This is a genomic window from Prevotella micans F0438, from assembly GCF_000243035.1.
GTDB lineage: Bacteria > Bacteroidota > Bacteroidia > Bacteroidales > Bacteroidaceae > Prevotella > Prevotella micans.
On the sequence record NZ_JH594522.1, the window covers coordinates 1 to 57,671 of the forward strand.

Genomic DNA, 57,671 nt, shown 5'->3' on the forward strand with positions numbered 1-57,671 from the left:
AAATATCTAAATGAATAAAGTACATAATATATATATAATCATGTACCCTAAAATCTGCCTGTCTTAGAACGAATATCCAAAAATATTAGAAGTATAAAAAACTCATATCTATAAAAATATAGATAAATCAACGGTTTGACTCTTTTTATACACCTGGCAATAATGCCAAATGTAACTTGTACTACTTCTCTGTCTATATCTTAAAAACTAATCAAAGAACACTGCTCTGTCTCAAAAAAAAACACCGCCGTTAAGCGGAAAAGCGAGTGCAAAGATAAAAACGCAAAAAGAAATAAACAAAAAAATAAAACAAAAAAATGAACCTGATAAAGATTACAAAATAGAATATTGATATAAATCAAGAAAAAGAAAAACTGAAAAAAGGTTGAAGTATTACCATCTGATAGAACTTTAAAGTACCCTCTCATATTTCTTCTAGTTTTTACCCTTATCTCGTGAAAAGTTTTTCTCTTAATCCAGAATCCGTCTGAAGTCGTTTGCTGCTGATAACGATTTCAGGCGGATTGAAAAACTTGCACAAGATATGCATAGCAGTCAGACAGCAAGATTGGGCAAGTCTGAAGGATATAATGTATTAATAAGAGTTGAACATTTTATAGATTATAGAGCCCACTTTAATAATGTAGAATCCCTTAGTCGGTAGAGGGATGTTGTCCATACCTTTGGCTATTAATATTCCAGAGGCATTGTAGACCATAACGGGCTCTGAAGATTTATTGACATGCAAAACACCTTGCTGGATGAATATTCCAGAATTAGTGACTGAACGATTCACTGATGTAGGAGTTTCATCCAAATGAACTCTTCTAGATTCGTTACTGATTTTCCCGTCGGCATAGCTCGATACGGTGAAAGCGTATCTCTCCTTCGGAGCAAGGTCAGTTGTAGAGATATAGCAAGTGGTTGCCGTTGGATCTTTCACGAAATTATTGTCGGAATAGTTCACAGCAACTTCCTGTCCGACCTTGGGTTGCTGCCACACGCGCAAATCATCGAAGAAGTAATAGAGTGCTTGTTGATTACCTGCGTCCAATCCCATGAATAATATGTCGCTGTGTCGCATTCCACCTTCAAGCGTAAACTCGTGTTCCGTCCACTGGGTTGTCACATCTATAGTGTCAGCGTCTAGAACTTCGTTTGGTATCACGTCAATATTTCTGAGCTGCACGGTTAGTTTTTTGGCTCGTGCATCGCCTTTAATTTTAAATTTGATATGCACCTTTCCATCACCGTTTCGCAAATCAAGTACCGGCGAGATGATGCTCCCATTAGCCATTATCTTATACCATGCATTATTTATTCCCAAAACACCCTTTGCAAACACACCATTCATTGTTTTCCATCCGCATCGATTGGGTATTTTGAGCTCATTGAATACAAATCCGCCTTGGGTTGTTCCGTTATCATCGGGGTCGTCTACAGTGTTTTCCGATTCGATGAAGCTAAAGTCTGTGTTGAGTAAATCGAAAGTTTCCTCCTCTGTTTCTGCCGTTAAAGTTACGTAGGCTTTCACGAGATATCCTTCAACGTCAGAAACAGTTTGCCAATTGGCGTTGAATCCGTATTCGCTCACGCTACTTGCGGCTTGTGGTACTGGCACCGGGAGGGTAGGATCGATTATGTATTGGGCTGCAATATTTGTTGAAAACAGTCCGACGGCTATTGCCATGAATAGTTTAAGCTTTCTCATACTTCGTAAGTTTTAAAGAGTTAAGAGATGCGCGCAGCAGCAACGAGCATCCAGATTTATTTTATAATTATTTTCCCTGAGGATGATGTATTGTCTTCATAGACAGCTTTGACTACATATAACCCTTTTTTCAGATGACCGATATTAATAATTCTAGCACCATATTTAATATCTAGCATCGCGCCACTCATGGAGAATAGAGCAATGTAGCTAACAGCTTTATCGGTAAGTGTTTCCAATCGTTCTGAAGATGTTATTCTGAATATTGGTTCAGAAATACCTTCAAGCAGAGAAATTCCTGTCGGGTCGATAGAATTGAGAAATACAGGAATTTTGAGGAGTGAAACCAGTGGATCGTTGGAGGTTACTTTAAGACGAGCCTCGTAGAAGTTATTTTGCAGTCCGTTCGTGGCAAGGTGCAATTTGATGTTTTTTGATTGTCTAGGGGCGATAACAAATTCGTCATCATCTATGCTTAGCCAGCTTAAGGCAGATGTTCGTCGACCGGTAATATTACCTCGAATAAGCAGATTTCCATTTGTCCCAAGATCGGCCAACGACCACCAATAAGGACTTTTCTCAACGCTTATTTTGTCACCGAAGCCTATCGTTGCTGGACCTCTATCTATCCCTATCAGATAATTTATTCCTTTACAGCCTTCGAAAGCTACGCCAATCCACATATCTTCACCTGAAATATGCACGGGATTATCGAGCACAATATGATTCCACGAATTAGCTTTTGGCGTGAATTGCTGTCTTAGCAACTCCTCACCGCTGATATTTTGCGTTTGTCCTTTCCATACCACAACGAACGATTTCCGTGCAGGCGACGCAATATAAACATCGATGCTAGAAAGCATCATTCCGTCAATTCCGGCCAACATTCTACCAGGGAACGATTGTGCAAAGGAAACATAGACATTGTCGGAACCCACATTACTATTATAAGTACCGGCATAAGTTAGAGTAAAATCATTAGATTGCGGTGACCCCGGAGTTTTGAACAAGTTTTCAGATACTTGAATCCTAGGTTTTGCTGACGATAAATTCACAATAGCAGGAGCTTTATAGACAGGCTTGATGTCAGGCGAGAGAGGCAGATGAAAATCTAGAGTTATTTTACCGCAAAGTTCTTCTTCTCCATCGTTTCTGATGGTGAGAGTTTGATCGGTGCTTTCATTCACGTTCATAGAGAGACTAAATTCTTTGCTTCCAACCACCATTACAGGTGACTTTGATAGTCGTGCAACGGTTAGAGTGTAATCTTCTGTCTCACCATAGGTATAGGCGCCGAACGATGGTACATCCTGATTACTCAGAATAATTCTCATGCATTTATCGCCAGGTTCAGTGCAGATGTTTTCGGGAATCTTTATATCGATAGTATTCTTAGAAACATATCCAATAAATTCTCCTTCATCGTCGAAGAGCCCGTTGTTGTTCCAATCCACCCACAGTTTCATGAAGTCGCCCTTACGTGTAACACGTTCTACGGTCATAGTGAGAGTTTCACCTGGCTTGATTTCGGTTTTCATTCCAGTGAAGTCGGAATATTTGGACCAACCCGATTCATTGTCTATCGTTCCGACCTTTACCTTCTTTATATATTTAGACGAGCCTTCGAAATTGCTGTGCGAATCGCATACACCGGTGAAATTGTTGGTAAAGAACGAAATAGTTTGTTGAGCCAGCTGCTCATCGCCTGGCGTGATGTTTTTGAGCATGAAGTTATGCACGCCGTTAGTTGAACAATTCACTCTGTTTTTGAAAGTGTATTTGTATGTATCTCCGCTAAATATTGTTGCATCAACATGCTCGGTGTAAAGCAAGCGGTCGTTTTCATAGAGTTCGAGCATTGCATCTGAGATATTGCTTGTACCATAGTTCCGCAATTCCACCTGAACCTTTGCGAACTTACCACGTTCAGTTGGCGAAGGGCCCAGCATTCTGGAAAACTTCAATCCTTTCTGAGCTAGCGGTTCATTTTGATCGCCTAGGAAACAATAGTTGAATCCACCATTATACCATCTCGTTTGCTGTCCTTCTTTATCAAACGAGATAAGTCCGGGATTCTGAACTTCAGAATCGTGAATCAAGGCGAAAGAACTTTTAGGATTATTGCCCATGTCGACAGCACAAACGCTTACGAAGCCACTTTCCATTCTCACTTTTTCCTTCAAATCTATTTTGAAGGCATAGATAAAGCCTTCGTCAGCGGCTCCTTTGGTTCCCCAGGTGGCTGCGGTTTTCTGACCGATGATGTCTACTTCCTCACTGTAGACCTTCTCATCGGGATAGCCCGTTGGACCAATCTTCCAGAAGGCAACTTCTAGACGTACAGGCACCGTCATATTTCCATCCTCGTCGGCATGAAGTCTTTCTGTTTCGGCTCTGAATTGTTCGTTTGCAAAGAGACCGAACACCTGAATACCACGAACGACATAGGAGTTATCCGAGAACATCTGATAGCATCTGGTTTTTCCTCCTACATATCCGAGGTCGGAGCGATTGATACCTTTCATTCGGGCTTTTGGATTGTAGGTTTCGGAGTGAACCGTATTTGGTGGGCAAGGGAGGTCGCCCGTCACCGACGATTGTGAGACGCCCGACATTTCTATATTGATTCTATGCGATACAGGATTATCGCCGGCAATTGCGCTGTCGGGGCATAGGAACGCAATTGCTGTGATGAATATAACTAGTTTCTTCATACTGATAATTTCTATAGGAATTATAGTTTCAAGAAAACATACAACGCTGTGTAGCCGAAATTAATCGGCCACACAACGTATTGAATGGGCGAAGGCTCTGTTGCCCATCGCCTTTAGGGTTAGGAATTTTGTTCGGGTTTGATAAGCGAGCCTGTAAGCCATCGGAGAATTATCCAGTCCGAACATTATATCAGTGACATATTCTGCAGTAGAAGACCATACGAAAATACCTCCACCAAAACCGATGATATTACAGCCCGAATCAAATTCTCGTCCACTGCCCGAAGCTGGCCACCATGCCGTGTTTCCTTCAAACGTATAAGTGGCACCACTCCAATCGTCTCTAGGAACGAAATTGGCAAGTGGTTCCTCCCAGTCGGAGGTTTGCGGAATATGGAACCCAGCTGGACTGGGGTCGTAGTCGGTCTTAACGCCGCCCCACAGTTTAAGGTTAATGGTGTTGTTCCAGTCGCACGATTTCTTATCACAGAAGAATACTGTTGGGCGTGCGATAGCTTCGTCTATCTCTACAGCATGATATTCGAATTTCCATTCCAATCCATATGTCGGATTCATTATTGTCCATTTGCGCGACTCAGTGAAGGCATCTTCTTTTTGCCATTCCGTTTCCTCGTATCCGCTGAAGAACGGAACAATTCGGCCCCATTGCCATAACAGGCCCCACGTCTTTTTTCCGTCGGCTTCGTTAGCGCTAAGTGCTCCTAGATTACGATCCATAAATACTTTGCCATTCGAATATTTCATTGTCTTAGGTACTTCCGTGCACCAGATGTGCCACACCCAGACAATTTTTCCAGCGTTATCAAAAGCAGCCAGAACAATACTGCCTCGCTCACCGGTAGCATCGATTTGTACGCGCTTGCCATCATACTTCACATACGTAATCAATTTCTGTTCGTTACTTTCGCCCACTTTCGTTGCCCATATCCAGTCGACCTTGGCAATATTTTCAATTGGCTTTCCACTCACGTGCAGCGGAACGAAGCTATATTTCCCTGCTTCGGGTATGATATAACAGTTAGCTCCCTCGCCCAGGTCTTTATAAGCTGATTTGAGAGTCTTGAAATCTGTCCGATATACTTTATCTGCTATGAGATTTTTGTAGTAGACAACAACAGCCGTATACTCAGTGTTATCCACAAGCGTATCGGGCGAGAATGTTTTCGACCCCGTAATGAGCTTCTCGCTTATTTTCGTATTGTCGGGCACAATCAGCTTTGTAATCTGATCGTCGTTCAGCCCCTGCAACGAAGCCGAGCGGAACAGCCCATAGCTATAGGTTGCCTTTTCGTTTGACGGAACGACAGTAACATCGGCGCTGTTTTGTGTGATATTAGATACGTTGATTTTTAAACTAACCGGAACTTCCGGCTCAACTTCGGGCGAATTATTTTCGCCACAACTCACAACAACCAGTCCTAGAGCTAAACCTAGGACATGGAAGAAAAAGTTTTTGTAATTCTTCATAAAGCTAAATCTATTTGATCAGTTAGTAGACCTTATCACTTGCAAGTAGATTGTTATGGTCTGATGTTTCGTTTCACAATGAAAACGCCGCAAAAATAGGCGATACTTCCTTTAGTTCCAAATCGACAACACTCGAAAAACAGTTTTTTCTTACATTATTTCGCCCTCGAACTTCGCGTATAAGTGCAGAAACAGTGCAAAGAAGAACAAAAATATTTTTTTGATTTTTTTATATTCTTGTCTACTCCCGGATTATCCCTCGGTCATATGTCCCTACATTAGGGCTAACACCCTTACATAAGAGTATAGTACACCTTTGACGAAGAGTATTTAATACCCTTGGTGAAAAATATTCATTTGTAATACTTTGCTTGTAAAATCTCTAATGACCGATTTGGGTTAAACCTAACTCATGTAAGACACTTGATAAAAACAGGCCTCCCCACATAATGATTTCGTAAACAAAAAAAGGCTGACCCTTTTAACAAGAGCCAGCCCTAAAATCTTTTCTGAATTTAATCTCTAATTGAGCTTTTCTTTAGAAGAACAGATAGCGATGGTCAACAACGTTAGCCTTCAGCACTAAATCCTGCATAAAATTGCCCACATATTGCATGTTCTGTTGAGCACATTGTTGCATCTGCTGCACCTCGTTATACTTCGAGCCGGCGCGCATATTCTTCTTCGTTACCTGGAACATATAAACTCCAGCATTGCCTTTCACCGGATGCTTCGAGAAAGCTCCAACAGATGTTGCAGCAACGGCTCCCGAAAGAGCGGGCTCCACGGCTCCTGTAGCCTGAATAAAGGCGGGCGACGAGAAAGTTATCTGGCCAACGGTGCTCACCCGAGCGCCTTTCGCCGTTGCAGCCGAAATACTGCTAACTCCTTTGAATTTAGCCATGAGGCGGTCGGCCTTTTTATCTTTCATAACTTCGCGTTTCAAGATATCCTTAACCTCGGGGTCGTTCCAGTCGCGGAAACCTTGCGGATGAATGCCCGTAAGTGCAATAACCATCAAATGGTCGTTATCGCCACACTCCCAAAGTTGTGACACATCGCCTTGCTTAGCATCGAATATCCATTTCAAAGCATCGCGAGTTGCATGAACATCGGCAACATAATGTGCGGAGGTTACAACGTTTTTGAGTTCCTGAACCTTGTAGCCATATTTTGTACTGTTGCGTTCGATGTCGGCAAGCGATGGACTCTTTGCAACAAACTCGGCGAACTTGTTGTATGCTGCACTTCGGGTGTCTTTCGAGAAATCGATGGTTTTCTTTATGATTGCTGCCGTTGTCTTGGTTGTCATTGCCTTGCGGTCAAGAACCTGCAGAATCACATTCCCTTGGGTTAGAGCAATATTTTGGGTTGCGTTAACTGCTCCGTTGAGAACTGCTTCGATGTACTGACGATTGTCCTGACTCATGCTTGGGGCCTGTTCGTACTGCTGACCAGTGAACCATATTTTTTCGCCCGTCTGGCCATATCGTTTAGCTATATCCTCGAATGCAGCTCCGCCATCGAGTGCCTTCTGAATCGAATCGGCCTTGGCACGAGCCGCATCGGTAGTGTTGGCAACAACCTGTATTTGTCTGAACTGAACTGAATCTGGGAGCTCGGCTTTTGCCATGATACGTATAATATTCAGCGTGTTGTCTTGTGTATTTTCAACAACTCCGGTGGTACCAACGGGCAGAGAATCTATCTTCGATGAAATGTCTGAATAAGCCTGATAGGCCTTGCTACTAACCGGCAAGCCTAGATAAGGAATAATACTTCCGCTCTTGCTTACAACCTGTGCAGGGTCGGTAGCCGTAGCCAATTGCTGCTGAAGGGTGTTCATTTCCTTAGAAATAGCGTTGCGGTCGGTTTTGCTGGCTTTGATTTGGAAGTCTACATATTTGATGTCGCGTGTTTCGGCCGACTGGCGGAAAGCTAATTTCATTTCATCGTATTTAGCTTTGAGCTCTTCGTCGGTAATCTTCACCTCATCGTCTTTTATGGAGTTATATGCCAAAGAAGCAAGCTGAATCTGTGCTTCTTCGTTCTCATCCTTAAAGGCCATCTTAGCTTCGGCTTTATTCGAGAGAACGCAGCTAGCCAACAATGCCTGATATTTCTGTCCGAGCAACTGCGAACGCAAGTTCTTTTCCACAAAAAGCCAATAGTTGTAAAGCGGTTGCATCTGCTCGGCCTGTTGTGGATTAGCGGTTTGGGCTTTTTTATAAGCATCGAGGAACTGCTTCAATGAGTTCACGTCAAAGCGTCGTGTTTGCTGATTCACAAAAGGTGTCTGGGCCAACAACTGACTAGTTCCTTCGTTCAGCACCGTTTGCAACTCTTGTTCTGTAACTGTAAGTCCCACTTTCTTGGCGTCATTTTCGAGAACTTTGCTACTTATGAGTTGCTGCCAAACCTGGTCTTTCACCTGGTTGAGTTCTTCCTCCGAAAGATTATCGCGTTGCATGGTAAACTTGATTGCATCTTGATATTCAGTTACCAGTTTCTGAAAATCCTGCACATTGATTTTTTCGCCCAGAACCTCGCCCACCTGCTGTCTGGCCTCACCTTTGATGCCATTACATGAGCGGAAAGCTTCTTCGGCAATAAAAGCAAACAGGGCCAAACCGATAATAATAATCAGTATGAGCCCTCTGCTTCTGATTTTTCCTAATACTGCCATTTTGTTGTTTTTTATTTATGTTTTATGTGTTTCTTATGCGTCTAAAAAATTGCGCACAAAAATAATAAGAAAAAGATAACCGCCGTAACATTCCTTTGATAAATCGCCCAGCACAAGCCTGTTTCAGGCACACTTACAGCTCTTCCATGTAATAGACTAGACCTCCGTTTTTAATGAAATATTAAAACCAAACAGTTTCAACGCTGCGGAACTTCCGCGAGAGTAAAACCAAACAGTTTCAACGTTGCGGAACTTCCGCGAGGGCAAAACCAAACAGTTTCAACGTTGCGGGACTTCCGCGAGGGTAAAACCAAACAGTTTCAGCGCTGCGGAACTTCCGCAAGAGCAAAACCAAATAGTTTCGACGTTGCGGGACTTCCGCGAGAGCAAAACCAAATAGTTTCAACGCTGCGGAACTTCCGCGAGAGCAAAACCAAATAGTTTCAGCGTTACATCGAATTACTCTAGATTTAATACGACACAACATCTCCTCACCATTATATTATATCTTATTTTATTGCAGACAACCTATAGTAAACTTCACATTGTCTTGCCTCGTATACAAATAAGGTATTGGGTATAGTTATCTCGGGGGGCAGAAGGATAATTTTTGTATACTCTATTTTTTATATACTTTTGCGCAATTAATTTTAATTCAAAAGAAATTATGTATAGACTAAAAACGCCCCCTACTTCTAAGAGGCAACATGTAAAAGGAAAGAGATTTAGATTAGTTGATTTCATCTTGGCGATAGTATTATTAGCAGCAGCTACTCTATACTCGTGTGGTGGAAATCAAAACAATGGGCTACCTACCCCTGGCAATTCCGGTGATGCTACATTCTCAGTTTCTATAAAGGAGAACTTCTCAAAGAACCCTTTAAAGAATCTAAATAACATTCAGGTCAGAGATACCTTGCGATATGATATAGATTTAAAAGACTTAAATAATGAATCCAATATCCATTACTCTATTGATTTACATAGTAAAGATGGAGAATTTCATAGACGTATAGGAAAAGATTATCGTGTGTTCATTTTCAGACGAGACTCTTTGGATAAACATCTCTCTGCTAATCCTAATTTCCTTAAGGAGAATGAGGAATGGATGAAAGATGGAGAAATTCGACAATCTCTAGTAGATCTTCCTGGAAATAAAGAATATGTATTACTTATTATACCAATTCAACCTGGGACTTTCCAGCTCTCTTATACTTTTCTGAAGCTGAGAGGTAAAGAAAAGCCTACGGAAACCGTTAACAAACAAATAAACTTCAATTGTGTTCATTTATCTGCATGGTATAAATCTATAAAAACAAGAGATGGAAGTGGAGGCTTTATAGGGATTGGAAGCCACGCTTCTGAACATCATAATGAATTCTATTTTAAAATAGATGATGGAAGCAATGAGAAAGATAAATTTCTAGCGTCTATACCTAATAGAAGTCAAAAATATACGTTGATGTATAATGGAAAACGGTATGACGGCAACGACTTTTTCGAAGGACAGGAGATACGCTTCTTAAAAGGGGAAACGACGGAAAAGCATGCCCCAGAAGTAACAGTAAGAGTAATAGAGGAAATAACTATACGACAAAAAGATGAAGGGCGAGACGAGGTAGTACTTGAATTCTACAACATTCCTTTAGAACAAAAATAAATCATTTGAGATATGAATAAGATATTTAAATTTATACCGGTATTAACGGTCATAGTAGTGTTAATAAGTAGTTGTAAAAGTGATGAAGATGCAACATCAAAGCAACTAAATAACTTGAAACCAGTAATATTTAAAGTTGCCCAACCAGAAGTAATATCTTCAGAACCTACAGGTAATGTTATTGATGGTAATAAAAGAGAATTATTGCAAGTTGTGAGAAGGCAGATGACCCTAGCTCCAGTAGAACTTGTTGATGAAACTCTCTCTGAGATTATTTTCCCAGGAAGTATACTTCGCGGAGATGCCTTTATGGAAGGAGAATATGCTCCGGTAGTTGTTAAGAATCCACAAGAAATAAAGTTATCGGCATCTTTGAGAGGAAAAGACTTGGTAGTCTCTGAATCATCATTCCCCATCTTGAGTAATGTTCGACAATCCATTAATAACTTATTAAATCCACATGTTGGAGAAATAGATTATAATAACGCTCCAGCGTATATTACATACCGAAGTAATGAAGTTACAACAGAAGAAAGTTTCTTAAAGACATTTGGAATACATGTTAAAGCCAGCGTCCTAGGAGGAATGGTCAAGGCGAAATTTAATTATGAGCATAAAAAATATTCTTCGAATAAAACACATTATGTATTGGTAAAAGTCAGACAGCAATTCTTTAATATCTCAGTAGATCCGAAGTCAGCTGATGACTGGGGAGAACTGACAAATCTTGGAGAATATGAACCAGTTTATGTTAGCAGTGTTGACTATGGTCGAGTTCTTCATATTCTTGTTGAGACTACAGAAAGTGCAGACTCTATCAGTAAGATGATTAAAGGAGGTATTGAGGCTAATTTCGGAAAATATAGTGGAGAAGTTAAAACAGAACTATCCCAGAAATGGAATAAATATTTCAAAAATCAGAAAATCAAAATTATGATAGCGGGTGGCCCACTAACAACTGCTAGTAAGGTAAGAGATTATGAGACTTTTATGGAGTTCATTAAAGTACCAGAATCAACATCGATTATAGGAGCCTCAGTGCCCATCTCTTATAGAGTGCGTTCTTTGCGTAATAATAGAGAGGTTGAAATCCGCATATCATATACAGACGAAGAATTAGTACCAGAACAGTAGCAAGTCAGACATCGCTCTCCGTCTTTTTAGATTTTAAATAAGTAAAAGCTCAATCAATTTTGATTGAGCTTTTACTGTTTTTTGAAAACTCTACCTAGAATCTTATATATGGAATATAGTAACTTTGCGCGGGTTAAATCATACTAGGTAACAGTGACTAAAGAAGATGTTAAACTGAAAGTTCGGGATATTCTGACGGGCTATTTGGAAATTTATAATCATAGAAAGACAAGCGAGCGATTTGCCATCCTTGATGCCGTTTACGACATGAAAGGGCATTTCTCCATTGACGAGTTGAAAGACAAACTTGAGGGAGAAAACTTCCATGTTTCGCGCGCAACTCTCTACAACACGATGCGCCTCTTTATTGAAATGCGACTGGTGGTGAGACACAGATTCATCGGGCAAACAAAATATGAAGGGAGCTACAACAACGACATGCACGTGCACCAAATTTGCACCATGTGCGGAAAGGTGGTAGACATCGATTCGCCCGAGATAGCCGGTGTCATCAACGAGGCTAAATTGTCTAAGTTCAGAAAGGATGGATTCTCATTATATATATATGGAATCTGCGCACGCTGCCAAGCCAACTTATCGAGGCAACGTAACAAGATTAAACAACAGAAACAAAAAAAAGCAAATGGAAAAAGGAAAAGTTGATGTATTGCTAGGTCTCCAATGGGGCGACGAAGGAAAAGGAAAAGTGGTCGACGTGCTCACACCAGCCTACGACGCTGTAGCACGGTTTCAGGGCGGTCCGAACGCCGGTCACACACTTGAATTCGAGGGACAGAAATATGTTCTGCGCTCCATTCCTTCAGGCATATTTCAGGGAGGAAAAACAAACATCATCGGCAATGGCGTTGTGCTGGCGCCCGATTTGTTCATGAATGAAGCCCGCGAGCTCGAGAAAAGCGGTCATCCACTCAAGCAGCGGCTCAAAATATCGAAGAAAGCTCATCTCATCATGCCCACCCATAGGCTTCTCGACCACGCCAACGAAGCGGCAAAAGGAAAAAATAAGGTGGGAACGACGGGAAAAGGAATCGGTCCAACTTACACAGACAAAATCAGTAGGAATGGCCTACGAGTGGGCGATATTCTGGAGAATTTCGACTGCAAATACGCAGCTTGTAAAGCTCGCCATATGAATATGCTCAAAGCCTTAGGTTGGAACGATTTCAGCTCGCTCGAAGAATCCGAACGCATTTGGATGGAAGGCGTGGAATACATGAAAGAGTTTGAGTTCGTTGACTCCGAGCACGAAATAAACCACCTCATCGTCCAGCAAAAAAGTATCCTTTGCGAAGGCGCACAAGGCACTATGCTCGACGTCGATTTCGGCTCATATCCATTCGTAACCTCATCGAACACCGTGAGTGCCGGAGCCTGCACCGGTCTGGGTATCGCCCCGAACAGAATAAGCAACGTGCTCGGAATAATGAAAGCCTATTGTACACGCGTAGGTGCCGGTCCGTTTCCCACCGAACTGTTCGACGAAACAGGCAACAAGCTGCGCAATCTCGGGCACGAATATGGCGCCGTAACCGGACGCGAACGCCGATGCGGATGGCTCGACCTTGTTCAGCTGAAATATTCGGTAATGATTAACGGCGTGACTAGCCTCATCATGATGAAAAGTGACGTGCTCGACGGCTTCGACATCGTAAAAGCATGCATAGCTTATCGCCTACCGAATGGCGATACCACCGACCATCTGCCATATTCAATAGACAACGTGGAGCCCATCTACAAAGAGTTCCCCGGCTGGCTCACCGATATGACCGACTTCACCAACGAAGAACAATTCCCACAAGCATTTGCGAATTATGTTGAGTTCATCGAGCAATTCCTCGGTGTGCGAATAAAGATAATATCCTTCGGCCCAGACCGCCAGCAAACCATCATCAGAAAATAAAACACAATGGCAAACAAACCATCCATACCCAAAGGCACGCGCGATTTCGGACCAACCGAAATGGCCAAACGCAACTACATCTTCGAAACAATCAGAAGCGTCTATGCCCTCTACGGCTATCAGCAAATAGAAACCCCAGCAATGGAAACCCTCCAAACACTTATGGGAAAATATGGCGAGGAGGGCGACCGACTGCTATTCAAAATCCTTAACTCGGGCGACTACTTCAAATCCATAACCGACCAGGAACTCACCGAGCGCAATACGCTGAAACTCCAAACAAAACTCTGCGAAAAAGGTTTGCGATACGACCTCACCGTGCCATTCGCACGCTACGTAGTAATGCACCGCGACGAACTGCAACTACCCTTTAAACGCTATCAAATTCAGCCCGTATGGCGGGCCGACCGTCCGCAAAAAGGCCGCTACCGTGAGTTCTATCAGTGCGACGCCGATGTGATAGGCTCAGAATCCTTACTCAACGAAGTGGAATTGATGCAAATAATCGATACCGTATTCACACGATTCGGAATCAGAGTCGTAATCAAGATTAACAACCGGAAAATCCTCACCGGAATAGCCGAAACCATTGGCGAAGCCGATAAAATAATAACCATCACAACCGCAATCGACAAGCTCGAAAAAATCGGGAAAGAAAAGGTAAACGAAGAACTTGCGCAAAACGGACTCTCCAACGAAGCTATCAACCGCCTTCAACCAATCATCGAACTCCAAGGCTCGAACAACCAAAAGCTCGATACCATCGCCAGCGTACTAGCCGAAAGCGAAACCGGCAAAAAAGGCGTAGACGAAACACAATTCATACTCCACACGCTAGAAAACACCGGTTTGAAGAACGAAATCCAACTCGACCTCACCCTAGCCCGCGGACTGAACTACTACACCGGCGCCATCTTTGAAGTAAAAGCCATCGACACCGAAATAGGCTCCATAACCGGCGGCGGACGATATGACAACCTCACCGGAATCTTTGGAATGCCCGGGATATCAGGCGTCGGAATAAGTTTCGGAGCCGACAGAATCTACGACGTTCTGAACACCCTCAACCTCTATCCCAACGACAGCGTGAGCGGCACCCAGATACTCTTCACCAACTTCGGAACCGACGAAACACGCTACATCATGCCCATCATCGCCACCCTCCGTCAAGCCGGTATACGCACAGAACTCTATCCCGACGCATCGAAAATGAAAAAGCAAATGACCTATGCCAACGCCAAACAAATTCCATTCGTAGCCATAGCCGGAGCCGACGAGATAAAAAACGGCGAAATAACCTTGAAAAACATGCTCACCGGAGAGCAAACAACACTCTCCCCCACCCTATTGCTCTCAACTTTGCAAAAAACACCTATCTAGTTCGGCGTATCTTACAGGTAGTCGGCACATCGTAGCAAACATAAAACCATCCCCCACTCCAAATCAATAAAACGTAAGGGCCTGCACGCATCCATCTATGGGCGTGCAGGCCTTTTTTAGATTAATTACCATCGTCGCAGGCGTTTTGCAAATTGCAAAAGGACTTTTATCGTTGTCGCGAACGATTTGTAATCTTACAAAATCAACATTACCATCGTCGCGGACGTTTTGCAAATTGCAAAAGGGCTTTTACCGTTGTCGCGAACGTTTTGTAATCTTACAAAAGCGATATTACCATCGTCGCGGACGTTTTGCAAATTGCAAAAGGGCTTTTACCGTCGTCGGGAACGTTTTGTAATCTTACAAAAGCGATATTACAATTGTCGCGGACGTTTTGCAAATTGCAAAAGGGCTTTTACCGGCGTCGCGGACGTTTTGCAAATTGCAAAACGGCTTTTACCGCCGTCGCGAACGATTTGTAATCTTACAAAAGCGATATTTGTCAGATAGTAGAGCATTCCGGCATGAGAGTACTCTTGAACCAGGAGGCGATTAGGTCAATTACCGGGCGTTGAAACCAGTAATCATCGCCATGGCCGGCGTCGGCAATCTCAATGAATTCAACAGGAGTATTGAGTTTCATAAGAGCTTCGTATAGATGAACACTTTGGAAACGTGACACCATCATATCGTGAGTACCGTGCATGATGAGGAATGGGGGTAAACCAGATTTTAGATGCCCCATAGGACTGGCCCAACGGGCACGCTCAAGGTCGTCGTGGATATCGTAACTGGGACTTCGGCCGTAGGTGACACCATTAAGCAACAGAGCCTCGGCAGCACTGGGTGAGCGATGAAAAGCTTGTATTTCGGGTGGAAAGCCCTCATCGACCGATGCTAGGTCAGATGGGCCAAATATATCGCAACAGGCTTGCGTTGCTGATGATTCTTCGAGAAAATCGCCTTCATCAAATTCTTTTTCGTCTGCAGTCATTGTGACTAATTGTGCAAGATAACCTCCGGCCGAGTTACCCATCACCCCGATGCGTTCTTTATCTATTCCGAATTGCTTAGCATGTGCGCGAAGGTAGCGCACGGCTGTCTTTCCATCAATTAGGATGGCGGGGAATGGGTGAGGAATAGTACGATATTCAACAGCGGCAACAACAAACCCTTCTAGGGCTAATCGCATTCTAAGTCGACCCCATTTTCCGTAGTCGGATGTTGTGAATCCTCCTCCAGGAAAATATATAACACATGGTTTCGGTTCCGACGTGTTGGGTACAAATAATGTCATGTGCAGGGAGTGTGTACCATTGTGGAAGTGTTGCGAATAGACTACTTCAGTAATGGTATCGATTCGTGGATCGGTTATTTCGATCTTTACAAGTCGACGTCCGGCTTGTGGTGTAACAAGGTCGGCTACGGGTTTTATCCTTGGATTTGATTTGTTCATTTTATTGAGAAGATTTAATCACGGAAAAAAATATCACGTGTGTATACTTTTTCCTTCACGTCGTCGAGCAAAGAGTCGTATCTGTTCGCAATAATAGCTTGGCATTTCTGCTTGAAAATGTCGAGGTTATTTGTTACTCGGCTACCAAAGAATGTAGAGTTGTCGGGAAGCGTCGGTTCGTAGATGACAACTTGCGCACCTTTAGCCTTAATGCGTTTCATTACCCCTTGAATGGAACTTTGTCTGAAATTATCACTATTCGATTTCATAGTGAGACGATAGACTCCGATGACACATTCTTTTTCCTCATCAGGATTATAGTCGCCCCGATCGAAGTAATCATAGTAGCCTGCTTTGTGTAGAACCTGATCGGCTATGAAATCCTTACGTGTTCTGTTGCTCTCAACTATGGCCTGAATTAGGTTTTCTGGCACATCAGCATAGTTTGCTAGGAGTTGCTTAGTATCTTTCGGTAAACAATAACCACCATAACCGAACGATGGATTATTATAGAACGCCCCCACTCTCGGGTCGAGACATACACCACGGATTATGTTTGCTGTGTCTAGGCCTTTCACTTCTGCATAGGTGTCAAGTTCGTTGAAATAGCTCACACGCAGGGCAAGATAGGTATTGGCAAACAACTTCACAGCTTCGGCTTCGGTTAGTCCCATAAAAAGTGTTGGTATATCGCGATCGATAGCGCCTTGCTTGAGTAGACTGGCAAAATGACTGGCGGCTTGCTGAAGTCTGGTGTCGTTGTCTGGCCTACCTATTATTATCCTACTCGGGTGTAAATTATCATAGAGCGCCTTGCTTTCACGCAGGAATTCAGGGGCAAATATTATATTGGGATTATTATATTTCCGGCGAACACTCTCGGTATAGCCCACCGGAACTGTAGATTTGATGACCATTATTGCATCGGGATTCACTCGCTGTACCATTTCTATTACTTCCTCGACGTGCGAAGTATCAAAATAGTTTCTAGCCGTATCGTAATTAGTAGGTGTTGCGATAACCACAAAGTCAGCGTAGCGATAGGCACATTCTGCATCAATAGTTGCAGTGAGTTGAAGCGGTTTATTTGCGATATATTCCTCAATATAATCATCCTGGATTGGCGAGCATCGATTGTTTATGAGTTCCACCTTTTCAGGAATCACATCGACAGCTGTCACAGGGTTATGCTGGCTAAGCAAGGTTGCTATGCTGAGGCCCACATAGCCTGTTCCGGCAACTGCAATCTTTGTTTCGTTTTCCATAATTATTTCTTTTTTAGAGTATCTTTCGCAGCTACTTTAGCTTCAGCTTCTTGTGCTTTTCTGTTGGCTTCGATGGCATTGGCCTTGCGATGATATTGCATTACTTTCTTTCCGAATTTAGCTGCCATAGAATCAGCAGATAGAAACACCATCGTTCCGTCGTCGTGCCCAACCTGGTCGTCGGGGATTCTGTTTCCTTGTTCATCAATAGTGTCTTTGTAAATATAGAGCCAACCATTATATATATGCCAACCCGTGTAAACAGTTACTTTGGGATATTCCACTGGACTTTCGTCTTCCAGCGTGTTCGACTTAACAATGTAACCAACTGGAGAGGCTTGATGATAGCTCTTAAGGGTAAATCCATATTCACGCGGCACGAAGAGCGCTTCTTTCATCGAATCAGTCATACTGGCCATTATCTCTTCTTCCGTTTTTGTTGCACTGGGTTTAAGCTTCGGAATCACCTGAAAAGTCCACGTGCCTTTCATCTGCTCGAGGTCTATCACCATCGTTGCCTCATTTTTATTGTGAGGGTTTATGAGCAGTGCCAGTTCATCGCCAATCTCAATATCGCCAAAAACCTGATGATTTTTCTGTGCATTGACAATATTATATCTCACCGGATCACCCCCTTCGTTGGGTAAGAAAACAATTACAGAATCCGAACACCCATCGCATGCCAAACCATAGATAGTTCGGTCGCCTTTAAGCTTTGTTTCCTTATCGATAGCTCCTCGGTCGCCGCTCGAAACGCGGTCATAACAAGCCATAAAAATAAAGGTTGAAAGCAAAAGCGTAATTATGAAAAACTTCTTCATTTTCTTTGATTTATTATGCGTGCAAAGGTAGCCCAATAATCGAGAACAAAGGGCGTCACAAGAGTTTTGAAAAATTTCTCTACTTTTGCACGCCAGGTTATATACAACATAATCCGGTTATTTTTAGAACAAGAATTATTTAATAATATGGGAAAAAAAATTCAGTTCAGTCTCATCTATCGAGACATGTGGCAGAGCTCTGGAAAGTTTCAGCCACGCAAGGACCAATTGGTGCGCATAGCTCCTATTTTCATTGAAATGGGTTGTTTCGCACGTGTTGAGACCAATGGTGGAGCTTTCGAACAGGTTAACCTGCTCGCAGGAGAGAATCCAAACGATTCAGTTCGCGCTTATTGTGAAATTCTGCACAAAGCCGGAATAAAAACTCACATGCTCGACCGCGGGTTGAACGCTTTGCGAATGTATCCCGTGCCTGACGATGTTCGCGCAATGATGTATCGCGTGAAGCATGCACAAGGAGTCGACATTCCACGCATTTTCGACGGACTGAATGACATCCGTAACATTGCCCCCTCTATCAAATGGGCAAAAGAAGCAGGAATGACTCCACAAGGAACACTTTGCATAACAACCTCACCCGTTCATACACTGGAATATTACAGTAAATTAGCTGATGAAGAAATCGCAGCCGGAGCAGAAGAAATTTGCTTAAAGGATATGGCTGGAATCGGCCAGCCGGCATTTCTTGGCCAGTTAACTAAAATGATAAAAGATAAACATCCCGATATCATCCTCGAATATCACGGCCATTCCGGTCCAGGTCTGTCAATGGCATCAATGCTCGAGGTTGCCAAAAACGGAATCGACATCCTCGACGTGGCCATCGAACCGCTGTCATGGGGAAAGGTTCATCCCGACGTAATCTCCGTGCAAAGCATGCTCAAAAACGCCGGCTTCGACGTGCCTGAAATAAATATGGACGCCTATATGAAGGCCCGCGCACTTACACAAGAATTCATAGACGAATGGTTGGGGTATTTCATCAATCCGCAAAACAAAATCATGAGTTCGCTATTACTTGACTGTGGACTTCCAGGTGGAATGATGGGCTCAATGATGGCCGACCTAGGTGGTATTCGAGCCTCTATTAACAACCTTCGTAAAAAGAAAGGCGAAGAAGAACTCAGCGTAGACGACATGCTCGTAAAACTATTCGACGAGGTAGCATATGTTTGGCCGCGCATAGGTTATCCACCACTCGTGACCCCATTCTCGCAATACACCAAGAATATCGCCCTGATGAACCTTCTCACTATAGAACAGGGCAAAGGACGATTCGTTATGATGGACGACTCTATGTGGGGAATGATTCTCGGACGAAGTGGAAAAGTACCCGGAGAAATATGCCAAGAGCTCAAAGAGCTGGCTGCACAGAAAGGACTACAATTCACCGACGCTGACCCGCATACACTCCTTCCCAATGCCCTCGACGACTTCCGTAAGGAGATGGACGAAAATAGATGGGAATACGGGCAGGATGAAGAAGAACTCTTCGAACTCGCAATGCATCCCGAGCAATATCGCAACTACAAGAGTGGCCAAGCTAAGAAAAACTTCCTGGCCGACCTCCAGGCAGCCAAAGACGCCAAGCTCGGCGCCAAGATAAGTCCCGAAGAAGCAACCGCTTTCAAACACGCCAAGGCCGATGCTATCGTAGCCCCTGTAAAAGGACAAATATTTTGGGAATTCCAAGGCGACGGAGAAATCTCCCCAGCCATCGAGCCATACATTGGCAAGGAATATAAAGAATCTGACACCTTCTGCTACATTCTCTCACCCTGGGGTGAATTTGTCGACATTCCTGCCAACCTAGGTGGTAAACTTGTTGAAATAAACGCCAAACAAGGTTCGAAAATCAATAAGGGCGACGTGATAGCTTACATTGAGCGTCCACACGAAGCATAAACAAGTCTGTTCAGTTAATCTTCTCTATATGCACGATTCATTCCTTTTCGGAATGAATCGTGTTTTTTTATGCTTAAATGAGAATCCAACAATATAAATCAAAAATGTAAAGTCCCTTGTAAATCGTTGTATTTACAAGGGACTTATAGTACCCAGAGCTGGTACAAAGCAGGTAAAACAAGAGAAACGAAAATAATATATTATACTGACAATCAACTATTTATATTTGGCAATTTTACCCGTTCTTGCCTGTTTTTAGTTAGATACTACACTTTGACATTCGGAACTTTTTAGTATCTCATGCAAAATAAGAAAATATCTGAAAATAAATGAGTTAATGATTTTACTCGGTTCTATACTCATTCAGGTACATAACTATCAATTATGGCAAAATTAGAAAATAAAGCAAAGGAAAATCCGAAATTGGAGCAAAATGTGCTTTCTGATGGTCGAATAAGTCTTTATCTGGAGTATTATCTCGGTAGAGAAGAAACGCCAGTGTTGGACGAAAACGGTAATCCTGTTTTGTACGAAACAGGAAAGATGGCTGGTAAGCCCAAAGTACATATTAAGCATAACAGGCGAAAAGAGAATTTGCAGTTGTACTTGATAGCTAAGCCCCGTACTCCTGCGGAAAGGCAACAGAACAAGGAAACTCTTGAATTGGCTGCCAAAATTCGTGCGGAGCGTGAACAGGAATTTAAGGAGAGTATGCTCGGTTACCGTTTGAAGAAAGATAGAAATATCAACTTCCTAGACTACTATCAGGCTTACATAGATACTTACTCGAAGAAAGACCTGCGAATGATTAAGATTGCCTTGAACCGTTTTAATGACTTTTTGAAAGAGCAATATCCTGTTTATGAATTTAGTATTAAGCCCGAACTAATAACCAAAGATATGATGGAACACTTTGTTGAATATTTGCAATCACGAAGTGTTGTTGAAGGAGCAAAAAGTATCTATCAGCGTTTCAAGAAAGTTATACATTATGCCATTGACCATGAAGTAATGCAGAAAGATCCCTGCAAAGGTGTTGTGTGCAAGGTAGATGACCAAGTGTTGCGCAAAGATGTACTCTCAATGGACGAAATACAGGCATTGATTCAATGTCATTATGAGAATGAGAATCCTAATGTTAGACGTGCTTTTATTCTCTGTCTCTATTGTGGCCTACGCTTCTGTGATGTAAAAGACCTTACCTATAAGAATGTAGATTATACCAATCGCCTGCTGAAGTTTGAACAGAATAAGACCAAAGGACATTCTGCACATAGTGGTGTAGTTATTCCTCTGAACAACGGATTGCTTTCATTGATAGGTGAAGCACCTGAGGATTTAAGTTCCTCTATCTTCAACCTCCCTTCATATGAGAGCTGCAGCAAATCTGTTAAACGATGGGTGAAACGTGCTAGCATTAACAAACACATCAGTTGGCATTGTGCTCGCCATAGCTTTGCAGTGAATATCCTCAACAATGGGGCTAACATCAAAACCGTCGCCAGTTTATTAGGACATAGCGGATTGAAACACACCGAGAAATATACTCGTGCTGTGGATAAATTGAAGCCGGAGGCAATCAATAGTTTGCCTGAATTGAAGATTTAAGATGAAAAACGAATTGAAAAACATTTTTTTGATTCAACAGAACTGTATTTTTGCATGAAAAGCATGTGCTTTAAGAAATAATGAGTAATTTTATGGCGTAATCAAGTTACATAAGTATGGAACGTAAGAAAATCAATCGCCTAAAGGTGGTACTCGCCGAGAAAGGAATGACAAATAAACAACTGGCAGAAATCTTGGATAAAGACCCTGCGGTTATATCAAAGTGGGTTACGAATGTAGCCCAACCCAATGTTGAAATGTTCATTCAGTTGGCAAAGATATTGGGAGTGAGAGTTGATGATTTGTTGTGGACAGATGATTTGTAGTTGGCTATTGAAGGAATTGTATTATGGCACGAATTTATGATAATATAGAAAGCAAGTTTGCCGAAGGGCTGCAAGGAATTATTACCAATACGGGTGTAAAGCGCGTGGACTTCTGCGTTGGTTATTTTAATCTGCGTGGATGGAATATTGTTGTTGACCAAATTGATTCGCTTACTGGCGATTATATCTATGAAAACGATGAACGCGTATTTCGCAAATGTAGATTGCTCATTGGTATGCATCGCCCAGCCGAAGAGATAATACGGCAGCTTTACACAGAACAGCCATTGCCTGATACCAATTATGTAAGCCAGTGCAAACTGGCGATAAGTCGTGAGTTCAGACGCCAGCTGCAATTAGGTTTCCCTACAAAACAGGATGAGTTCACGCTTCGTCGCCTTTCCAAACAGATGAAAGACGAAAAGGTATGCGTGAAGTTATATCTTCGTGAACCACTTCATGCAAAACTCTATCTTGCCTATCGTCCTGATGATAATTTCAATAAGATTCAAGCCATCATGGGTAGTAGCAATCTTACCTATTCGGGACTTACAAGGCAAGGAGAGTTGAACGCTGAATTTGGAGATAGTGATAGTGCTGAAAAATTAGCTTGTTGGTTTGATGAACGTTGGGAAGATAAGTTTTGTCTTGATATAACTAAAGAGTTAATAGAAATTATCGATAATAGCTGGGCTGGCGATAAAGACATTCCTCCTTACTACATCTATCTCAAAACTGCATATCACTTAAGTGAAGAAGCACGCTCTGGAATTAAAGAGTTTACGATTCCTGCAGAATTTAAGAATAGTCTTTTTGACTTTCAACAGACAGCTGTAAAGATTGCTGCCCGTCATCTTAACAATGAGAAACGTGGTGGAGCAATGATTGGAGACGTTGTTGGATTGGGAAAAACCATAACAGCTTGTGCTATTGCGAAAATGTATGAAAACACCTTTGGCAGCAACACGCTGATAATCTGTCCTGCCAACTTGCAGGATATGTGGGCAAAGTATCGTAAACAGTATGACCTGAAGGCAGATATTATATCGATGGCAAAACCTATCGATGTAGACAATGCACGCTACTACAAGCTCATCATCGTAGACGAGAGCCACAACTTGCGCAACAGTCAAGGTATGCGCTATCGCAATATCAGAGATTTGATACAGAAACAGGATTGCAAAGTATTGTTGCTTACAGCTACACCCTATAACAAACAATACAAAGATTTGAGCAGTCAGTTGCGTTTGTTTATAGATGATGACACCGACTTGGGTATTCGTCCGGAGGCCTATATCCGTGAGATTGGTGGTGAAAGGAAGTTTGCCGAGAAGCACGAGGACTTTATACGCAGCATCAAGGCGTTTGAACGAAGTGATTGTCAGGAAGACTGGCAAGAACTGATGAAACTCTTCCTGATTCGACGTACACGCACCTTCATTAAAGATAATTATGCTAAGACCGACCCCACGAATGGGCGAAAGTATTTGGAGTTCAAGGATGGGCATAAGTCGTATTTCCCTGATCGGGTGCCCAAAGCCGTCAAATTCAAAACAGCTGATGGTGACCAATATAGCAGGCTTTATTCAGAACAAATGATTGGACTGATGGAGAGCTTGAATCTTCCTCGTTACGGTCTGATACATTACTTAGACAAGAAGAAAGCAGAAGATGCATCGAAGTATGAGAAGAACCTGATAGAAAACCTATCACGTGCAGGAGCACGTATGATGGGATTTTGTAAGAGCACCTTCTTCAAACGTATCGACAGTAGCGGTTTCTCGTTCCTGATTACCCTGTTCCGCCACATACTGCGTAATGCCGTATATCTCTATGCTATCGACAATAAATTGAAGTTGCCCGTCAGTGATGAAAATACGTTCCCTGAGGATTTCATAGATGATGCAGATATCAACGATGTATTTACAAACGACGACGAGCATGAAGAGTATTCCTCCGGCGACAACCTAATAACCGTTCCCAACGACATGCAGGTCTACATGGATAAAGCTAAGGAGTATTACAATGGCTTGATTGGCAAGAACAATGTGCAATGGATAGATTCCAAGTACTTTAAGCGCACGCTCAAGCAGCAATTGAAAAAAGATTGCGAGCAACTGATTGCCATGATTAACCTATGTGACGCATGGAATCCACAGACCGATCAAAAGCTCAATGAGTTGGAAGGCTTATTGAACGATAAGCATCAGAAGGATAAGATTGTGGTCTTTACGCAATATTCAGATACGGCAAACTACGTATATTATCAACTCAAGAAGCGTGGTTTCAAGCACATAGAGAAAGTGACGGGAGGCACAAAGAATCCAACGGATGTTGTTGACAGATTTTCGCCCATTAGTAACAAGGCTGATGTTTCCACAGAGAATGAATTGCGTGTGCTGATAGCAACTGATGTGCTGAGTGAAGGGCAAAACCTGCAAGATTCACATGTCATCGTGAACTACGATCTGCCGTGGGCTATTATCCGACTTATTCAGCGTGCAGGACGTGTGGATCGTATCGATCAGAGTTCTGAGCAAATCTATTGTTATTCTTTCTTCCCTGCTGACAAAGTAGAGGAGATTATTCGCTTACGCACACGCCTTAACGAACGAATTAATGAAAATGCTGGTATTGTGGGGAGTGATGAGGTGTTCTTTGAGGGCAACGAACAGAACCTACGTGATATGTATAATGAGAATAGTAGTAGCTTAGACGAGGATGAAGATGATATAGAAGTCGACCTTGGGTCACAAGCTTACCAGATATGGAAGAATGCAACAGATGCCAATCCAGACTTAAAACGTATTATCCCAGCAATACCAAACATCGCTTATTCTACAAAGGCAGCAAATGACATTAGTGAGGATGGCGTTATTACCTACGCACGCACTTATAATGACTTCGACGTACTTTCGTGGTATAATTCTAAAGGAGATATTGTTAGTCAGTCGCAAAAGCGTATCCTGCAAACAATGGCATGCACCATTAAAGAACCTTGTCTACCTGCACAGGATAATCATCTGTCATTGGTTGAGAAAGCGGTAAAAAGTATTAAGAACGAGAACACTAATGTTGGAGGTATCCTTGGTAGTCGATTCAGTACTAAACGTAAAATCTATGAGTTGCTGAATCACTATTATGAGCAACCTTTAAATCTTTTTAATACGCAAGCAAAGAAAGATATATTAAAGTTTGCTATCGACCAAGTATACAACTATCCGTTATTGGAAAACTCTAAATTTATCCTTGGTAGAATGATGCGTACAGGCAATACACATGACGATATTGTCGACACTGTCATTGAAATGTATGAGAATGCAAATCTTTGTCGTATAGACGAAGACAAAATTAAACATAAAGACCCTGTGATTATCTGTTCTATGGGATTAAAAAAATAAAATAATGAAAAGGAATATATTCAACCAGTATATATCAGCATCCGATTTTAAGGGACTGTTCGTAAGTGAAATGCTATGGAACAACCCTTTAGGAGCTACACAACTACCCGAAATAACAATAGAAGACAAAACGTTTCACATAAAGGAGATTGCCGAACGAAATGGATTTCAAATTCTGCAATGCCATGTCGAAGATATTCCTTCGTCGGCCATGTGCAAGAAGATTGACCATAAGATTCGGAAGAATGCCGAAAACTATATTTGCATCTTTATGGTTTCGAGTACGGTGCACCATCTTTGGGTGGCTCCTGTGAAAAAGGTAGAGAAGCGGGATATCGTGTTGGTTGAATATGATTCGCTTGACAAAGCAGGGTTCTTGTTTGAGAAAATGGAGGCTCTGTCGTTCACCCTGGAAGATAATCCCACCATTCTCGACATCATAGCGAAGGTGCAGGCGGCATTTCTCATCAATTCAGAGAAAATCACCAAAGACTTCTATGCCGGGTTCAAGAAAGAGCATAGCAACTTCGCTAAATTCATCTCTGGCATTGACGACCATATCGATGACAAGCAGAATAAGAACAAGCAGTGGTACACCTCGGTGATGCTCAATAGGCTGATGTTCTGTTATTTCATTCAGAAGAAAGAGTTTCTCGATGGAGACGTGGATTACCTGCGACACAAATTAGAGTGGACACGTCAGCAGGATGGCGAAAACCGCTTTTTCAACAAGTTCTATAAAGGCTTTCTTGTCAACCTGTTCCATGATGGACTCAATGCGCCCAAACACAGCCATGAGTTTGAAAAGATTTATGGGCGCATTCCTTATCTGAATGGTGGCATGTTCGATGTGCACCAAATAGAAAGGGAATATGCTAATTTGGATATTGCTGATGAGGCTTTTATTAGTCTCTTCGACTTCTTCGATAAATGGCATTGGCATTTAGACGACCGTATGACTGCTTCTGGACGTGATATCAATCCTGATGTCTTAGGATATATATTTGAGCAATATATCAACGACCGAGCCCAAATGGGAGCTTATTACACAAAGGAGGATATTACTGAATATATCGGGCGTAACACGATTGTCCCTTATTTAATGTCTACTGTTAAGCGTAAAGATGAAAAGCATTTCCACGCAAACAGCGAACTATGGCAGTATCTGAAAGAGAGTGGTGATAAGTACATCTTCGATGCTATGAAGAAAGGAGTTGACCAAACTATTCCTGAGGAAATAGCAATAGGACTTGACACCACAAAGCCCAACCTTTTGGAACGTCGTTGCCATTGGAACGAGCGCACACCTGAAGCATTAGCTCTACCTACAGAGATTTGGCGTGAGACCATTGAACGACTACAACGTTACAACAACATTAAAGAGAAAATTGTAAAAGGAGAAATCACTGACGTCAATGATTTCATCACTTACAACCTCAACATACGCCAGTTTGTAACTGATTATCTTGCACACACACAAGACCATCTGTTTGTAAAGCATTTCTACCATGCATTGCAGCATGTCACAATACTCGACCCTACCTGTGGTTCGGGGGCTTTCCTCTTTGCTGCACTCAATATCCTTGAGCCGCTCTACGAGGTATGCATCAACCGTATGCAGGAATTCAATGCAAAGAATTCTCAACTCTTCAAACAAGAGCTACAGGAGATTGAACATAAATATCGTTCTAACATACAATACTTCATCTATAAGAGCATCATTCTCCGCAATCTCTATGGTGTCGACATTATGGTCGAAGCTACAGAAATAGCCAAACTACGTTTGTTCCTAAAGATGGTGGCAGTAGTTGAAGTAGACAAACGTGACCCGAACTTAGGACTTGACCCTTTGCCCGACATCGATTTCAACATCCGTTGTGGCAACACGCTTGTGGGCTATGCTACACAGAAAGAACTGGAACGGGACTTGGTGCAAGGCGATATGTTTGCCATTGAAGAATTTAAGGCAAAAGTGAATGATGAGATGGATAAGGTAGCCCGCACTTACGACATATTCAAGAACATACAACTGAAGCAAACAGAGGATATGGCAGCTTTCAAGCATGCCAAACATGAGCTGAAAGAACGGCTCACACAGCTTAACGACCTGTTGAATCATAAAATGTTTGGTGCTGTGGGCACTGCCGCTGATTACGAGGCCTGGTATCAGTTGCACCAACCCTTTCATTGGCTTGCTGAATTCTACGATATTATCAATGATCACGGAGGATTCGATGTGATTATTGGGAATCCACCGTATGTGGAGAATAGACCATCTAATATACGATACAGGATTTTACATTATGAGACAATAGCGTGTGGAAACCTATATGCTTTTACGTTAGAAAGGGAATACTCTCTAATTAATGAAAAAGGACTGATGGGAAACATCGTTCCTGTCTCAATTATGTCTACTCCTGGTTATGTAAATTTGCGGAAGTTTATCCATAAAAAAGGGACAAGCTATTTTTCATCATACAACATCCATCCGTGTTGTCTTTTTGAGGGTGTGCATCCACGACTTGCTATTGTTATAAATACTCTTGACAGCATAAACAATGATGTTTATGTATCTCAATACTACAAATGGACAGTATCAGAAAGATCTATTCTTTTTAGGAAATGTTGCTATATAAAACTTGCATTAGAATTAGTAGACAGTTCTATAAATCGCTCCTTCCCGAAAATATCAAATAACATCCAAAACCAGATTCTTTTAAAAATTAAGCGAGAAAAGAAACCAATTGGTTATTATCAGATGAAACAGGGTGTTTCCTTTTGGTACAGACGGGCATTCGGTGCATTCATCTTGTTCTACGATAAAAAACCATTAATGTTTGATGAATATGGGCATCAAATAGTTCCAACCGAATTAAAGGAACTTGTTTTCGACGAAAAATACCAAGATATAATTTTAGCTGTTTATCACTCATCCTTATTCTATTGGTTTACGTATTCATTTAGTGATTGTAGAAATATCAATAAACCTGAGGTCGAGGATTTTCAGATTAACTTGGATACATGTAAACAAAACTATAGTCGTTTATTGGGCAGCCTTTCTTTAAAACTATCTAAAGATTTGCAAGCTAATTCTCAGTTCTTAGAATATAATTATTCTTCAGGTTGGAGACGGTTTCAAGCATTCTATCCACGGAAGTCTAAGCCCATTATTGACGAGATAGACAAGCTCCTTGCTCGTCACTATGGCTTTACCGAAGAAGAGTTAGATTTCATTATCAACTACGACATTAAATATCGTATGGGTGATGAATTAAACGAGGAATAATCAATAAAGTTAAGTTTTATGTCACGTTTTATATTATACACTTTTCAATGTGCTCCTTTGCAGAACAGAGAAAAACATCTGTTTGAGAATTTACCTTCTATCCAAGAACGGATGGATAATAAATTAGAGTATATCCGTAATATCATTACAAGTCCTGGGTTTAAATTTAAGAGTAAGAAAGATGGAGAGTTTAACTTCAAACTTTTCTACGATCACGAAGGCCTTCTAGTTTTTAGGATTGCTAATAATAAAGCATTAAACCTTGAAGAAAACTTTAAAAATACCCAACATCATTATTCTCCTAGTTGCTTTGTTATCTTAGACAATAGAGAAAATATACAGCAAGTTGCAATTGAAGAAGATAAAAAGTCTTTTTCAAGTACAGATGTTGTTAGAAACATATTAGAATATACTCTAAAAAAGAGGCTCCTTAATAATGGTCTTACCATTGAAATAAAAAAAGAATACGAACAAAAAGAGTTTTGGGAGCTTGTTGGCAAGCAAACTAAAGGTGTATCAATGGTACGATTCACATTATCTTATCCAAATCTTGGAAGAGTACATGATAGTATAGAAAAATTTCTTAATTCTGAAAGTAAAGCTGTAAATAGTAAAAAGACAGAGTTGGAGTTTTGTTCAGATAACTCTGAACAATTAGAATTACATGAAAGCAATACTCAATTGGCAGGATTAGTTGAAGCATCAGCAAAGAGCGGTAATCCAATAACTATAAAGGCTCGTGGAATAAAAAAATTTATTCGGACTGGAGAAACTATAAAAAGTTTTGAAATAGATGATTTAGAAGCAAAGATGGCATCATCAGATTTGTTTCAAAATCTATCAGGGTGGTTAAAGCATCAGTACGATAATGAAAATGCTTAATACATTATTTAGATATATTGGATATGCTACAGTTTCTGTGTCTATTGGATACGTGTCATATCTTGGTGGGCAAGAGTATGATTATCTTTTTAAAATAAGTGGAAATTTAGTACCTATATTGATATCTCTTCTCGTATTTTACGTGACAATATTTGGAAGTATTTTAAAGGAACTAATTTGCTATAAAAATAGAACGAATGCAGATACAAGTGACGTTTTGAAAAATATAAAATTAGAAATTATAATAGAGATGATACTGATTATATTTTCTCTACTCTGTTTTATTGCACGAGGAGCTTGTGAAACTTTAGCCCCTAACACTATAAAGCCGTTTATAGCTACAGTTTCTAATTCAATAACAGTTTTTTCAATCATCTATTTTTTATTAGCTATATATGATTCAATATTGGGTTTATGGGACTTAATAGAAGCGAATAATAAAAAATGAATGAAGCTTAATTATATCTTTTGTAAAAATAATGAAAATAAATAACAACGACAATATGCTTATCTACCAGTCGGCAGATGGGAAGATAAAGATAGATGTTCGATTTGAGAGGGAAACCGTGTGGCTGTCGTTAGACCAGATGGCAACACTCTTCGGGCGTGATAAATCTACTATCTCACGACATGTTAAGAATGTGTTTGAAGAGGGAGAATTACCTCCAGTATCAACTGTTGCAAATTTTGCAACAGTTCAGTTGGAAGGGAATAGAGAGGTTTCTAGAAATATAGATTATTACAACCTTGATGTAATAATATCTGTAGGTTATCGGGTGAAATCACAGCAGGGCACACAGTTCCGCATTTGGGCTACACAGCGGCTCAGAGATTATATCATCAAGGGCTTTACATTGAATGATGAGCGGTTTAAGACAGGTTCTTCCTACAACTACTTCAAAGAACTCTTAGATCGTATTCGCGAGATACGCCTTTCTGAGAAAGTGTTTTATCAGCAAATAAAGGACATCTATGCAACAAGCATCGACTATAATCCATCGGCTGAAATGACATTGGCTTTCTTCAAAGAGGTACAGAACAAGTTACTTTGGGCTGTCAGCGGAAAGACAGCTGCTGAACTTATGTTTTATCGTGCCAATGCTTCACTGCCAATGATGGGACTTACTTCTACGGAAAAAGAAGAAAAAGTTACCAAGAATGATGTCTTGATTGGTAAGAACTACCTGAATGAGAAGGAGATTGGTCAACTAAAACTTATCGTAGAACAGTTCCTTGCCTATGCTGAGGCGCAGGCTTTGGCTGAGAAACCGATGTATATGCGTGATTGGGTGCAGAAACTACGCCTTGTACTTACCATGAACGAAAAGAATATCCTTGAACATGCTGGCACAATTTCTCACAAGCTGGCAGTAGCCAAAGCAACGAAGGAATATGTTGCTTACAAAGAACAGCAACGGCAAATAGAACACTTTGATAGTATCCGACAACTCGATCAAGATCTAAAGCGTATTGCACCACGAAAGAGCAATAAAACGAAAAAAGACAACGGAGAGAATAATCAATGATAGTCACCACAGAATATCTTGGCAATCAGGAACTGCTGAAATTACAAAAGACAGCCTTCCTCGCATCAAGCAATATTGCTTCCGAAACGGTGTTGCGGGTATATGATTGGGCTACTGATATGCGTAGTCGGAGAGACTGTATCATCAGCGGATTTAATAGTAAATTGGAACAAGATGTACTTCACTTTCTGTTGAAAGGTAAGCAGCCTGTTATTCTTGTTCTTGCCCGGCGAATGTATAAAGTTATCCCTAAGGAATTACAAGAAGCGTTAACTCAAAATAGACTATTGATAGTTTCTGTAAGTAATGCTGCACGTCAGTCAAAGAACACAGCAATGATGAGGAATAAGTGGCTTTGCGAAATGGCTGACAGGATATTATTCGTAGGTGTGACCGAGCAAAGCAGCCTCTACGCGCTTAAGGCCGCCTTTAATAATAAACAAAAAATGATAACATTATAATTCCCACTATGACTATACAAGACACAATAGCCCGCAAGGAAGGTCAGACATTTGATTGCAAGAGCATTTAAATTGTTCCCAAGACTTTGGCTGTACCCATCGTTGCGTTTGCCAACGCTGATGGTGGAGTGATTGCTATTGACGTATATGACAAGACTCGGAGGATAGAGGGTGTGGATCAATATACAGAGATGCTAAATGAGTTGCTGCGTGTTCCTTAGGATTTCTGTAATCTTTCCGTGCCTATTACCACCGATTTGGTCCCTTGTACTGATAAGGATGGGAACGACAACCATATTTTGTTAATGTATATCCCTGCAAGTTCGGAACTACACGCTAATCAGGTAGACGAAGCCTATATGCGTGTTGGCGATAAGAGTAGAAAGTTGACTTTTGAAGAACGCATACAGCTGATGTATGATAAGGGTGAACGCTACTACGAGGATACGGCTGTGTATGGTGCTATGGTTGATGACATTGATATGACCGCTGTCGAAAGATATACAGAATTAATTGGTTATACCAAATCAGCAAAGCAATATTACAATAAAATAATGGCTTCTTGACTACCAATGCAAAGGGAGAGGAGCAAGTTAGTGTGGCTTGTATTCTGTTGTTTGGTAAATATCCTCAAAAGTTCTTTCCTCGTGGGCGCACTCGCTTTATCCGTTATAAAGGTACAGAAGAGAGAGTGGGCGCAGAGATGAACGTGATTAAGGACGTAACTTTTGAAGGAACGATACTTGATCAGGTGAAAGCCACGATAGCTTATCTTGAAACCCAAGTAGAGGAGCATACGTTCCTTGGGCAACATGGACAGTTCGTAACCCATAGAGATTACCCAAAGTTTGTGATACAAGAAATGGTAGTTAATGCTTGTTGCCACCGTGCCTATAATATAAAGGGTACGGAAATCCAAATTAAGATGCTTGACAATCGACTTGTATTCGAGTCGCCCGGTAGGTTACCTGCAATGGTCAAGCCCTCTAATATCCGTCATACGCATTTCTCTCGCAATCCGAAAATTGCTCAATTCCTTAAGGCATACAGCTTTGTAAAGGAATTTGGTGAAGGTGTAGACCGTGTATGTAGAGAGTTGGAAGCTAATGGTACACCATGTTTATCTTTCCATCTTGATGATTTTATTCTGAAGATTACAGTGCCGAAGGTGACAGAAAGGATAATAGAAAAGGATGTCAACGTGACAGAAAAGGTGATAAAAACTCATCAAGAGGTGATAGAAAAGGTGATAGAAAAAGCGGTGGCTCTCAATGAAAAATTAACAGAAAATCGTATTTCTATCATCAAGCTAATAATAGAGAATCCATATATTTCTAAATCGGAACTTTCCAAACATGTGGGAATCAGTGAAAATTCTATATCTCGTAACATAGAAGCTATGCGTGATAAATACCTTCGCCGTGTCGGTCCCAATAAAGGCGGCTTTTGGGAAATCATAGAATAATATGCAGCGCACAAGCCCAACCAAACGAGAACTTAGGTTGGGCTTGCTTCATATAGGATTATTTCAATTTCTTTGCAACCCATACAACCCATGTGTCAATATGATCTTTGAGAGAGGCGGGAAGTGGTAGTGGAATCTTTATATCTGGCTTGATTCCTATTTCTTTTGTTTTTATTTGTAAAGCGAAGTCTTCGTCGACGCAAACTGGATAATAGCAAGTAATCCCACTATGTGGCAGTTGAAATGGAGCGATGTTACCCGATAGGTTTGCTCCGCTGGTAGGGTCTTGTCCATATATTTTTCCACGATGGCAATAGTCTTTTACAAAACGAGCTAAGGTTTCTCCAGAACTTGCTGTTCTGCTATCAACGAGAATTGCCGCCTTTTTTAAATGGCTTGCAATGAAAGGCATTTCCTCGTTATTGTTCTCTTCTGACAATGGCACAAACTGTGCTTTCGATTGACGGGCTTTCTCTACGATATTTGTATCACCTTGTTTCATGAGTACTTCCCTATTCATGGGGGTGTTTCTGAATAGGACTCTCCAAGGTTTCTTTGGTTGATGGTCTGCGAGTATCTCAAGAAAAGGTTCCCAAATGGCATCATTTCCCCCAGAATTACCTCGAATATCTAAAATGAGATAGGGACAATTCGTTCTTTTATAGGCTTGGGCAACACTATCGACCCATGCGTAAGTGGGATTCTGTCCGCTGCAAGAGGGTATTCTTACCAGATAGGTATCCGTATCGAGCATACACGCAAGGGGTTGAGGGTCATACTCCATCTTCTCGTTATACTTGGGATGAACTCTTCGGTCATACTCTTGCCAGAATCGATGTCGGTCAACTATAAAATGGGTGTCGAATTGAGAGAAAAACCAAAAGACATAGTCACAAGTTGCGGTTTCTATATCTTGACCTTTCAGTAAATGTCGCTTGATCGACTTTTTAAGCTTGGCGTATTCCTTACCATACATTTTGTGAATATATGGGTAAGTAGCAAGATTGGCTTCAGTAAATCTTGTTAGATATTGATAATCTTTTAGATGATGATTGATGCTGTCGGGATGTATTGCAAATGAGGTGGAAGTCCAACATAAAGCAACAGAAATACAGAGCTGTCTTAAGTTCATCATATATTGTCTTTCAGGTGAATTATATTTTAATCATATCTTTGTCAGTGGTCACTTCTTGTTTAGTATTCGATCTTGGTTTGCAAATTTATATATTTTATTCCGTACTTCTTCTTTTTCATGTTTTTGCATCTTTCCATGGTCCTGCCCTACCCGTAATGTTTCTTTATTTCATATAATTCTTTATGTGCCATAAGTTACTTCTTGTATTAAAAGTTTGCTTTCCATTATGTATCTTTAATCTTCTTAATTTATCTGTGCAGAAATTTTAATCGGTTTTATATTGACCAAAGCTTCAATCTCTGCTTTCTCAAAGTAAAGTATTCTACCCCGTGGCTTGTAATGAGATATAAGAGTACCCCAATGTGAGTTTGTAGAGATAACTCTTCGATAAATTTAAGAACCTGCATGACTAACTATCGTGCTTTATTGCCCTTAATCTAGCCATTTCAGAAAGGCCATATGGTGTCAATACCCAATAAGTATATGCAGAACCGTCATAATCTTTACCCACATCTGTACTAATCAATTTTAGTGCCATTAGTTGTACAAGTATTGTTTGGAAATCTGACTCTTTTATACTAGAATATCTTGGTATAAAAGCCTCTTCAAGTCTATCTTTTATTTGTCTCTCAGAGACTGGCTTAAGTAATAAAGTACAGACTGATAGGAATATGTCATTCCATGAGGCAGCTTTCTCTTCATCATGAAAGTTATCCTCAGAAAACAAAGTAGTTCTATAATGTATCGTAAAAAGTTCTTCTCCTTGCTTATACTGTTCAGTACCTTGCAGGCGACTTTGAACTTAGAAAATCGACTTGTTGAGTAAGCTTCTTATTTTCCTCTTGAAGTTCTAATATCTTAGTATTCGCCTCATCTGAGGTTATTTTATCAGCTCTAACCCATCCTGGGCGTGGATGATGCTTTATTTGATAGTCTAAGCTCGTTGAAACATAGCCAGCTAAGTTGTCTTTATTAGTCCATGATTTACACATCCTATTAATCTTTACAATACTCTCAAATTGTTTTAATTTCTCTTTTAGCAGACCGAGACGAAATCTCCTTCTTTGCCAAGTTCGTACTGTGTTCCAATAACGAGTTATTCCCAGTCATCATAGATGTGGTAGAAACCCGATATTGGGTCAGGAAGATAGAGCGTCTTAAAAGTGATGATACCTACTTTCTGCAAAAGCTGAAAGCCGAAATACCCGCCTTTCTCTATTTTCTGCAGCACTGCCCCTTTTCTACCCAAAAGGAGAGTCGCATGTGGTTTGCGCCACAACTGACCTTTACGCCAGCCCTGTAGCGTATTATCCGCAGTAATCCTAATAAGTTGGAGCTTGAGTTTGCTGAAGTTTAAGGTAAACACAGAACTTAATCTATAGTACGACTTCGACATTGGTAGAGGTGGCAACATCATCGACCTTACAGCCTTGCTCTACAACTCTTCGGACGTGTCGTATCTCATTCATCAGATAGAACACAATGCGCCAAGCAGTGTGTCGGTTAGACAGCCCACAGCCAAGCCGACCACACCGCAGAACTCCTTTGGGCACCTGCAAGTGCTCCCTCTCATGCATCCAGACCTTATCCAATAACCTTGAGAAAAGATGTATCAACATTGAAATGGCCAGAAAGGTGTGAAAGGAACTGCACTTTGATACAAGGGGGTAAACATTACTTTGCTATTGGTTTGCCCAACATCTCTGGTGGCTATGAGTTGCGTAATCCATTCTTCAAGGGAGATATCACGCCAAAGAATATCGGTCATTTCATGGAAGAGCAGAACAATGTATGTTTTCTTTTCGAGGGCCTCATGGACTTCCTCTCATTCCTTACGATTCGAAGAAAGGAGAACAACGGACTGATACGCCAGGATTATATGGTACTCAATTCTGTGACGAATGTCCGTAAGTCATTAGAACGTTTGTCGCGTTATGACAAAGTACAATGCTTATTGGATAATGATGATGCAGGACGGAAGGCATACCAAGAGTTACTCTCGGAACTAAAAATACCCGTCATTGACTCTTCAGGCCTATACGCTGACTGCAAGGATCTCAACGAGTTCCTCTGCCGTCAGAATATTCTCCTGCAGAAGCCTGTTAGGTAACAACGAAGATGGTTAAAGCCTTGAGGCTTTCGTTCCTCTTGCCTACGGAGTTTTTATGGCAATAAAATGCTATAGCTCATTAGGGAATTTTTCGAGCCGCAATACAAGTAATGCAAAAAATTCCCAATGAGCCAAGGACGTTACACCCCTCTGAACTCCCTGTTTCAAAAATAGGTACTTGCATCATCTTATCAAGCGGATGATGAAAGTACCTATACAACGAACTAAAAATTTTCATGATATGGCAAATTTTGTAGTTCTCCATCTGGAGAAAGCAAAGAGGGCAAATTCCAAGATGTCTGCCCATATTGAACACACTTTCATTGCAGGCAACGTGGATGAAAGTCGCATACACCTCGACCGAGAATTGATTGCTTTTCCCGAAGGTGTGAAATCACGGTCGGCAGCTATTGAGCATCGAATATAGAATGCGCATCTCAAGCGTAAGGTGGGAAAGAATCAAGTGCATGCCATCCGTGTGATGCTTTCAGCGAGTCCTGAAGCAATGGAAAGGATACAGCACGAAGGAAGGCTTGACGATTGGTGTGAGCAGTCAGTGAAGTGGATGCAGGATACCTTTGGAATAGAGAATCTTGTCTCTGCTGTTCTGCACATTGACGAACAGACGACTCATATCCATGCGACAGTAGTTCCCATCGTCACCGCTACACGTAGAAAGAAGAAATCAGAGGACAGCGTGAAGAAGCACTATTGTAAGAAAGCCGAAGGCTCCCGCCTGTGTGCCGATGATATATACAGAGCAATACTGCAAGGCAGAGAATCTCAAAGAGGATATTGTTCTTTTGGCAGAGCAAAAGGAGAAGGTATCAGAAGATTTATTAAAGGTAAAATCAGAACTGAAACAGACCACGCTGAAAAAGGGTATCAGTAATGCCTGCTCTGATATGGCTAGCGCCATTGGCTCTTTATTTTCAACGAAAGACCAACAAACCATAGCAATGCTAAACCAACAAATTATCGAAAAAAGATAAGATGATTGCTACTTTAAATAAGATTATTCGTGAAAAGGAAAATCTCATTCAAACGGAGAAAGATAATGTTGGATATGCCCAAAAGAAGTTGCAGCGTTTCAAAAGAAACATAGAAGAGTGGTATCCTGATATATGCGCCAATGTGGACTTTGCCAATACATGCTCTAATGCTTATCGGATTAGCGATGAGATTGTTAAACAATTATTGAATGGGAAAAGAGCTGTATGTTCAGGAAAGTTCCTGCCTAAGGGCGAGAAAGTTCCGTTTGAACTTAATAACGCTGTGTTCTCGTCTAAAATGACAAAGTCAAGACCATCGTACGCTGTTGATTAATGGTGAGTTAGTGGCAGATATGATTAAGAACAGGCGACAGCAATGGTATCTTGAAAGGAAACAGAAGGAAGCAATGGAAAGGGCACAGAGAGTTTCGAAAGGTCGAGCTATATATGAAAATGGGGAGAAATATTTGCACAAACTGCCTATTTGATATATGTTAACTAATGGCATTGCATTTTTTCTTAAATATCTTTATCTAAAAGGTGCGGAGGATTTTTTTATTTTAATCCAATTCATGCCAATACTATCCAACCAAGAATTTAGGGAATCTTTAGCAAGATTAGATTCATTAGTGGGACCTATCCAAATTTCTCTAATAGCCTCTAAAGGGATAAAAATGTCAACAAATGGCGAAATCACCCCTCTTTTTATGTCGTACTTTATAGGAAAGAACTGATCTCGTTTTGTAATACAGCATTTCCCATAATGTTCTCTAAGGGGAATTCTGCATTCTTTCTCATATTCAAAATGAGGATTCTTCGCAATAGTATTTAACTCAATAGTTTGATATGTTGTTTCAGGTTTGTCATGGATAGAGTTATATATATACTCTGCTAATTTATTTGATAGTTCATTATCATAAATACACTCAACCAAATTATATCCTTGGTTAACAATAGCTTTTGCATCAAATCCAATGGATAAACCATGCCCATTATGCCCATAATTATTCCACATAGGTAGCGAGTCTGAGACTTTAGAGAAAGAAACAGAGAAATAGTGTTGTTTAGCTTGATGAGCGCTACGTTCAAAAAGGTTCTTCCTGAATGCACTCCTTGTGGCTGGAACTTTTATCTTCTCACCTTCTTTTGTTTCTATTATTTGATAATATTTTTCTGCTATTTTCCTTTCTTCAAAATCTGATAATCCTCTTGGAATGATTAAACCTTCAGAAACATCATTCATATAATTTACACTATAAGCTCGTAAGACGGCTTTTCTATTATTTAAATTCTCAGAAGATAGAATACCTTTAAAAAGTGTCTCCCAAGTTGTATAATGATATACAAGACCTTCATTAATTAACCTTACTATATTCTTACTATCTGGATATTTTTCAAATAAGTGTTTGAGTCTAGTATCTTCAGGAATAGGGTCATTGTCATTGTACAATGATGGTGGAGGTGGAACAAATTTTATCCAACCATCTTCATTCAGCATTTCCTCTGTTGGGTTTATTATTTGTTGATCTTTAACATTAATAAATCCTGCGTAGAAAATTCTACCTTGAGGAGTATCTTTGTAATAGTGATTCATAGGAATATATCATTTGAGTGAATAACATGTGTATTGCTTTTTTGAGATTTAGTATTTTTGTTTTTGGATAAACGCCCTACATCCTGTTAATATTATATCTTTTGTATTAAGATTGATTGGGAACAAAATGGGAATAATTTCTAAAAGAAGAAGGGCTAAGTGTTAAAAAACAAACAACTTAGCTCTTCTCATAGTACCCAGAGCCGGGGTCGAACCGGCACGGATTGCTCCACTGGTGTTTGAGACCAGCGCGTCTACCGATTCCGCCATCTGGGCTTATTTGAAATTTATGATGCAAAGGTATGTATAAAAAAGGAAAAGTAGGTATTGTAATATGAACCGTTTTTACTTCGCTTTACTTTCTATCTTCATTTATCTCTTTTCTACCTTCATAGTTTTCTATCGTTTCTTTGTAATGTTTCATCATTCTTGTAGCTCGTATATTTATTCTTAAATCCTGAAGAGGGTAAAGGCTAGCGATTATTAATTATGAATATCTGACTATAAGATTATTTCCGAAAGCGGGATGTATCAACTTCTTTATGTTTCTTTTCCTGATAAGCTCCGAACTTTATGGTGAGGGACAGACCAAGTTGACGATAGCAGGAAAAATGCATATTCAGATTCTGCCCCTTGAAGTCTATCTCGGGCGATATCGAGGAGGTCTCAAAGATGTCGTTACAGAAAACATGCAGGATGGCTTGCTTCTTCCAGAATTGCCAGCGTAGGCCGAGGTTGAGATTGCCTGAACCGGGGAGATCATAGATGGCTTGTTTTGCCTTGCTACGTATCATTCCGTCGACTGTGAGCGACAGGTTCGACTTCTTGCTTAGCATTGCAACATTGTTTATCTGTGCCATTCCGTAGAAGATGGCGCGATTGAACGGAATGTCGTAGAACTCATCGTTTTTCTCGTGCATCCACACGCCTGTCAGGGTTAAACGGGAATCGAGCCAGGAGCCGAATTTATGTGGCAGCACGGCCTGTACACCTGCTTGTTGCTGAAAGTTGGAGTTAAGGGTTCGGAACATTATTGCCAACCGGTCTGGACGTTGATATGGAGTTTGCATAAAATAGTTGTCGATGTAGTTGAACCATGCAACGAATTGATATTTGTTTTTCAGTACCCAAGCCAGTTGTGTTTGGTAAGAGTTGGCAGGTTTTAGATATGGATTGCCCACAATTTCGTCGTATCCGCCATTGCCATACACTGTGAAATCGTTCATTGCCCAGTATTCCGGATAGGCACGGTCGGTTGAAAAATTAATCAGCCATATATTGTTCGGGTTATGAACATAAGTTATGTTCAACGTGGGATAAATGTTCCATTTGTGCCATTGTGGCGAATGATAATATTCGGCGGATAGCGATGCGTCAAGAATCAGTTTATTTGTCCAGTTCTTTCCAAAACCTACGTAGGCATTAACCACATCTTCTTTCTGTCGGAGATAACTCACAGGGGTAACATTTTGATTAAGATAAGCCTGCCGACTATGGTTGACCGATTGTTTATGCCATGCGCCGTAGTTCAGGCTCCAGTTGTTTTTCAATTGATGTTCTTGCGACAAATAATATCGCCAAACATTTATCCGCTGGTCGTTATCTGCCAGGAGATTAAGATTTCCCGTAGGTGTCACACTATTAAGATTCTGCTTCATCGGATTGTGATAATAAGTGGCCTCGGCGCCAATTTTAATTCCGAAGGGAATCTGATAATCCAGTCTTATGTTATGAAGCCAATTATGATATATGGTCAGCGTATTTCCGACGATGTTGCCGGTGTAATCATTCGTTACGTCGCGATGATTATAGGCTCCCTGATAGGCGAATAAGAGTTTATGCTTTTCGGTAAAATCAAATTCTGCTCCGAGACGATAATTATGCCCGAACGACTTTGAAAGCTGAGTTTGATGATTCTTGATGTCGTGCACCGTTCCGTTGTTGAGCGAGTGGTGAGAGTCTTCGTCGGTTACGCCATATTCTTTGCCATGACCATGTAGATACATCGCATCCAGCGAGAACTTACCTTTATGATAATACATCGCCCCCCGTTCGCCAAACATGGCATTGTGCTTTTGATTGTAGGCAAGATTGATTTCTCCGTTAAGAAGAGATTCTTTTGAAGTTTCTTTCTTCAACCGGATGTTTATGAGAGCTCCGCGAACCTGCGTTTTTGCCGGAGCGGAATACATTACATCAGCCTTATCCAGCCGGCTAACGGGAAGACTCTTCAACAGCGAGAGCATCTGGTCGGGCGTCAACGTCATCACTTGTCCGTTGAGCGATATAGTTACTTTCCTACCGGCCAATTGATATTGTCCTTCATTCTCAACAACTCCTGGAAGCTCTTTAATAGCATCATAAATATTGTCGACAACTTTATTTTCAAGCAGTCGCGGCAAGTCGTAAGTTATTACGCTACCGTTGACAACAGCTATCGGTCGTTCGCCTTTGACCAACACTTCCGGAATTTCGTACATAATACTGTCCTTGGGTAAGGAGTCTGATTCGTCTTGCGAAAAAACCGTCAGATGCGACAATAGAGCAATTGCGAGAAAAACAAGTTTAAGCATAATGCTAAACCTTAAAGGCTGTTTCACGGAAGTTGCATGGATTGTTATCTTCATAATCTAATAAAATGATTTTATTGTTTTTGTCATCGCCTGCAAAACTAGGGCATCTTTAGCTAACCTACGAGAGGTTATCGCGACTTTAAAAAGAGATTAAATATTCCTACAAGCCCCTATTCCATTAGCGAACATATGCTTTTCGGCACTATTAAGGCTACTCGGATTATTCTTCCGACATTATAATCTCCTTGAAGATGCTATGTTTTCATGATTTATATCTCCGGGAAGTTACGAAGATATAAAATACTAATATAATCAATGTTCGGAAAGTTACGGATATATAAAACACTAATATAAATAATCTTCGGAAAGTTCCGAAGATATAAAACACTAGTTTAATTAATGTTCGGGAAATTCCGGAGATATAAAATACTAATGTAAATAATATTAGGGAGATTCTGAAGATATAAAACACTAGTGTAAATAATATTCGGGAAGTTCCGGAGATATAAAATACTAGTTTAATTAATGTTCGGGAAGTCCCGGATATATAAAATATTAGTGTAATTAATATTCGGGAAATTCCGGAGATATAAAATACTAGTGTAAATAATATTAGGAAAGTTCCGGAGATAATATACTTTTCTCGGGATTATATGAATTATACAACGAATGAATGTTGCTTTTTCTGTTAGCCTAGAAAAAGTTGCGTTATGTAGAGTCTCAATTTTGAGAAAGAAAAACGGGAATAAATCTTAAGTCGATTCATTCCCGTTTAGTGTTTCGTGTGCGTAAATCTTACGTCTGTGCAAGGAAAGCGGCATTTATTTTCGCAGCAATGTCTTTCTGCTCTTCGGCAGTGATACTGATATGTTTACCGAAGTTTATATCAGCCTCGCTGTTGATTGGGATGAGGTGAATATGGGCATGAGCAACTTCGAGGCCGAGCACAATTTGGGCAACCTTCTTGCAGGGGAAAGCGGTTTTGATGGCACGGGCCACTTTCTTGGCAAAGATTTGGAAGGCAGCCAGTTCGTCGTCGGGCATATCGAAGATGTAGTCTGTTTCTTGTCGCGGAATGACTAGGGTGTGAGCTTTCCCAACTGGGTTGATGTCGAGAAAAGCGTAGAACTTATCGTTTTCTGCACATTTGTAGCTCGGAATTTCTCCGGCTGCAATCTTTGAGAATATAGTCATGGCTGTTTTTGTTTAAACGTCGATGCTGATGTTGTCGATTCTCAGTTGGATTGTTCCGCGTGGGATTTCGATTTCGACTACGTCGCCAACCTTTTTGTTCAATAGGCCTTGTGCGATGGGTGTTTTGATGGATATTTTTCCTTGTTTGAGGTTAGCCTCTGTTTCGCTGACGATAGTGTATTTCATCTTCGATTTGTCTTTGAGGTTAGTCATCTCGACGGTCGACATGATTTGTACCGCTTCGTTGCTGAGGCGTGATGTGTCGACGATTTTTGCATGTGCAATAGTCATCTTCATTTCGTTGATTTTTGCCTCCAGGTGCCGTTGTGCTTCCTTGGCGGCATCGTACTCTGAGTTTTCGCTGAGGTCGCCTTTGTCGACTGCTTCAGCGATTGCGGCTGATGCTCTTGGGCGTTCAACCGATTCTAAGTGCTGCAATTCGGCCACGAGTTTTTCGTAGCCCTCTTGTGACATGTAGGACATCTTTATTTTCTTTTAAAAGTTATGTGTTTGATGAAGGATATAAAAAGATAGAATTCCGACATGTGTTTCGATGTCGGAATTCCATTCCTTTTTTAATCCTATCGTTGTGATGCAAAGGTAGGCCTTTATCGCGAGCATCCGGATGATGCCGGGTTAAAATTTGCTTTACCTTTTTGGGGAGGATAACGATTGGTTGCGTTTTTCTTATTTCTTGAGCCTTGCTGCGAGAAGTTCGGGGATTTCGCTTGTTTCGCGTGCCACTGGAACTCCGGCTGCTTCGAATGCTGCGATTTTCTCGGCTGCTGTGCCCGAGCCGCTGGAAATGATTGCACCTGCATGTCCCATTTGCTTTCCTTTAGGAGCTTCGCGGCCTGAAATAAAGGCAACGACGGGTTTGGTCATGTGGTCGCGTATGTATTCTGCTGCACGTTCTTCAGCATCACCCCCGATTTCACCAATTATGGCTACGCTGTCGGTTTCTGGGTCGTTTTCGAACATTTCGAGCAGGTCTTGGAAGTATAATCCAACGATTGGGTCGCCCCCTACACCTACGGCTGTGGTTTGTCCCATTCCGTTTTCGGTTAGGTTGGCCACTACTTGATAGGTAAGTGTTCCGCTTCGGCTTATCACTCCGGTGTGTCCTTTCTTGAAAATGTTTGTCGGCATGATGCCTACCATACTCTCGTCGGGCGAGATGAGACCGGGACAGTTTGGACCGATTAGGTTGGCACCCTTGTCGCGAATGTAGCGATAGGCTTCAACAACATCAAGAGTTGGCACGCCTTCGGTTATACAGATGATTAGCTTGATGCCGGCGTCGGCTGCTTCGAGCATTGCGTCTTTGGCAAAGGCTGCGGGCACGAAGATTACGGAAGTGTTGGCATTGGTTGCTTCAACAGCGTCCTTAACGGTGTTGAACACTGGGATGCCTTCAACATTCTGTCCGGCTTTACCGGGTGATGTTCCGCCTACTACGTTCGTGCCGTAGGCTTTCATTTTTGTTGCGTGGAAACTTCCGTCACGGCCGGTTATGCCTTGTACTATCAGTCGTGTATTCTTGTTGATAAGTATACTCATTGTCTTTGTGTTTTTTTGTTTGTGTCTGATTGTTCAGTTACTTTCTCTTAGCATTTAGATGCTAGTTCGACAGCCATTTTCCCGGCTTCGCCCATAGTGTGGGCAACGTTGAACTTGGTGCCTTTGAGCAGTTCTCGTCCTTCGGTCTCGTTGGTTCCGGTTAATCGGATAACGATTGGCATGTTGATATCAATCATCTTGAAGGCTTCGATGAGTCCTTTGGCAACATCGTCGCATCGAGTAATTCCACCGAAGATGTTTATGAGCACAACCTTCACATGTTTGTCGGAAAGGAGGAGTTTCATTGCTTCGACAATCTTCGTTGGATTGGAACTTCCGCCGATATCGAGGAAATTGGCCGGGTTGCCACCGTAGAGTTTAATCATGTCCATGGTTGCCATTGCGAGACCAGCTCCATTGACCATGCAGCCTATTTCACCACCAAGATTCACGTAGCTGAAGCCTTTTTCTTTAGCTGCTTGTTCTTTCTTCTCATCTTCCGTTGGTTCGAACATCTCGAAAATATCGGGATGGCGGAATAGTGCGTTATTGTCAAAAGTCATTTTTGCATCGATAGCTTTCAGATTACCCTCACCAGTAACAACAAGCGGGTTGATTTCGGCTAGCGATGCATCTTTTTCAACAAACAGGCGATAGAGATTCTGCAACACCGGGATGGCCTGCTTAACGAGGGCCATGTCATCGAAAAGTTTGAAAGCAGCTTCACGCGCCTTGAAAGTTGGTAGGCCAATTAGTGGGTCGATTGGGATTTTTACAATCTTCTCCGGAGTGTTTTTGGCAACGGCTTCGATGTCCATACCGCCTTCACGACTAAGCATCAGGATTGCCGACTTAGATTTGCGGTCGATTACGATACTCACATAATATTCCGAAGCGATGTTGATTGCTTCGCCAACGAGCACTCGGTCAACGGTGAATCCTTTGATGTCCATTCCCAGAATTTGGGTAGCATACTGCTTTACTTCAGCTTCGCCGTTTGCAACCTTCACACCGCCGGCTTTTCCCCGACCTCCGGTGTGCACTTGTGCCTTGACAACCGCGCGTTCACCACCTAGCTTTTTGTAGGCTTCCACAGCTTCGTCGACCGTGCGACAAAGAATGCTGTTGTCTACAGGCAAGCCATAGTTTGCAAAGAGAGCCTTTGCTTGATACTCATAGACTTTCATAGTAAAAACAAATTAGTTTATAAAAATTATGATGATTATTGTTGTTCAAAAATTAGCATGTGCAAATGTATTGCTTTTTTCCGATGGGGTGATTAATATTCGCCCCAAGCTTTGATGTCGATTTCGTCAAGCTTCACATTGCAAAACGCATGGATAAAAGCGCTAGCCAGACGACTGTTCGTAATAAGCGGCACATTAAGATCGGTTGCAGCTCTACGTATCTTATAACCATTTGTAAGTTCGCGCGGCGTGAGGTCTTTCGGGATATTGACAATCATGTCAAGCTTTTTTTGATGAAGCAAGTCGAGTGCCTGAGGCTGTTTGTCTTCGTCGGAGGGCCAGTAGACCAGTGTATTTTCGATACCGTTTTCGGTTAAATATTTCGACGTACCGCTAGTTGCAAACAAATTATAGCCATGATTGCGGAGTATGCGTGCGGCTTCGAGCATTTCGGCTTTCTGTTTTGCACCGCCGGTCGACAAAAGAATGTTTTTTTCAGGAATGCGATGACCGACAGATAGCATGCTTTTCAGTAGGGCTGTCGAAGTGTCGTCGCCTAAGCAACCAACCTCGCCAGTTGAACTCATATCGACCCCGAGCACAGGATCGGCCTTCTGCAGACGATTGAAAGAGAACTGACTAGCTTTGATTCCCACATAGTCGAGATCAAAGAGATTTTTCTCGGGCTTCTCTACCGGAAGACCAAGCATAACTTTCGTTGCAAGGTCAATGAAATTCAGCTTCAGAACCTTACTCACAAATGGGAATGAGCGGCTTGCACGCAGATTGCACTCTATTACGAGAATATCGTTGTCGCGGGCCATGTACTGAATATTGAATGGACCGTTGATGTGGAGAGCCTTCGCAATTTGTTTACTAATTCGTTTTATCCGGCGAACAGTTTCAACATAAAGTTTCTGGGGTGGAAACTGAATGGTTGCGTCGCCAGAGTGAACTCCAGCAAACTCGATGTGCTCAGAGATTGCATAAGCCAGAATTTCTCCATCGCGGGCAACAGCATCCATCTCTATTTCCTTTGCGTTTTCGATGAATTTGCTAACCACTACAGGATGGTCTTCGCTCACATTTGCAGCAAGACGTAAGAATCGCGTGAGTTCGTCTTTATTAGAGCAGATGTTCATTGCTGCGCCCGAAAGGACATAAGAAGGGCGAACGAGAACCGGGAAACCCACTCGATTCACAAACTCATCGATGTCATCCATACTCGTAAGCGCGCGCCATTCGGGTTGGTTAACTCCGATTTCGTTGAGCATCGACGAGAATTTAGCACGGTCTTCTGCGCCGTCTATGTCCTTAGCTGATGTTCCAAGAATAGGCACGTTTTCGGCATCGAGGAACATGGCAAGATTATTCGGAATCTGGCCGCCAGTCGACACAATCACTCCATACGGCATTTCGAGATCGATGATATCCATAACTCGTTCGAAAGTGAGTTCATCGAAGTAGAGGCGGTCGCACATGTCGTAATCGGTAGAAACGGTTTCGGGGTTATAATTTATCATTATCGAACGATGCCCTTGTTTTCTGATTGTGTTGAGGGCCTGCACACCACACCAGTCGAATTCCACGGAGCTGCCGATACGATAGGCTCCTGACCCAAGTACGATGACACTGTTTCGGTCATTAGCAAATGATATGTCAGACGCTACGCCTGAATATGTCACGTAGAGATAGTTAGTTTGTGCGGGATATTCTGCCGCGAGTGTATCTATTTGCTTAACCATTGGCAGGATATCATGGCTTTTGCGAAGCCGGCGCACTGTAAGCATGGCTTCGTGCATATTACGCGATTCTTCTTCTAGTCCAACAGCACGGGCTATTTGGAAATCGGTGAAGCCATAGACCTTCGCCTCGCGTAGGAGTTCTTTACCGAGGGTATTTATATTGCGTTTTTTGAGTTGTTCGTCGATATCAATGATATGTTTCAATTTATACAAGAACCATCGGTCGATTTTCGTTAGTTGGTGAATCTGATCTACGTTGTAGCCCTTGTGCATAGCCTTCGAGATAACGAAGATGCGTTTATCGGTTGGCTCACGCAAAGCGGCGTCGATATCGTCTATTCGGAGTTCTTTGTTTTCAACGAAACCGTGCATACCTTGGCCTATCATACGGAGACCTTTTTGGATAGCTTCCTCGAAGTTTCGGCCGATTGCCATGACTTCTCCGACAGATTTCATGCTCGAACCGAGTTCTTTGTCGACACCGCGGAACTTACTGAGATCCCAACGTGGAATTTTACACACGACATAATCGAGTGCTGGTTCGAAGAATGCAGATGTCGTACGGGTTACGGAGTTTTTGAGTTCGAACAGACCATAGCCCATGCCGAGTTTGGCAGCTACAAAAGCAAGCGGATAACCGGTAGCTTTGCTGGCCAGGGCTGATGAGCGCGAAAGACGGGCATTGACCTCGATGACGCGATAGTCCTCACTTTGCGGGTCGAAAGCATACTGCACATTACATTCGCCCACAATTCCGATGTGGCGGACTATCTTGATGGCTAGTGCACGCAACTTGTGATACTCGCTATTAGTGAGGGTTTGGGAGGGTGCAATTACAATTGACTCGCCAGTGTGAATGCCGAGCGGGTCGAAGTTCTCCATGTTACAAACAGTGATACAGTTGTCGTAGCGGTCGCGTACTACCTCGTATTCTATTTCTTTCCAGCCTTTCAAGCTCTTTTCAACTAACACTTGAGGCGAGAAAGCGAAAGCTTTTTCACATAGCCGGTCAAGCTCTTTTTCGTTATCAGCAAAACCGCTGCCGAGTCCACCCAGAGCATAGGCGGCGCGAATAATTACCGGATAGCCCAGTTCGCTAGCTGCACGGCGAGCATGCTCTGTATTTTCGCAGGCTTCGCTTTTGATAGTCTTAACGTCTATTTGGTCGAGTTGTTCAACGAAAAGCTCGCGGTCTTCGGTGTTCATAATTGCCTTTACCGGGGTGCCGAGTACGCGTACTCCATATTTCCGTAGTATCCCATGGCGGTCAAGTTCCACACCGCAATTCAGCGCAGTTTGTCCTCCGAAGGAAAGGAGTATTCCGTCGGGACGTTCTTTTTGTATAACTCTTTCAACGAAGTAGGGTTGAACCGGTAAGAAATAAATTTGGTCGGCCACACCTTCGGATGTTTGTACCGTGGCAATGTTTGGGTTTATGAGCACGGTTTTTACTCCCTCTTCACGCAGTGCTTTAAGGGCTTGTGAGCCGGAATAATCGAATTCACCTGCCTCGCCTATTTTGAGTGCACCTGAACCTAGTATCAGGACTTTCTTTATGCTTTCGTCTTTCATTTTTGGAGTATTTCTACAAATTTATCGAACATGAAATATGTATCCACTGGGCCTGAGCACGCTTCGGGATGGAATTGCGAGCTGAACCATGGATTTGTTTTATGACGAATACCTTCATTACTGCCATCATTCATATTGACGAACAGTTCTTCCCAATCGGCTCCCAACGATGCAGCGTCTACGGCATAACCATGATTTTGAGATGTAACGTAGCATCGCTCTGTACCTACCATTCTCACAGGTTGGTTATGTCCACGGTGTCCGTATTTGAGTTTGTATATCGATGCTCCAGCGGCTTTAGCCAGAAGTTGGTTGCCCATGCAGATGCCGCAAATGGGCTTTATACTTTGGTTCATTTGTTTACGGATGATGTCGACGGCGACCTGGCACGTGTCTGGGTCGCCTGGGCCGTTAGCAAGGAATAAACCATCGAAGTCGAGCGAGATATAATCGTAGTTCCAAGGCACACGTATTACTTCGACACCTCTTTTAACAAGACTGCGAATGATATTGGCCTTCACGCCGCAATCTACGAGAACAACCTTTTTTCCGGCGCCTTCGTTGTAGCGGATTATTTCTTTAGTCGACACGCTATCTACGAAGTTCACACCTTCATAGTCGGCTTCCGGAATATTGTTAGGTTCGTCGTCTAAAATGATTTTCCCCATCATCACACCGTGTTCGCGCAGTACTTTGGTTAGTTCGCGTGTGTCTATGTCGGTTATTCCGGGTACTTGTTCGTTTTTGAGCCACTGGGCGAGACTCATTGCAGCATTCCAATGTGAGTGATGCTCGCTATAGTGGGCCACAATGAGTGCAGAGGCGTGAATGCGGTTGCTTTCCATGAAAAGGGGTATACCGTCGGAGCCGATTGTAAGTGGCGGTACACCGTAGTTTCCAACCAGAGGGAAGGTTGTTACAATCATTTGACCGGCGTACGATGGATCGGTCAAACTCTCCGGATAGCCCATCATGGCAGTGTTGAAAACTACTTCGCCGGCCACAGGCTTTTCGTAGCCGAACGATTTGCCGTGAAATCGGGTTCCGTCGTTCAATATTAATGTTACGTTCCTCATTTTCTTATGTCGATTTCTTTATCGTTGTTCTTGTTTTGTTCTGTCGTAATCTAAAAGAATGTGGGGCGGTATAAGATTTTTGTCACACACCCATTGTGAACTCGGGTGATGAACCAAATAACCCTACGAATTGGCGTGAGGGATAACGCGACTATCATTTTATATCTAACTCACATTAATCTTAAAACGTCATTGGCTTTGCATGCTGTGCTCCCTCACGCACTCTGTATATCTATTTTGAAGAATTGAAAACCTTCCTGCAATCTGCGCATAAACCTTTTAGATACACAAAAACATCCCTGCAGCGTGCATGGAGCAAAATTGACCACAAATACCTAATGACCGATTTGTGGTAAAGCCTCTTTACGCTCCTCATAGAAGTTTACGAATGCCTGATTAACCAATCTCATACCGCCTGGAGTGGGGTATTTGCCTGTGAAATACCAATCACCCCGATGGTGAGGTATCGCCTCGTGCAAACCTTCGATACTTTGGAATACAAGTTCAACGGGCGTTGTCATGCCCTCAGGGCGTAGCATATCTACAATACGGCGGTTGATTTCGTTAACCGTGAACGGCTCGTAAACGGCACACACGGCATTTTCTATTGTCTCTCCCTTGGGCTTGGCTAGTTCTGCAAGACATCGGGAGTATATCTCGTTTAGCAAACTTTCCATCCCACGCTCTTCAATGAGACTGATGGTTGCGCGGAATACGCAGAACTCTTCAAGCCGAGGCATGTCGATACCGTAATAGTCGGGATAACGAATCTGTGGTGCACTCGATACCACGATTATTCGGCGCGGATGAAGCCGGTCGAGAATCCTGAGGATACTCTCGCGCAGAGTAGTTCCGCGAACAATGGAGTCGTCGATGATAACGAGATTATCCCGGTCTGGGCGGATACTCTCGTAGGTGATGTCGTAAACATGAGATGCGAGGTCGTTGCGCGAATTTCCTTCGGTGATGAAGGTGCGCAGTTTTATATCTTTCCAAGCCACTTTTTCAGAGCGCACTTGGCGGCTTATAATTTTCTCGATTTCATTTCGGTCGGGATTCGGTCCGAGGGCTGCAATCTGCTCGGATTTCCAGGAGTCGATGCGTTTTCTGAATCCATGCAGCAAACCGTAGAAGGCCACTTCGGCCGTATTGGGAATGAACGAGAGTACGGTATGGTCGGTGTCATTGTCTATGGCATGCATAACGGGTTCGGTGAGCTGTTCGCCGAGTTTTTCGCGCTCCTTGTATATATCTCTGTCTGACCCACGAGAGAAGTATATCCTTTCGAAGGAGCAGGCAGCATCGGCACGTTGCGGAATAATCTGTTTGAGCGAGCATTCGCCTCTTCGGTTAACGATGAGAGCCTCACCGGGTCGGAGTTCTGTAATGTCTTCGCATTCCAGATCAAAAGTTGTTTGAAGCACGGGTCGCTCGCTGGCCAGAGCTACAATTTCGTCGCTGCGATAGTAGAATGCCGGACGAATAGCCCAGGGGTCGCGTATGGCGAAGCTCTCTCCCGAGCCTGTGATTCCACAGATAACATATCCACCATCGAAATCCTGCATAGTTGTTTTGAGAACGTTGCTCATTTCGACATGCTCTTCGATGTATCGGGTTATGGCCTGTTTCTCGAGACCTTGTTTTTGGGCATCTACAAAGTTGCGCTCTACCTCGCGGTCGAGCCTGTGTCCCATGAGCTCAAGAAGCAGATAGGTGTCGCTGTATTTGCGTGGGCATTGACCTTGTTCGGTTAGCTTTTCGAAAATATCACCGATGTTGGTCATATTGAAATTGCCGCACATACACAGGTTTTTAGCTTTCCAATTGTTGCGCCTAAGAAATGGATGGACGTATGAGAGTCCGCTCTTGCCCGTCGTTGAATATCTCAAGTGGCCCATATAGAGTTCGCCTGCAAACGGCAGATGTTCCTTGGCGAATTGCACGTCGGAAAGCTGATTTGTAGAGTAAGGTTTAAAGTGTTTGTGCACATTGCCGAAGATTTCCGTAACGGCATTTTTTCCCTCGGCTCGTTCGCGAAACATATATTCGTTACCGGGGCGTGTATCCATTTTCACGGTCGCCATTCCTGCGCCTTCCTGTCCTCGGTTGTGCTGTTTCTCCATCATCAGATAGAGTTTGTTAAGAGCATACATCCATGTGCCATGTTTTTCTTGATAATATTCCAAGGGTTTGAGTAGCCTTATCATCGCCACTCCACAATCTTCATGTATGTTTTTTTCCATTTGTATTCGATTTTATTCAACTGTTACTGATTTAGCCAAATTGCGAGGTTGGTCTACATTCTTTCCCTTACAAACGGCGATATGATAGGCCAGAAGTTGCAATGGAACAGTGGCCACCAACGGTTCGAGACATTCCATCGTTTCGGGTAGTTCGATAACGGCGTCGGCGAGTCGCGAAACCATCGTGTCGCCCTTGCTCACTAGGGCAATCACTCGTCCTTGACGCGCTTTTATCTCCTGCATATTGCTAAGCACTTTTTCGTACATGGCATTGTGGGTGGCGATAACAACCACGGGCATGTCGGAATCGATGAGTGCAATCGGACCATGCTTCATCTCGGCTGCGGGATATCCTTCGGCATGGATATAGGATATTTCCTTGAGTTTAAGCGCCCCCTCAAGGGCAACGGGATAGCTGAATCCACGCCCGAGATAGATGAAATTATGGGCGTAGGTAAATGTGCGAGCCAAATCGCGTACCGTATCGTTTGTTTTGAGCACCTCGCGAATCTTATCGGGAATAGTGGCGAGTTGTTCAACTATCTTAACATAGTCTTTATTCGCGACAGTTCCTTTTGCTTCGGCCAAAGTGAGGGCAAACATTGTGAGTACGGTTACCTGACCTGTGAAAGCCTTTGTAGATGCAACGCCAATTTCGGGACCCACATGGATGTAAGTACCCGTATCGGTAGCGCGTGGAATGCTTGAACCGATGGCATTACAAATTCCATAGATAAAAGCGCCTTTCTCCTTTGCCAGTTCAACGGCTGCGAGTGTATCGGCGGTTTCGCCACTCTGCGAAATGGCAATTACAACGTCGCAGCTGCGCACAACCGGGTTGCGATAGCGAAATTCGCTGGCATACTCAACATTAACCGGAATACGACAAAGATTCTCGATGATTTGCTTACCTATCAACGCGGCGTGCCAGCTGGTTCCACAAGCAACAATAATGATGCGTTTGGCGTCGATAAGTTTGCTACGATGGTCGATGAGTGCGCTCAATGTAACGTGGTTGTGCTCTACGTTTATTCTACCGCGCATGCAATTAGTGAGACATTCGGGCTGCTCAAAAATCTCCTTGAGCATGAAGTGGGGATAGCCACCTTTCTCGATTTGGCCAAGGTTGAGGTCGACCGTATGAATAGCGGGTGACAATTCCTCGTTGAGGATGTTCACAACCTTAAGTTCCTCGCCGAGTTTCATCACGGCAATATTCCCATCCTCAAGATAAACCATCTTGTCGGTGTATTCAATAATCGGACTGGCATCCGAACCCAAGAAAAACTCGCCGTCGCCTATCCCGACAACTAGTGGACTTTGTTTCCTGGCTGCAATGATGGTGTCTGGATTATTCTTGTCGAGCAACGCGATTGCGTAGGCGCCAATCACCTGGTGAAGTGCAACCTGAACGGCGGTGAGGAGGTCGAGCCGTTTTCTTTCCTGGATGTATTCCACAAGCTGAACGAGCACCTCGGTATCGGTGTCAGACCGGAATTCTATGCCCTTCCCTTCAAGATTCCTCTTTATCTCGGCAAAGTTCTCTATTATCCCATTGTGAATTATGGCCAGGTTCTTCGATTCCGAATAATGCGGATGAGCGTTTGTTGCCGACGGTTCACCATGTGTAGCCCAGCGCGTGTGAGCAATTCCAACGGTGCCCGATGTATCCTTATCTTGACAATAGTCCTGCAAATCGGCCACTTTACCTTTGGCCTTGTAGATATTGAGTCCTTTTTTGTTAAGCAAAGCAACGCCGGCGCTGTCGTAGCCCCTATATTCGAGTCGCTGAAGTCCTTTTATGAGTATGGGATAGGCCTCGCGGTTTGTCCCGATGTATCCAACTATTCCGCACATAATTGATTTCTTTAAATATAAATGAAAAATGAAAATACTCTCTTACATCGTTCGGCTGTCTGTAGGAATTCGTAAGCCGGAGTGTAATAGAATATTTTCATTTCTTTTTCTAAACAAAAGCTCTGTATGAGGTCTGCGTATGTGATGGTTGTTTTTCCTATTTCAATACGGTTACTAACATTGAGGCTACTGACGTTACGATTCCGACGAACGAAAACCACATCGTTGTAGATTGCCCGATGTTTGCACTCTTTGCTTTTGCACTGTTCGGCTCGACATAGAGAATGTCGTTTTGTTGCAAATAGTAGTAGGGCGAGTTTATTAGATTAGCATCGTTCAGGTTCAGCCTCGTTTCGTGCTTCTGCCCGTTGGCATCTTCTCTGATGAGCATGATGTTGTTTCGTTTACCGAAAATGGTGAGGTCGCCCGACTGTGCCAGAGCTTCTACCACGCTAATCTTTTCTGTTGAAACCGGAATAACTCCAGGGTTGGCCACCTCGCCTATAACCGTGATACGATAGCTGCTCATGCGAACCATAACGACAGGATTTTCGGTAGCTGCGAGATAGGGTTTAATCTTACTTTTTATCATCGCTTCGCACTCTGTCTTGGTTAATCCTGCAACGTGTACTCGACCGATTAAGGGGAAGCTGATGAATCCGTCATTATCAACCAGATAGCCTTTCGAAGCTCCCGAAGTACCCGACGAAGTTTCTATATTAAAAGGTGAAGCTGCAGCCGGATCGGTTGTGTGCACGCTTATTGTTAGCTCGTCTTTCGGCATTATTTTAGCATCGTAGAGACCGCGTGAAGCGGCTAAACTTGTTGAGTCGATATTGGTAAAATAAGCAACGCCCTTACTCGAGCCGCAACCAGACATCACCACAATTGTGGCAAGTGCGATGATGGGAAAAAGTAATCTCTTCATAATTATTTTGCGCTATTTCTTTGATTAGTGCGTTGCAAAAATACGCACTAATTTCCAAACTGAACCGCTATAGAAACGCTGTTTCTAGCAACTTCTCAAACGGAAACATACAGAAGTACCACGCTCTAACGATTTTCCAAACGAAAACAGAAAGGAGCGTCACGATCTAGCTATTTTTCAAACGTAAACAGACAGAAGCGTGACGCTCTAGTGATTTTCCAAACAGAAACAGACAAGAGCGCCACGATCTAGCGATTTTCCGAATGGAAACAAACAGAAGCGTGACGCTCTAATGATTTTCCAAACAGAAACAGACAAGAGCGCCACGATCTAGCGATTTTCCGAATGGAAACAAACAGAAGCGTGACGCTCTAATGATTTTCCAAACAGAAATAGACAGAAGCGCCACGATCTAGCGATTTTCCGAATGGAAACAGCCAAAAGCGTGACGCTCCTGCAATGTTCAAAATTATTTCTTTGTAAGTCCTAGCCAGCGTAGGGGCTTTTTGATAAGTTTCTTCAATCCGCTTTCGCGCTGCTTCTTGGGCCGTGAAAATTCTTCGCGTATATCGTATTTCGTACTGCGCGGTTGCTGTTGCTTTTGAGGTGCTTTGCGACGGCTACTGCTTGAGGAACGACGCCTTTTATTACGCGATTCGGTTTTTTCTTCGGCTTGTTGCGGGATTTGATTAGATGGTTGCCTTTGGGGTTGTTGCTTTTCGTTACGTGCGGGGCGTTTTCTCGAATTGCGAGTTTCGGATTTCTTTTCTTCAGTCTGTTTATCCGACTTATGCGAATCCTGGGGCCTATTTCGTCGCGAGCGTTGCTTAGTGTCCTTATGACTTTGTTGTTCGCGAGCTTTACGACGGCGTGAACGAGCATCTCCACTTCGTTTTGGTTTTGTTGCCTGCTGAGTGTAATCGGGGCCTTTACCTAGAGATTCTGGAAGAGGCATTTTTTCTACTTCACGGCCGAGGAATTTTTCGATTTGCTGAAAGAAATATATGTCGTCATCGTTGACGAAAGTTATTGCTACTCCGTCGCGGTCGGCACGTGCTGTTCGGCCGATTCTGTGAACATAATCTTCGGCATCGTGTGGCCCGTCGTAGTTTATAACCATTGCTATATCGTCGATGTCGATTCCTCGAGCCAGAATGTCAGTCGCGACAAGCACGTCAATCTGTCCGCTTTTGAAGCGGAACATCATTTCATCACGTTCAGCCTGCTCTAGGTCAGAGTGCATCTGCCCGCAATTTATTTGTTTCTGATTGAGCGATTGGGCTATTTGCTTCACTTTTTGTTTTGAACCGGAGAAGATAATTACTCGTTTTAGGTCGCCCGCCTTAAAAATATCCTTGATGATTCCCATCTTTTGCGTTTCGTGACAAACATAGGCCTGTTGACGTATTTTCTCGGCCGGTTTGCTCACCGCAAGTTTAATTGTGACGGGGTCTTTGAGGAGTGTTTTTGCTAGATCTTCGATTTTAGCAGGCATGGTTGCCGAGAACATTATTGTTTGGCAGGTTTGGGGTAGTTTCTTGGCAATAGTCATGATATCGTCAGAGAATCCCATGTCGAGCATTCTGTCAGCTTCGTCGAGGATAAAGAAACTAACTCTCGATAGGTCTACATTGCCGAGCGAGATGTGCGATATGAATCGTCCTGGAGTTGCAATGACGAGGTCGGCTCCGAGGCTTAGGCTTTTTAGTTCCTGGTCGTAGCGATTGCCATCGTTTCCGCCGTAAACAGCCACACAGGAAACTTTGTCGAGATAGTAAGAGAAGCCTTGTATGGCCTGGTCGATTTGTTGTGCAAGCTCTCTTGTGGGCGACATGATGAGGCAGTTTATAGCATCTTCGGGATAACCTCCACTTGCCAGTTTCGAGAGCACAGGCAGAAGATAGGCTGCTGTTTTTCCGGTTCCGGTTTGAGCCACTCCGAGCACATCTTTTCCTTTGAGAATCTCTGGGATACATTTTTCTTGTACCGGTGTGCATTTTTCGAAGTGCATGTCGTAAAGTGCGTCTAACACATTATCGTTTAATTCTAATTCTTCAAATACCATTTTCTTGTTTTGTTTTTTCCCGTCCTCATTCCGGGCGTGTTTGTTAGTTGGGTGCTTGTTTGTAGCAAAAATATGCTATGACTGCGAAGACGATGTTCGGAATCCATGCCGCGAGCATGGCAGGTGTGTTGGCATTGATAGCGAATGTCGACGAAATGGTTTGCAGGAGGATGTAACCGAAGCTCAATGCCAAGCCGATACCGAGATATAATCCCATTCCGCCTTTTCGTTTACGTGCCGAGAGCGACAATCCTATCACTGTGAGGATGAACGACGAAAACGACATTGCGATTCGTTTGTGATATTCAACCTCGTATTGCACGACGTTCCCCGAACCTCGACTGGTTTGTTTCGAGATGTAGGCGAGTAGTTCGGGCGATGTGAATGTTTCTTGCAGTCCTTTTGAGTAGACAAGGTCGGTTGGCTCCATGAGGATGAGCGTGTCGAGATTGTCTCCGCTGGTTATGTGTTCTTTTAGTCCTTTTAGCTTTCGTATTTTCCAGTTGCTGGCTTTCCAATGAAACTTCGCGTCGGCCACGGTGTCGTATTGAATCTCGGTTGCCGTCATGTGCTCAACGAGCTTTTTGTTTTCAAACTTGTCGAGCGAGAATCCGTAGCCTCGTTTGTATGTATTATCGTAGTTTTGAATGTATGCCACGGTGTTTTTGCCTACTTGCAGTTGTACGTTTTCGGCCGTGTTGTTTTTCTTCGAATTTCGGTATA

The 57,671-nt window shown here is 42.5% G+C and carries 37 protein-coding genes, 1 tRNA gene and 5 pseudogenes (1 of these 43 running past the window's edge); 20 read left to right on the forward strand and 23 right to left on the reverse strand.

Going from position 1 to position 57,671, the window contains the following annotated elements; translation table 11 throughout:
* Positions 1–595 precede the first annotated feature (595 nt).
* From HMPREF9140_RS04615 to HMPREF9140_RS04630, 4 genes are all read right to left on the reverse strand, one after another.
* Complete coding sequence (locus HMPREF9140_RS04615) at positions 596–1,711, reverse strand: hypothetical protein (RefSeq protein ID WP_006952131.1); 1,116 nt, start codon at positions 1,709–1,711, stop codon at positions 596–598.
* 56 nt (positions 1,712–1,767) lie between these two features.
* Positions 1,768–4,425: a GEVED domain-containing protein gene (locus HMPREF9140_RS04620; RefSeq protein ID WP_006952136.1), complete on the reverse strand. Its 2,658-nt coding sequence runs from the start codon at positions 4,423–4,425 to the stop codon at positions 1,768–1,770.
* Positions 4,426–4,485: 60 nt separating this feature from the next.
* Positions 4,486–5,913: a fibrobacter succinogenes major paralogous domain-containing protein gene (locus HMPREF9140_RS04625; protein WP_006952137.1), complete on the reverse strand. Its 1,428-nt coding sequence runs from the start codon at positions 5,911–5,913 to the stop codon at positions 4,486–4,488.
* A 538-nt stretch (positions 5,914–6,451) separates the two neighbouring features.
* The gene (locus HMPREF9140_RS04630) at positions 6,452–8,599 is read right to left on the reverse strand and encodes a peptidylprolyl isomerase (protein ID WP_006952138.1); all 2,148 of its coding nucleotides are present in this window, start codon (positions 8,597–8,599) and stop codon (positions 6,452–6,454) included.
* A 667-nt stretch (positions 8,600–9,266) separates the two neighbouring features.
* Here HMPREF9140_RS04630 and HMPREF9140_RS04635 point away from each other — a divergent pair.
* From HMPREF9140_RS04635 to hisS, 5 genes are all read left to right on the forward strand, one after another.
* Positions 9,267–10,259: a hypothetical protein gene (locus HMPREF9140_RS04635; protein WP_006952139.1), complete on the forward strand. Its 993-nt coding sequence runs from the start codon at positions 9,267–9,269 to the stop codon at positions 10,257–10,259.
* Positions 10,260–10,271: 12 nt separating this feature from the next.
* Positions 10,272–11,393, forward strand: a complete 1,122-nt coding sequence (locus HMPREF9140_RS04640) for a thiol-activated cytolysin family protein (RefSeq protein ID WP_006952142.1) — start codon at positions 10,272–10,274, stop codon at positions 11,391–11,393.
* 153 nt (positions 11,394–11,546) lie between these two features.
* Positions 11,547–12,056: a Fur family transcriptional regulator gene (locus tag HMPREF9140_RS04645; RefSeq protein WP_006952144.1), complete on the forward strand. Its 510-nt coding sequence runs from the start codon at positions 11,547–11,549 to the stop codon at positions 12,054–12,056.
* On the forward strand, positions 12,037–13,314 hold the full coding sequence (locus HMPREF9140_RS04650) for an adenylosuccinate synthase (RefSeq protein WP_006952145.1): 1,278 nt from the start codon (positions 12,037–12,039) through the stop codon (positions 13,312–13,314). The genes HMPREF9140_RS04645 and HMPREF9140_RS04650 overlap by 20 nt, the downstream gene beginning before the upstream one ends.
* 6 nt (positions 13,315–13,320) lie before the next feature.
* A complete protein-coding gene (gene hisS, locus HMPREF9140_RS04655; protein ID WP_006952146.1) occupies positions 13,321–14,694 on the forward strand; it encodes a histidine--tRNA ligase in 1,374 nt (457 codons plus the stop codon).
* Positions 14,695–15,196: 502 nt separating this feature from the next.
* On the opposite strand, the gene HMPREF9140_RS04660 is transcribed toward hisS, so the two are convergent.
* From HMPREF9140_RS04660 to HMPREF9140_RS04670, 3 genes are read right to left on the reverse strand one after another with little or no spacing between them, the layout of a single operon-like run.
* Positions 15,197–16,150, reverse strand: coding sequence for an alpha/beta hydrolase (locus HMPREF9140_RS04660; protein ID WP_006952147.1), 954 nt, complete (start codon positions 16,148–16,150; stop codon positions 15,197–15,199).
* A gap of 14 nt (positions 16,151–16,164) precedes the next feature.
* Entirely contained in the window at positions 16,165–17,415 is a 1,251-nt protein-coding gene (locus HMPREF9140_RS04665; protein WP_006952149.1) for a nucleotide sugar dehydrogenase, read from the reverse strand.
* Between the two features lie 2 nt (positions 17,416–17,417).
* Positions 17,418–18,236 carry a hypothetical protein gene (locus HMPREF9140_RS04670; RefSeq protein WP_006952151.1) on the reverse strand — a complete coding sequence of 273 codons (819 nt, stop codon included), beginning with the start codon at positions 18,234–18,236 and terminating at the stop codon, positions 17,418–17,420.
* A gap of 147 nt (positions 18,237–18,383) precedes the next feature.
* Between HMPREF9140_RS04670 and HMPREF9140_RS04675 the strand changes: the two genes are divergently transcribed.
* From HMPREF9140_RS04675 to HMPREF9140_RS04720, 10 genes and pseudogenes are all read left to right on the forward strand, one after another.
* Positions 18,384–20,162, forward strand: coding sequence for a biotin/lipoyl-binding protein (locus tag HMPREF9140_RS04675; RefSeq protein ID WP_006952155.1), 1,779 nt, complete (start codon positions 18,384–18,386; stop codon positions 20,160–20,162).
* Between the two features lie 384 nt (positions 20,163–20,546).
* Positions 20,547–21,770: a site-specific integrase gene (locus tag HMPREF9140_RS04680; protein WP_006952158.1), complete on the forward strand. Its 1,224-nt coding sequence runs from the start codon at positions 20,547–20,549 to the stop codon at positions 21,768–21,770.
* Positions 21,771–21,886: 116 nt separating this feature from the next.
* Positions 21,887–22,096, forward strand: coding sequence for a helix-turn-helix transcriptional regulator (locus tag HMPREF9140_RS04685; RefSeq protein WP_006952162.1), 210 nt, complete (start codon positions 21,887–21,889; stop codon positions 22,094–22,096).
* Between the two features lie 23 nt (positions 22,097–22,119).
* Positions 22,120–25,497: a helicase-related protein gene (locus HMPREF9140_RS04690; RefSeq protein ID WP_006952165.1), complete on the forward strand. Its 3,378-nt coding sequence runs from the start codon at positions 22,120–22,122 to the stop codon at positions 25,495–25,497.
* Positions 25,498–25,501: 4 nt separating this feature from the next.
* Positions 25,502–28,783: an Eco57I restriction-modification methylase domain-containing protein gene (locus HMPREF9140_RS04695; RefSeq protein ID WP_006952166.1), complete on the forward strand. Its 3,282-nt coding sequence runs from the start codon at positions 25,502–25,504 to the stop codon at positions 28,781–28,783.
* A gap of 111 nt (positions 28,784–28,894) precedes the next feature.
* A complete protein-coding gene (locus HMPREF9140_RS04700; RefSeq protein WP_155799217.1) occupies positions 28,895–29,665 on the forward strand; it encodes a hypothetical protein in 771 nt (256 codons plus the stop codon).
* Positions 29,652–30,113, forward strand: a complete 462-nt coding sequence (locus HMPREF9140_RS04705; RefSeq protein WP_006952168.1) for a hypothetical protein — start codon at positions 29,652–29,654, stop codon at positions 30,111–30,113. The genes HMPREF9140_RS04700 and HMPREF9140_RS04705 overlap by 14 nt, the downstream gene beginning before the upstream one ends.
* 31 nt (positions 30,114–30,144) lie before the next feature.
* Positions 30,145–31,191, forward strand: coding sequence for a virulence RhuM family protein (locus tag HMPREF9140_RS04710; protein WP_006952169.1), 1,047 nt, complete (start codon positions 30,145–30,147; stop codon positions 31,189–31,191).
* Entirely contained in the window at positions 31,188–31,652 is a 465-nt protein-coding gene (locus HMPREF9140_RS04715) for a hypothetical protein (RefSeq protein WP_006952171.1), read from the forward strand. Before HMPREF9140_RS04710 ends, HMPREF9140_RS04715 begins: the two co-directional genes overlap by 4 nt.
* A gap of 8 nt (positions 31,653–31,660) precedes the next feature.
* Positions 31,661–33,117: pseudogene (locus HMPREF9140_RS04720) on the forward strand (ATP-binding protein).
* Between the two features lie 58 nt (positions 33,118–33,175).
* On the opposite strand, the gene HMPREF9140_RS04725 reads toward HMPREF9140_RS04720, so the two are convergent.
* Both HMPREF9140_RS04725 and HMPREF9140_RS10745 read right to left on the reverse strand, forming a co-directional pair.
* Complete coding sequence (locus HMPREF9140_RS04725) at positions 33,176–34,252, reverse strand: S41 family peptidase (protein ID WP_238300651.1); 1,077 nt, start codon at positions 34,250–34,252, stop codon at positions 33,176–33,178.
* Between the two features lie 243 nt (positions 34,253–34,495).
* Positions 34,496–34,655 (reverse strand): annotated as a pseudogene (locus HMPREF9140_RS10745) (helix-turn-helix domain-containing protein); the annotation flags it as partial.
* A 639-nt stretch (positions 34,656–35,294) separates the two neighbouring features.
* Here HMPREF9140_RS10745 and HMPREF9140_RS10200 point away from each other — a divergent pair.
* From HMPREF9140_RS10200 to HMPREF9140_RS10760, 5 genes and pseudogenes are all read left to right on the forward strand, one after another.
* A pseudogene (locus tag HMPREF9140_RS10200) lies at positions 35,295–35,552 on the forward strand (helicase); the annotation flags it as partial.
* A gap of 52 nt (positions 35,553–35,604) precedes the next feature.
* Positions 35,605–36,362 (forward strand): annotated as a pseudogene (locus HMPREF9140_RS10205) (toprim domain-containing protein); the annotation flags it as partial.
* Positions 36,363–36,603: 241 nt separating this feature from the next.
* Entirely contained in the window at positions 36,604–36,789 is a 186-nt protein-coding gene (locus HMPREF9140_RS10750; RefSeq protein WP_006952187.1) for a hypothetical protein, read from the forward strand.
* A 15-nt stretch (positions 36,790–36,804) separates the two neighbouring features.
* Positions 36,805–37,254: pseudogene (mobV, locus tag HMPREF9140_RS10755) on the forward strand (MobV family relaxase); the annotation flags it as partial.
* 101 nt (positions 37,255–37,355) lie between these two features.
* Entirely contained in the window at positions 37,356–37,688 is a 333-nt protein-coding gene (locus HMPREF9140_RS10760; protein ID WP_006952189.1) for a hypothetical protein, read from the forward strand.
* A gap of 195 nt (positions 37,689–37,883) precedes the next feature.
* Here the strand turns inward: HMPREF9140_RS10760 and HMPREF9140_RS04760 are convergent, their stop codons facing one another.
* The 14 genes from HMPREF9140_RS04760 to HMPREF9140_RS04825 all read right to left on the reverse strand — a co-directional run.
* Complete coding sequence (locus HMPREF9140_RS04760) at positions 37,884–38,948, reverse strand: DUF2971 domain-containing protein (RefSeq protein ID WP_006952190.1); 1,065 nt, start codon at positions 38,946–38,948, stop codon at positions 37,884–37,886.
* 194 nt (positions 38,949–39,142) lie between these two features.
* A tRNA-Leu gene (locus HMPREF9140_RS04765) sits at positions 39,143–39,224 on the reverse strand.
* A 233-nt stretch (positions 39,225–39,457) separates the two neighbouring features.
* Positions 39,458–41,575, reverse strand: a complete 2,118-nt coding sequence (locus tag HMPREF9140_RS04770; RefSeq protein WP_006952191.1) for an outer membrane beta-barrel protein — start codon at positions 41,573–41,575, stop codon at positions 39,458–39,460.
* 741 nt (positions 41,576–42,316) lie between these two features.
* Positions 42,317–42,715 (reverse strand): HIT family protein, encoded by a 399-nt coding sequence (locus HMPREF9140_RS04775; protein WP_006952192.1) that lies wholly within the window; start codon positions 42,713–42,715, stop codon positions 42,317–42,319.
* Positions 42,716–42,727: 12 nt separating this feature from the next.
* Complete coding sequence (greA, locus tag HMPREF9140_RS04780; protein WP_025073327.1) at positions 42,728–43,198, reverse strand: transcription elongation factor GreA; 471 nt, start codon at positions 43,196–43,198, stop codon at positions 42,728–42,730.
* Between the two features lie 204 nt (positions 43,199–43,402).
* Entirely contained in the window at positions 43,403–44,275 is an 873-nt protein-coding gene (gene sucD / locus HMPREF9140_RS04785; RefSeq protein ID WP_006952194.1) for a succinate--CoA ligase subunit alpha, read from the reverse strand.
* 47 nt (positions 44,276–44,322) lie between these two features.
* The gene (sucC, locus tag HMPREF9140_RS04790; protein ID WP_006952195.1) at positions 44,323–45,462 is read right to left on the reverse strand and encodes an ADP-forming succinate--CoA ligase subunit beta; all 1,140 of its coding nucleotides are present in this window, start codon (positions 45,460–45,462) and stop codon (positions 44,323–44,325) included.
* A 92-nt stretch (positions 45,463–45,554) separates the two neighbouring features.
* Positions 45,555–48,779: a carbamoyl-phosphate synthase (glutamine-hydrolyzing) large subunit gene (carB, locus tag HMPREF9140_RS04795; RefSeq protein WP_006952196.1), complete on the reverse strand. Its 3,225-nt coding sequence runs from the start codon at positions 48,777–48,779 to the stop codon at positions 45,555–45,557.
* Complete coding sequence (carA, locus tag HMPREF9140_RS04800; RefSeq protein ID WP_006952197.1) at positions 48,776–49,855, reverse strand: glutamine-hydrolyzing carbamoyl-phosphate synthase small subunit; 1,080 nt, start codon at positions 49,853–49,855, stop codon at positions 48,776–48,778. Before carA ends, carB begins: the two co-directional genes overlap by 4 nt.
* A gap of 335 nt (positions 49,856–50,190) precedes the next feature.
* Positions 50,191–52,098, reverse strand: coding sequence for an amidophosphoribosyltransferase (locus tag HMPREF9140_RS04805; protein ID WP_006952198.1), 1,908 nt, complete (start codon positions 52,096–52,098; stop codon positions 50,191–50,193).
* Between the two features lie 12 nt (positions 52,099–52,110).
* On the reverse strand, positions 52,111–53,955 hold the full coding sequence (glmS, locus tag HMPREF9140_RS04810) for a glutamine--fructose-6-phosphate transaminase (isomerizing) (protein WP_006952199.1): 1,845 nt from the start codon (positions 53,953–53,955) through the stop codon (positions 52,111–52,113).
* A 157-nt stretch (positions 53,956–54,112) separates the two neighbouring features.
* On the reverse strand, positions 54,113–54,883 hold the full coding sequence (locus HMPREF9140_RS04815) for a polysaccharide biosynthesis/export family protein (protein WP_006952200.1): 771 nt from the start codon (positions 54,881–54,883) through the stop codon (positions 54,113–54,115).
* Positions 54,884–55,352: 469 nt separating this feature from the next.
* Entirely contained in the window at positions 55,353–56,948 is a 1,596-nt protein-coding gene (locus HMPREF9140_RS04820) for a DEAD/DEAH box helicase (protein WP_006952201.1), read from the reverse strand.
* Between the two features lie 43 nt (positions 56,949–56,991).
* Positions 56,992–57,671, reverse strand: partial view of an LptF/LptG family permease gene (locus HMPREF9140_RS04825; RefSeq protein ID WP_006952202.1) — the 3' portion only. The gene runs 523 nt beyond the window's last position; only the last 680 of its 1,203 coding nucleotides appear in the window; its start codon lies beyond the right edge, outside the window; the stop codon is at positions 56,992–56,994.

Excerpts from the sequence above, each read along its gene's own strand:
- HMPREF9140_RS04615 (WP_006952131.1), bottom strand. The coding sequence starts at position 1,711 with ATGAGAAAGCTTAAACTATTCATGGCAATAGCCGTCGGACTGTTTTCA.
- HMPREF9140_RS04620 (WP_006952136.1), bottom strand. The coding sequence starts at position 4,425 with ATGAAGAAACTAGTTATATTCATCACAGCAATTGCGTTCCTATGCCCC.
- HMPREF9140_RS04625 (WP_006952137.1), bottom strand. The coding sequence starts at position 5,913 with ATGAAGAATTACAAAAACTTTTTCTTCCATGTCCTAGGTTTAGCTCTA.
- HMPREF9140_RS04630 (WP_006952138.1), bottom strand. The coding sequence starts at position 8,599 with ATGGCAGTATTAGGAAAAATCAGAAGCAGAGGGCTCATACTGATTATT.
- HMPREF9140_RS04635 (WP_006952139.1), top strand. The coding sequence starts at position 9,267 with ATGTATAGACTAAAAACGCCCCCTACTTCTAAGAGGCAACATGTAAAA.
- HMPREF9140_RS04640 (WP_006952142.1), top strand. The coding sequence starts at position 10,272 with ATGAATAAGATATTTAAATTTATACCGGTATTAACGGTCATAGTAGTG.
- HMPREF9140_RS04650 (WP_006952145.1), top strand. The coding sequence starts at position 12,037 with ATGGAAAAAGGAAAAGTTGATGTATTGCTAGGTCTCCAATGGGGCGAC.
- hisS (WP_006952146.1), top strand. The coding sequence starts at position 13,321 with ATGGCAAACAAACCATCCATACCCAAAGGCACGCGCGATTTCGGACCA.
- HMPREF9140_RS04660 (WP_006952147.1), bottom strand. The coding sequence starts at position 16,150 with ATGAACAAATCAAATCCAAGGATAAAACCCGTAGCCGACCTTGTTACA.
- HMPREF9140_RS04665 (WP_006952149.1), bottom strand. The coding sequence starts at position 17,415 with ATGGAAAACGAAACAAAGATTGCAGTTGCCGGAACAGGCTATGTGGGC.
- HMPREF9140_RS04670 (WP_006952151.1), bottom strand. The coding sequence starts at position 18,236 with ATGAAGAAGTTTTTCATAATTACGCTTTTGCTTTCAACCTTTATTTTT.
- HMPREF9140_RS04675 (WP_006952155.1), top strand. The coding sequence starts at position 18,384 with ATGGGAAAAAAAATTCAGTTCAGTCTCATCTATCGAGACATGTGGCAG.
- HMPREF9140_RS04680 (WP_006952158.1), top strand. The coding sequence starts at position 20,547 with ATGGCAAAATTAGAAAATAAAGCAAAGGAAAATCCGAAATTGGAGCAA.
- HMPREF9140_RS04685 (WP_006952162.1), top strand. The coding sequence starts at position 21,887 with ATGGAACGTAAGAAAATCAATCGCCTAAAGGTGGTACTCGCCGAGAAA.
- HMPREF9140_RS04690 (WP_006952165.1), top strand. The coding sequence starts at position 22,120 with ATGGCACGAATTTATGATAATATAGAAAGCAAGTTTGCCGAAGGGCTG.
- HMPREF9140_RS04695 (WP_006952166.1), top strand. The coding sequence starts at position 25,502 with ATGAAAAGGAATATATTCAACCAGTATATATCAGCATCCGATTTTAAG.
- HMPREF9140_RS04700 (WP_155799217.1), top strand. The coding sequence starts at position 28,895 with ATGGATAATAAATTAGAGTATATCCGTAATATCATTACAAGTCCTGGG.
- HMPREF9140_RS04705 (WP_006952168.1), top strand. The coding sequence starts at position 29,652 with ATGAAAATGCTTAATACATTATTTAGATATATTGGATATGCTACAGTT.
- HMPREF9140_RS04710 (WP_006952169.1), top strand. The coding sequence starts at position 30,145 with ATGAAAATAAATAACAACGACAATATGCTTATCTACCAGTCGGCAGAT.
- HMPREF9140_RS04715 (WP_006952171.1), top strand. The coding sequence starts at position 31,188 with ATGATAGTCACCACAGAATATCTTGGCAATCAGGAACTGCTGAAATTA.
- HMPREF9140_RS04725 (WP_238300651.1), bottom strand. The coding sequence starts at position 34,252 with ATGATGAACTTAAGACAGCTCTGTATTTCTGTTGCTTTATGTTGGACT.
- HMPREF9140_RS10750 (WP_006952187.1), top strand. The coding sequence starts at position 36,604 with ATGGCAAATTTTGTAGTTCTCCATCTGGAGAAAGCAAAGAGGGCAAAT.
- HMPREF9140_RS10760 (WP_006952189.1), top strand. The coding sequence starts at position 37,356 with ATGATTGCTACTTTAAATAAGATTATTCGTGAAAAGGAAAATCTCATT.
- HMPREF9140_RS04760 (WP_006952190.1), bottom strand. The coding sequence starts at position 38,948 with ATGAATCACTATTACAAAGATACTCCTCAAGGTAGAATTTTCTACGCA.
- HMPREF9140_RS04770 (WP_006952191.1), bottom strand. The coding sequence starts at position 41,575 with ATGAAGATAACAATCCATGCAACTTCCGTGAAACAGCCTTTAAGGTTT.
- HMPREF9140_RS04775 (WP_006952192.1), bottom strand. The coding sequence starts at position 42,715 with ATGACTATATTCTCAAAGATTGCAGCCGGAGAAATTCCGAGCTACAAA.
- greA (WP_025073327.1), bottom strand. The coding sequence starts at position 43,198 with ATGTCCTACATGTCACAAGAGGGCTACGAAAAACTCGTGGCCGAATTG.
- sucD (WP_006952194.1), bottom strand. The coding sequence starts at position 44,275 with ATGAGTATACTTATCAACAAGAATACACGACTGATAGTACAAGGCATA.
- sucC (WP_006952195.1), bottom strand. The coding sequence starts at position 45,462 with ATGAAAGTCTATGAGTATCAAGCAAAGGCTCTCTTTGCAAACTATGGC.
- carB (WP_006952196.1), bottom strand. The coding sequence starts at position 48,779 with ATGAAAGACGAAAGCATAAAGAAAGTCCTGATACTAGGTTCAGGTGCA.
- carA (WP_006952197.1), bottom strand. The coding sequence starts at position 49,855 with ATGAGGAACGTAACATTAATATTGAACGACGGAACCCGATTTCACGGC.
- HMPREF9140_RS04805 (WP_006952198.1), bottom strand. The coding sequence starts at position 52,098 with ATGGAAAAAAACATACATGAAGATTGTGGAGTGGCGATGATAAGGCTA.
- glmS (WP_006952199.1), bottom strand. The coding sequence starts at position 53,955 with ATGTGCGGAATAGTTGGATACATCGGGACAAACCGCGAGGCCTATCCC.
- HMPREF9140_RS04815 (WP_006952200.1), bottom strand. The coding sequence starts at position 54,883 with ATGAAGAGATTACTTTTTCCCATCATCGCACTTGCCACAATTGTGGTG.
- HMPREF9140_RS04820 (WP_006952201.1), bottom strand. The coding sequence starts at position 56,948 with ATGGTATTTGAAGAATTAGAATTAAACGATAATGTGTTAGACGCACTT.